General features: G+C 68.5%; 51 protein-coding genes and 1 pseudogene (1 of these 52 only partly in view). 17 read left to right on the forward strand and 35 right to left on the reverse strand.

Annotated features, from left to right (window positions below; translation table 11 throughout):
- Together C9E82_RS06800 and C9E82_RS06805 are read right to left on the reverse strand one after the other, a co-directional pair.
- Positions 1 to 664, reverse strand: a pseudogene (locus C9E82_RS06800) (hypothetical protein); the annotation flags it as partial.
- Positions 665 to 717: 53 nt separating this feature from the next.
- Positions 718 to 1137: a DUF1036 domain-containing protein gene (locus C9E82_RS06805; protein ID WP_119896332.1), complete on the reverse strand. Its 420-nt coding sequence runs from the start codon at positions 1135 to 1137 to the stop codon at positions 718 to 720.
- A 74-nt stretch (positions 1138 to 1211) separates the two neighbouring features.
- Between C9E82_RS06805 and C9E82_RS06810 the strand changes: the two genes are divergently transcribed.
- The 6 genes from C9E82_RS06810 to C9E82_RS06835 are packed head-to-tail and all read left to right on the forward strand — an operon-like array spanning position 1212 to position 4607.
- Positions 1212 to 1604: a hypothetical protein gene (locus tag C9E82_RS06810; protein ID WP_147393019.1), complete on the forward strand. Its 393-nt coding sequence runs from the start codon at positions 1212 to 1214 to the stop codon at positions 1602 to 1604.
- 18 nt (positions 1605 to 1622) lie between these two features.
- Positions 1623 to 2072, forward strand: a complete 450-nt coding sequence (locus tag C9E82_RS06815) for a hypothetical protein (protein ID WP_240643387.1) — start codon at positions 1623 to 1625, stop codon at positions 2070 to 2072.
- 5 nt (positions 2073 to 2077) lie between these two features.
- A complete protein-coding gene (locus C9E82_RS06820; RefSeq protein WP_119896330.1) occupies positions 2078 to 2719 on the forward strand; it encodes a MotA/TolQ/ExbB proton channel family protein in 642 nt (213 codons plus the stop codon).
- 6 nt (positions 2720 to 2725) lie between these two features.
- Positions 2726 to 3187, forward strand: coding sequence for an ExbD/TolR family protein (locus tag C9E82_RS06825; RefSeq protein ID WP_119896329.1), 462 nt, complete (start codon positions 2726 to 2728; stop codon positions 3185 to 3187).
- Entirely contained in the window at positions 3184 to 3579 is a 396-nt protein-coding gene (locus C9E82_RS06830; RefSeq protein WP_119896328.1) for a biopolymer transporter ExbD, read from the forward strand. The genes C9E82_RS06825 and C9E82_RS06830 overlap by 4 nt, the downstream gene beginning before the upstream one ends.
- Complete coding sequence (locus C9E82_RS06835) at positions 3576 to 4607, forward strand: hypothetical protein (protein WP_119896327.1); 1032 nt, start codon at positions 3576 to 3578, stop codon at positions 4605 to 4607. Before C9E82_RS06830 ends, C9E82_RS06835 begins: the two co-directional genes overlap by 4 nt.
- On the opposite strand, the gene C9E82_RS06840 is transcribed toward C9E82_RS06835, so the two are convergent.
- The 11 genes from C9E82_RS06840 to C9E82_RS06890 form a co-directional block, all read right to left on the reverse strand.
- Complete coding sequence (locus C9E82_RS06840) at positions 4604 to 5068, reverse strand: hypothetical protein (protein WP_119896326.1); 465 nt, start codon at positions 5066 to 5068, stop codon at positions 4604 to 4606. The genes C9E82_RS06835 and C9E82_RS06840 overlap by 4 nt on opposite strands.
- Before the next feature lie 13 nt (positions 5069 to 5081).
- Complete coding sequence (gene tssH, locus C9E82_RS06845) at positions 5082 to 7700, reverse strand: type VI secretion system ATPase TssH (RefSeq protein WP_119896325.1); 2619 nt, start codon at positions 7698 to 7700, stop codon at positions 5082 to 5084.
- 16 nt (positions 7701 to 7716) lie between these two features.
- Entirely contained in the window at positions 7717 to 8682 is a 966-nt protein-coding gene (tssG, locus tag C9E82_RS06850; protein WP_119896324.1) for a type VI secretion system baseplate subunit TssG, read from the reverse strand.
- Entirely contained in the window at positions 8679 to 10589 is a 1911-nt protein-coding gene (gene tssF / locus C9E82_RS06855; RefSeq protein WP_119896323.1) for a type VI secretion system baseplate subunit TssF, read from the reverse strand. The genes tssG and tssF overlap by 4 nt, the downstream gene beginning before the upstream one ends.
- Positions 10586 to 11167: a type VI secretion system baseplate subunit TssE gene (locus C9E82_RS06860; protein WP_119896322.1), complete on the reverse strand. Its 582-nt coding sequence runs from the start codon at positions 11165 to 11167 to the stop codon at positions 10586 to 10588. The genes tssF and C9E82_RS06860 overlap by 4 nt, the downstream gene beginning before the upstream one ends.
- A 154-nt stretch (positions 11168 to 11321) precedes the next feature.
- A complete protein-coding gene (locus C9E82_RS06865; protein WP_119896321.1) occupies positions 11322 to 11819 on the reverse strand; it encodes an Hcp family type VI secretion system effector in 498 nt (165 codons plus the stop codon).
- 38 nt (positions 11820 to 11857) lie between these two features.
- Positions 11858 to 13348, reverse strand: a complete 1491-nt coding sequence (tssC, locus tag C9E82_RS06870; RefSeq protein WP_119896320.1) for a type VI secretion system contractile sheath large subunit — start codon at positions 13346 to 13348, stop codon at positions 11858 to 11860.
- A 2-nt stretch (positions 13349 to 13350) separates the two neighbouring features.
- A complete protein-coding gene (tssB, locus tag C9E82_RS06875; protein WP_119896319.1) occupies positions 13351 to 13869 on the reverse strand; it encodes a type VI secretion system contractile sheath small subunit in 519 nt (172 codons plus the stop codon).
- 76 nt (positions 13870 to 13945) lie between these two features.
- Positions 13946 to 15289, reverse strand: coding sequence for a type VI secretion system protein TssA (locus tag C9E82_RS06880; protein ID WP_119896318.1), 1344 nt, complete (start codon positions 15287 to 15289; stop codon positions 13946 to 13948).
- Positions 15290 to 15303: 14 nt separating this feature from the next.
- A complete protein-coding gene (gene tagH, locus C9E82_RS06885) occupies positions 15304 to 16464 on the reverse strand; it encodes a type VI secretion system-associated FHA domain protein TagH (protein ID WP_119896317.1) in 1161 nt (386 codons plus the stop codon).
- Positions 16465 to 16470: 6 nt separating this feature from the next.
- Positions 16471 to 17055, reverse strand: a complete 585-nt coding sequence (locus C9E82_RS06890; RefSeq protein WP_240643386.1) for a DUF6931 family protein — start codon at positions 17053 to 17055, stop codon at positions 16471 to 16473.
- A 224-nt stretch (positions 17056 to 17279) separates the two neighbouring features.
- Between C9E82_RS06890 and C9E82_RS06895 the strand changes: the two genes are divergently transcribed.
- Positions 17280 to 18809 (forward strand): FAD-binding oxidoreductase, encoded by a 1530-nt coding sequence (locus C9E82_RS06895; protein WP_119896316.1) that lies wholly within the window; start codon positions 17280 to 17282, stop codon positions 18807 to 18809.
- Positions 18806 to 21838 (forward strand): AAA family ATPase, encoded by a 3033-nt coding sequence (locus tag C9E82_RS06900; RefSeq protein ID WP_119896315.1) that lies wholly within the window; start codon positions 18806 to 18808, stop codon positions 21836 to 21838. The genes C9E82_RS06895 and C9E82_RS06900 overlap by 4 nt, the downstream gene beginning before the upstream one ends.
- On the opposite strand, the gene C9E82_RS06905 is transcribed toward C9E82_RS06900, so the two are convergent.
- Positions 21835 to 22896 carry a hypothetical protein gene (locus C9E82_RS06905; protein WP_147393018.1) on the reverse strand — a complete coding sequence of 354 codons (1062 nt, stop codon included), beginning with the start codon at positions 22894 to 22896 and terminating at the stop codon, positions 21835 to 21837. The genes C9E82_RS06900 and C9E82_RS06905 overlap by 4 nt on opposite strands.
- A gap of 178 nt (positions 22897 to 23074) precedes the next feature.
- Here C9E82_RS06905 and C9E82_RS06910 point away from each other — a divergent pair, with 178 nt between their 5' ends.
- Positions 23075 to 23740 carry a Crp/Fnr family transcriptional regulator gene (locus C9E82_RS06910; protein WP_119896313.1) on the forward strand — a complete coding sequence of 222 codons (666 nt, stop codon included), beginning with the start codon at positions 23075 to 23077 and terminating at the stop codon, positions 23738 to 23740.
- Between the two features lie 21 nt (positions 23741 to 23761).
- Here C9E82_RS06910 and C9E82_RS06915 read toward each other — a convergent pair whose 3' ends face one another.
- From C9E82_RS06915 to cysD, 9 genes are all read right to left on the reverse strand, one after another.
- A complete protein-coding gene (locus tag C9E82_RS06915) occupies positions 23762 to 24487 on the reverse strand; it encodes an SDR family oxidoreductase (protein WP_119896312.1) in 726 nt (241 codons plus the stop codon).
- 8 nt (positions 24488 to 24495) lie between these two features.
- Entirely contained in the window at positions 24496 to 26130 is a 1635-nt protein-coding gene (locus tag C9E82_RS06920; protein WP_119896311.1) for an FGGY-family carbohydrate kinase, read from the reverse strand.
- 31 nt (positions 26131 to 26161) lie between these two features.
- On the reverse strand, positions 26162 to 26893 hold the full coding sequence (locus C9E82_RS06925) for an SDR family oxidoreductase (RefSeq protein ID WP_119896310.1): 732 nt from the start codon (positions 26891 to 26893) through the stop codon (positions 26162 to 26164).
- 36 nt (positions 26894 to 26929) lie between these two features.
- A complete protein-coding gene (locus C9E82_RS06930; protein ID WP_119896309.1) occupies positions 26930 to 27907 on the reverse strand; it encodes an ABC transporter permease in 978 nt (325 codons plus the stop codon).
- Entirely contained in the window at positions 27897 to 29399 is a 1503-nt protein-coding gene (locus C9E82_RS06935; RefSeq protein WP_119896308.1) for a sugar ABC transporter ATP-binding protein, read from the reverse strand. Before C9E82_RS06935 ends, C9E82_RS06930 begins: the two co-directional genes overlap by 11 nt.
- Positions 29400 to 29462: 63 nt before the next feature.
- On the reverse strand, positions 29463 to 30374 hold the full coding sequence (locus tag C9E82_RS06940) for an ABC transporter substrate-binding protein (RefSeq protein WP_119896307.1): 912 nt from the start codon (positions 30372 to 30374) through the stop codon (positions 29463 to 29465).
- Between the two features lie 97 nt (positions 30375 to 30471).
- Positions 30472 to 31353: an AraC family transcriptional regulator gene (locus tag C9E82_RS06945; RefSeq protein WP_119896306.1), complete on the reverse strand. Its 882-nt coding sequence runs from the start codon at positions 31351 to 31353 to the stop codon at positions 30472 to 30474.
- Between the two features lie 544 nt (positions 31354 to 31897).
- A complete protein-coding gene (cysN, locus tag C9E82_RS06950) occupies positions 31898 to 33823 on the reverse strand; it encodes a sulfate adenylyltransferase subunit CysN (RefSeq protein ID WP_119896305.1) in 1926 nt (641 codons plus the stop codon).
- Positions 33823 to 34758, reverse strand: a complete 936-nt coding sequence (cysD, locus tag C9E82_RS06955) for a sulfate adenylyltransferase subunit CysD (protein ID WP_119896304.1) — start codon at positions 34756 to 34758, stop codon at positions 33823 to 33825. Before cysD ends, cysN begins: the two co-directional genes overlap by 1 nt.
- A 425-nt stretch (positions 34759 to 35183) precedes the next feature.
- On the opposite strand from cysD, the gene C9E82_RS06960 reads away from it, so the two are divergent.
- Entirely contained in the window at positions 35184 to 36281 is a 1098-nt protein-coding gene (locus C9E82_RS06960; RefSeq protein WP_170161958.1) for an efflux RND transporter periplasmic adaptor subunit, read from the forward strand.
- Positions 36282 to 36284: 3 nt separating this feature from the next.
- Positions 36285 to 39383 (forward strand): efflux RND transporter permease subunit, encoded by a 3099-nt coding sequence (locus C9E82_RS06965; protein ID WP_119896302.1) that lies wholly within the window; start codon positions 36285 to 36287, stop codon positions 39381 to 39383.
- A gap of 12 nt (positions 39384 to 39395) precedes the next feature.
- Here the strand turns inward: C9E82_RS06965 and C9E82_RS06970 are convergent, their stop codons facing one another.
- The 4 genes from C9E82_RS06970 to C9E82_RS06985 form a co-directional block, all read right to left on the reverse strand.
- Positions 39396 to 40463 (reverse strand): quaternary amine ABC transporter ATP-binding protein, encoded by a 1068-nt coding sequence (locus tag C9E82_RS06970; RefSeq protein ID WP_119896301.1) that lies wholly within the window; start codon positions 40461 to 40463, stop codon positions 39396 to 39398.
- Positions 40460 to 41341, reverse strand: a complete 882-nt coding sequence (locus C9E82_RS06975; RefSeq protein ID WP_119896300.1) for an ABC transporter permease — start codon at positions 41339 to 41341, stop codon at positions 40460 to 40462. The genes C9E82_RS06970 and C9E82_RS06975 overlap by 4 nt, the downstream gene beginning before the upstream one ends.
- A gap of 81 nt (positions 41342 to 41422) precedes the next feature.
- Positions 41423 to 42418, reverse strand: coding sequence for an ABC transporter substrate-binding protein (locus C9E82_RS06980; protein ID WP_119896299.1), 996 nt, complete (start codon positions 42416 to 42418; stop codon positions 41423 to 41425).
- Between the two features lie 204 nt (positions 42419 to 42622).
- Positions 42623 to 43309: a hypothetical protein gene (locus C9E82_RS06985; RefSeq protein ID WP_119896298.1), complete on the reverse strand. Its 687-nt coding sequence runs from the start codon at positions 43307 to 43309 to the stop codon at positions 42623 to 42625.
- Here C9E82_RS06985 and C9E82_RS24445 point away from each other — a divergent pair.
- From C9E82_RS24445 to C9E82_RS06995, 3 genes are read left to right on the forward strand one after another with little or no spacing between them, the layout of a single operon-like run.
- Positions 43218 to 43736 carry a hypothetical protein gene (locus C9E82_RS24445; protein ID WP_170161957.1) on the forward strand — a complete coding sequence of 173 codons (519 nt, stop codon included), beginning with the start codon at positions 43218 to 43220 and terminating at the stop codon, positions 43734 to 43736. The genes C9E82_RS06985 and C9E82_RS24445 overlap by 92 nt on opposite strands.
- Before the next feature lie 49 nt (positions 43737 to 43785).
- Positions 43786 to 45093, forward strand: coding sequence for an AAA family ATPase (locus C9E82_RS06990; protein ID WP_119896297.1), 1308 nt, complete (start codon positions 43786 to 43788; stop codon positions 45091 to 45093).
- Positions 45090 to 46190: a ParB/RepB/Spo0J family partition protein gene (locus tag C9E82_RS06995; protein ID WP_119896296.1), complete on the forward strand. Its 1101-nt coding sequence runs from the start codon at positions 45090 to 45092 to the stop codon at positions 46188 to 46190. Before C9E82_RS06990 ends, C9E82_RS06995 begins: the two co-directional genes overlap by 4 nt.
- 155 nt (positions 46191 to 46345) lie before the next feature.
- Here C9E82_RS06995 and C9E82_RS07000 read toward each other — a convergent pair whose 3' ends face one another.
- Entirely contained in the window at positions 46346 to 47272 is a 927-nt protein-coding gene (locus C9E82_RS07000; RefSeq protein WP_244936002.1) for a LysR family transcriptional regulator, read from the reverse strand.
- Between the two features lie 98 nt (positions 47273 to 47370).
- Between C9E82_RS07000 and C9E82_RS07005 the strand changes: the two genes are divergently transcribed.
- Together C9E82_RS07005 and C9E82_RS07010 are read left to right on the forward strand one after the other, a co-directional pair.
- The gene (locus C9E82_RS07005) at positions 47371 to 48585 is read left to right on the forward strand and encodes an acyl-CoA dehydrogenase (protein WP_119896295.1); all 1215 of its coding nucleotides are present in this window, start codon (positions 47371 to 47373) and stop codon (positions 48583 to 48585) included.
- Positions 48585 to 49742, forward strand: coding sequence for a CaiB/BaiF CoA transferase family protein (locus C9E82_RS07010; RefSeq protein ID WP_119896294.1), 1158 nt, complete (start codon positions 48585 to 48587; stop codon positions 49740 to 49742). The genes C9E82_RS07005 and C9E82_RS07010 overlap by 1 nt, the downstream gene beginning before the upstream one ends.
- Positions 49743 to 49823: 81 nt before the next feature.
- Here C9E82_RS07010 and C9E82_RS07015 read toward each other — a convergent pair whose 3' ends face one another.
- The 6 genes from C9E82_RS07015 to C9E82_RS07040 all read right to left on the reverse strand — a co-directional run bounded on the left by C9E82_RS07015 (position 49824) and on the right by C9E82_RS07040 (position 54928).
- Positions 49824 to 50129, reverse strand: coding sequence for a hypothetical protein (locus tag C9E82_RS07015; protein WP_122449226.1), 306 nt, complete (start codon positions 50127 to 50129; stop codon positions 49824 to 49826).
- On the reverse strand, positions 50126 to 50542 hold the full coding sequence (locus C9E82_RS07020) for a hypothetical protein (protein WP_119899761.1): 417 nt from the start codon (positions 50540 to 50542) through the stop codon (positions 50126 to 50128). The genes C9E82_RS07015 and C9E82_RS07020 overlap by 4 nt, the downstream gene beginning before the upstream one ends.
- Positions 50539 to 51258, reverse strand: a complete 720-nt coding sequence (locus C9E82_RS07025; protein WP_119899763.1) for a hypothetical protein — start codon at positions 51256 to 51258, stop codon at positions 50539 to 50541. Before C9E82_RS07025 ends, C9E82_RS07020 begins: the two co-directional genes overlap by 4 nt.
- A complete protein-coding gene (locus C9E82_RS07030; protein ID WP_119899765.1) occupies positions 51255 to 52496 on the reverse strand; it encodes a DUF4123 domain-containing protein in 1242 nt (413 codons plus the stop codon). The genes C9E82_RS07025 and C9E82_RS07030 overlap by 4 nt, the downstream gene beginning before the upstream one ends.
- 121 nt (positions 52497 to 52617) lie before the next feature.
- A complete protein-coding gene (locus C9E82_RS07035; protein WP_119899767.1) occupies positions 52618 to 52875 on the reverse strand; it encodes a PAAR domain-containing protein in 258 nt (85 codons plus the stop codon).
- Between the two features lies 1 nt (position 52876).
- Positions 52877 to 54928, reverse strand: a complete 2052-nt coding sequence (locus tag C9E82_RS07040; RefSeq protein ID WP_119899769.1) for a type VI secretion system Vgr family protein — start codon at positions 54926 to 54928, stop codon at positions 52877 to 52879.
- 270 nt (positions 54929 to 55198) lie between these two features.
- On the opposite strand from C9E82_RS07040, the gene C9E82_RS07045 reads away from it, so the two are divergent.
- The gene (locus tag C9E82_RS07045; RefSeq protein WP_119899771.1) at positions 55199 to 56209 is read left to right on the forward strand and encodes a nucleotidyltransferase family protein; all 1011 of its coding nucleotides are present in this window, start codon (positions 55199 to 55201) and stop codon (positions 56207 to 56209) included.
- A gap of 7 nt (positions 56210 to 56216) precedes the next feature.
- Here C9E82_RS07045 and C9E82_RS24960 read toward each other — a convergent pair whose 3' ends face one another.
- Positions 56217 to 56370, reverse strand: partial view of a calcium-binding protein gene (locus tag C9E82_RS24960; RefSeq protein WP_119899773.1) — the 3' end only. It continues 1934 nt past the right edge of the window; only the last 154 of its 2088 coding nucleotides appear in the window; the start codon falls outside the window, past its right edge; the stop codon is at positions 56217 to 56219.

Genomic DNA, 56370 nt, shown 5'->3' on the forward strand with positions numbered 1-56370 from the left:
CGCCGCCGCCCGTCGCCCGCGTCGCGCCGCCGCTACCCGACCGGCTGGCCGCGGGGGCGGCGCGGGCCGGGGCGGCGGTCTGGACATCGGCGCAGCGCACGGCCTCGTTGCGGGCGATGGTGCGGAACAGGCCGGTATCGGGCGCAGTCGCGGCCTGCGCCGCGCCCAGGGTCTGGAAATAGCGCCCCAGCGCCGCCGCCGACCCGGCGCCCCAGTCGCCGTCGATCCCGCCGCCATAGCAGTTCATCTGCGCAAGCTCGGTCTGCAGCGCGGCGGCCAGCCGATCGGCATCGGGATCGGGATCGAAGGCGCCCTGCGACAGCAGCCGCTCGAAGATCGCCGAATCGCGCTGCCGGATCGCCTCGCGCGCGGGGCGCGGGGTTCCCAGCGGGCCGCGCTCGGCCATGGTCGTCAGCACCGCCAGGTCGCCGACGATGATCGAGGGCTCGGGCAGCCCCGCGCGGCGCGGCGCATCAGGCAGCACCGGCAGGGCGGCCAGCTGGACCGGCGCGGCCGGGCTGGCCTCGATGACCTCGCCCCCTTCCAGCGGCCCCCCCTCCAACGGCTGGACCGGCAGCGCCGAGATCACCAGCCCGCCGCCCTCTACCGGCGCAAGCGGCTGTTCCGCCCGCGCCGGAACCGCGGCGGCCAGCGACAGCAGCATGGCCAGCGCAAGGGGTCTATGTCGGGCAAGGGCGGTCATGGCGGCATTATGCGTCACATCGGGCGCGGCGTCACGAAGACCGTCCAGTTCGGCTGTTCCTGCGTGTCGACCTCGATGAAGCGCGCATCCAGAAACCCCCGCAAAAGACAATCCTGCTGGCCGTCGATCTCGAACCGCCGGGGCGCGACGCACATGGGGATCGCGCCCGACAGGACCTCATTACCGAAGACATCGGCGGCGAAGACGTAATAAAACCGTGAGCGCAGCAGGTCGCGCTGCAGGGTCGCGCATTGGTTCGGCGCCACCCGCCACCAGCCGCGGGTCACGAAATCCTCGCCATCCGGCGCGCCGATCGCCACGTTCAGCACGTCGAAGGACTGGTTGCACAGCCGCAGCGCCGCAGCGGCCGCCCCGGCGGGCAGCAGCCAGCAGCAGCCCAGCAGCAAGATCGACGAGAGGACCCGGTTTAGCATCGCAAAAAGAGATTCCGGCGAATTGAGCAAATAGGCAAGTCGTGCTAAGCATCGGTCAAGGGAGTTAAGGCAACATGAAACTCATCCTTGTCGCAGGTGCAACCTTGCTGACCGCGGGGGCGGCCTTCGGCTTTGCCCGCGCGGTGGACCGACTGACCAGCCCGCCCCAGATCGCGGCCCCCTCGCCCGCGGTCGGGACCGAGCGCGTGGCGCCCGGCGCCGCGCCGGCGCGCGTGGCCGTGCCCAGGGCGGAAACCGCCCCCGTCCCGGCGGCCGCCGCGCCGCCCGAGACCGCCGCCGCATTGCGCGAGGTGGCGAAGCGCGTCCCGCAAACGCCCGTTCCGGCGCAATCCCATGACAATGTGATGCATTTTACCCAGCCCGGCCCCCGATCCGCTCTTGACGCGGAGGGTCCGGTGCGGCGCTATGATTTCGTCAATCTCCCCATGATCGGGGTCTATCGCTGATTTCAGAAAGGCATTGTGATGCGTGGCATTGCCGGGGCGGTCTTGGCGGCCGCGATCCTGCCCCTGTCGCCGACCGGCATGTCGCCGGCCCTGGCCCAGGACAACGCCGGGCAAGGCATCCTGCTGGAGCTGAACGCCGCCCAGCCGACCGATGGCGGCGGCTGCCGGCTGACCGTGGTCGTCACCAACGGGCTGGAACGGGGCCTGGCCCGCGCCGCCTGGCAGGTGGCGATCTTCGACGCGGCCGGGGTCGTGCAATCGCTGCCGGTGCTGGATTTCGGCCAGCTGATCGGCGGCAAGACCAAGGTCGCGATGTTCGAGCTGTCCGACCGGCCCTGCGACCGGATCGGACGGATCATCGTCAATGACGTGGCCGAGTGCCGGGCCGAGGACGGCGCCGACCTGCGCGAAACCTGCCTGACCGGCCTGTCGGCGCGCGCGCTGGCAGACATCGAATTCGGTATCTGATCCCCATGTTCGACACGATCCCCAGCGACCTGCCGCTGATCAGCCTTGCCGTCTTCGTCGCGCTGGCGGCGCTGTCGGTGCTGACCCTGACCGTCGCCATCTTCAAGCTGGCGCAGTTCTCGCGCATGGGGGTCGGGCGCCACAAGCAGGCCGAGATCATCCTGGACGACTGGCTGAACGGCCGCCCGGACGAGGCGCAGCGCAAGGCCGCCGCCGGGAAATCCGTGCTGTCGCGGGTGCTGGCGGCGGTCATGTCCGGGCTGCGCGCCCGCCCCGGCGACCCCGCCTATGGCGAGGAGCTGGCCCGCCAGATCGCCCTGTCCGAGCTGGTGCAGATGGGCGCGCGGATGCGCCTGCTGGAGGCGGTGGTGCAGATGGCCCCGATGCTGGGCCTGCTGGGCACGGTGATCGGCATGATCGACGCCTTCGGCAACCTGTCGCTCAGCCAGCAGGTCGCCGACCCGCGCATCCTGGCCTCGGGGATCTGGACGGCGCTGACCACCACCGCGGCCGGGCTGGCCATCGCGCTGGTCGCCTATTTCGTCGCCGCCTGGCTGGAAGGCCGGATCGAGGACGAGCGGCAGACGATGGAGCTGGTGATCTCGTCGGCGATCCACGGGCGGCTCGGGCAGCCCGCGCGGGGCTGAGCCGCCATGCCCGCCGCCAGCCGGACCACCCGGATCGCGCTGCCCGAGCGGCGGCGGCGCTATCGCTTCTCGATGACGGCCATGGCGGATATGCTGTTCCAGCTGCTGATCTTCTTCATGCTCTCGGCCAATCTGACGCCCTTCGCGATGCTGGACGTGCGCACCGGATCGCTTGGCGGCGCGGGCGCGGGCAACGGCGAAACCCCGGCGACATCGCCCGCGGCCGTCACCGACATCCGCGCCACCGCGGTCTGGACCCTGACGCCCCAGGGGCTGACCGCCAGCGGCCAGCGCTTCGGGCTGGACCGCGTGGCCCTGCTGGCCGAGGCCCTGGCCGCGCAGGGCACGGCGAACGTGCTGGTGGTGCTGCGCCCCGAGGTGCCGGTGCAGGATGTCATCACCGTGCTGGAAACCCTGTCGGCGCGGGGCATCGGCTCGGTCCAGATCGCGGACGGGACGATCCGATGAGCCTGAACCTGCCCCGCCGCCCCCTGCCCGCGCGCCTCGATCCGGCGCTGGCCATCGTCAATATCGTGCTGCTGCTGATCTTCTTCTTCCTCAGCGCCGGCCAGCCCGCCCGCCCGATCGGCGACCTGCAGCTGGCGCGGACGCAGCAATTGCCGCCGGGCACCCTGCCCTCGCCGGTGCTGGAGCTGCGGGGGGCGGAACGCTGGCTGCTGGACGGCCAGCCGATCCTGCCCGAGCTGCTGGCCGCCGCGCTGCCCCCCCATGACGGGCCGCTGCATGTGATGATCGACCGCCAGGCCCCCGCCAGCCTGTTGCTGGAGTTGCTGCGCCGCCCCGAGCTGGAGGGCCACGACATCCGGCTGGTCACGCAACCCGACAGGCCCGCGCCATGATCGGCGCGCCGCAGGCACGGCTGGGATGGGCGCAGGCCGCCGCGCTGTCGCTGCTGCTGCACGGCGCCGCGGCGGCGGCGCTGGTCTGGCAGCCGGACTGGCAGCGGGCCGATCCTATCCCCGATGCCCCCGCCCAGCTGCAGCTGGACCTGTCGGCCCTGGCCGCCACCCAGCCCGACGCCCCGACCCTGACGCCCGTCACCACGCCCGAGCTGGCGCCCGACCCGGCAAGCGAAACGCTGACCCCCGAAAGCCCCGCACCCGAGGCGCCCGCAAACGAAGCCACCGAGCTGCTGACCCCGCTTCTGACCGATCCGCCGCTGGCCCTTGTCGACACGCTGCCCGAGGCGGGCAGCGCCGGCGCCGCGCAGCCCGCGCCGGACCCCGAACCGGCCGAAAGCGGCGGCCCGGCGGATCCGCGCATCGCCGAGCTTTTCGACCGCATCCGCGGCCGGCTCAGCGAATCCTGCCTGCTGGCCCTGCCCGCCCTGCTGGGCGAGGACCAGATCCAGCTGGGCGTGCTGGCCGCCGACGACCGCCAGATCGCCGGGCTGATGCGCGAATTGACGCGCGGGCTGGAAACCGAGATCACGGAATCCGCCGTGCTGCTGGACCGCCGCCAATGCCCGGCGCTGGATTTCGCCCGGCGCGACCCGCGCTATCCGGTGCTGGGCCTGGGCCTGCAGCTGGAGGCGCAGGACATCGCCAGCGGCGGCAACCTGCGCGGGCGGATCTCGGGCGGGGCGGGGCTTTACACGACGCTGCTGCTGATCGACGACAACGGCGTCGTCCACGACCTGCGGCGCTTCCAGATCGCCTCGGCCGGGGTGACGCGCTTCGACGTGCCGCTGGCCCGGTCGGGCGCGGCGCGGGACACGCATCAGCTGGTGCTGGCCATCGCCAGCCCCGCGCGCCCGGAGACGGTCGGCACCCATGCAGGCGAGCTGGCCGAGGATTTCTTCGACCAGCTGGCGCGCGACATCGCCGCCGATGCAAGGATCGGCATCGGCAGCGTCTATGTGCGCTAAAGCGCGGTAACGTTGTCGAAGGCCTCGCGCGCGACGCGCTCGAGGCCTTTGCGGATCACGATCTGCTTGACCATGTTGTCGGTGATGACGCGGGCGACCCCGGTTCCCGCCGCGCGGACGCCGCGCTTGAAATAGACCGACCAGACCGCATCGACGACCATGCTCTGCGCGAAACCGGCGAAGATATTGGCGCTCATGCCGAAATAGGACGGATCGCGCTCCACGATCAGCGGGTTCGCGCGGCCCTGCATCGCCACCTCGGCGATGGCCGCGCCGTCCAGGCTGAAGGGCGAGACGGCCGAAACCACGCGCTCGGCCAGGCCGACCTTGCCATCCTTGTTCGCGTCGCGGCTGTCGAAGAACGAGGCGATCGCCACCGCCTGGTCGTCGATGAACCCCACCGCGCCGATATCGCGGCCAGAGCGGTCGGAAACGATCACCCAGTCAAATTTCGCTGCCATGTCAAATCCTCCTTCAGTTGAAATCGTAGGCGAAACCCTCATCCGCGACGCGGATCGCGACATCCTGCATCGGCTGGCCGGCGACCATCCGGGCCAGGACCTGCCGCGACAGGTCGGGCAGGATGGAATTGGTGATGATGTTGTCGATCATCCGCCCGCCGCTGTCGGGATCGCGGCACTGATCGACGATGGCGCCGATCACCTCGTCGCCGTAATGCAGCGCCGCGCCCTGCGATTCGCGCATCCTGCGCGCCACCGCCTCCAGCTTCAGCCGCGCGATCCCGCCCAGCACCTCGCGCGACAGCGGCACATAGGGGATGGTCACGATCCGGCCCAGAAGCGCCGGCGGGAAGGTGCCCAGAAGCTCCTCTTTCAGCGAGGCCTCCAGCACCTCGGGATCGGTGATCTCGCCCTCGGGCGCCAGATGCATGATCGAGCCGGTGCCGACATTCGAGGTCATCAGGATCAGCGTGTTGCGGAAATTGATCGGGCGGCCGTTGCCATCCTCCATCCTTCCCTTGTCGAAGACCTGGAAGAACAGTTCATGCACGTCGGGATGGGCCTTTTCCATCTCGTCCAGCAGCACCACCGAATAGGGCTTGCGGCGCACCGCCTCGGTCAGCCGCCCGCCCTCGCCATAGCCGACATAGCCCGGCGGGGCGCCCTTCAGCAGGCTGACGGAATGCGCCTCCTGGAATTCGGACATGTTGATGGTGATGACGTTCTGCTCGCCGCCATAGAGCGTTTCCGCCAGGGCCAGCGCAGTCTCGGTCTTGCCGACGCCGGAGGGGCCGCAGAGCATGAAGACGCCAATGGGCTTTTCGGGATTACCCAGGCCCGCGCGGGCGGTTTCCACCCGGCGCGCGATCATCTGCAACCCCTGGTCCTGGCCGATGACGCGTTCCTTCAGGTGATCGGCCAGCCCCAGCACCGCCTGCAATTCATCGGCTACCATCCGGCCCGCCGGGATGCCGGTCCAGTCGCTGATGACCGATGCCACCGCCTGGTCGTCCACATGCGGCCAGATCATCCGGTCGTCGGCATGGATCGCCTCCAGCCCGCGCATCCCCTCGGCCAGGTCCGCGCGGATCGCGTCGGGATCGGCCTCGTCGCCGGCCAGCCGGGTCCGCAGGGCGAGGATATTCTCGACGATCGCCTTTTCGCTTTCATAGGCGGCTTCCAGCGCCACCAGCCGGTCGCGCTTCTCGGCCAGTTCGGCCTCCGCCTCGGCCAGCCGCGCCTCGGGCGCGGCGCCCAGGTCGCGCTCGGCGGTCTTGGCGGCGATCTCGGTCTCCAGCGCGGCGATGGCGGCCTTCAGATCGGCGATGCGCGCCGGGACCGAGGACTGGCTGACCGCCACCCGCGCGCAGGCCGTGTCCAGCAGCGAGACCGCCTTGTCGGGCAGTTGCCGCGCCGGCAGATAGCGCGCCGACAGCTTCACCGCCGCCTCGACCGCCGCGTCGGAAATGCGGACCTTGTGATGGCCCTCCATCGGGGCCAGCAGCCCGCGCATCATGTAGCAGGCGGTGGCGATGTCGGGCTCATCGACCGAGATCGGCTGAAAGCGCCGGGTCAGCGCCGGGTCCTTCTCGAAATAGTTGCGGTATTCGGCCCAGGTCGTCGCGCCGATGGTGCGCAAGGTGCCGCGCGCCAGCGCCGGTTTCAAGAGGTTCGCCGCATCGCCCGTCCCCGCCGCACCGCCCGCGCCGATCAGCGTATGCGCCTCGTCGATGAAGAGGATGATCGGGACGGGCGAGGCCTGCACCTCGTCGATGACCGATCGCAGGCGCTGCTCGAACTCGCCCTTCATGCTGGCGCCGGCCTGCATGGCGCCGATGTCCAGCATGTAGAGCCGCATCCCCTTGAGCGCCGGGGGCACCTCGCCCGCGGCCAGCTTCTGCGCGAAACCCTCGACCACGGCGGTCTTGCCCACGCCCGCCTCGCCGGTCAGGATCGGGTTGTTCTGCCGGCGGCGCATCAGCACGTCGACGATCTGGCGGATCTCGTCGTCGCGGCCCACCACCGGGTCCATCCGCCCTTCGGCCGCATCCGCCGTCATGTCGACCGAGAACCGCCCCAGCGAAGTCGAGGGCCCGGCGGCATCCCCGCCGCCCGGCGCGCGCAGGCCCGAGCCGTCCATCGGGCGCATGTCCTCTTCCTCGGAGCCGGCCCAGAGCGTGCGCGCCTCGGCCCCCAGCCGGTCGGCGGAGAGATCGTCGAAGACCCCGGAATACTGCACCAGCGCGTGGCGCAGCGCCTGGTCGTTCAGCAGCGCGACCAGCAGATGGCCGGTGCGGATCTGCGCCTCGCCGAAGAACAGCGTCGCATAGGTCCAGGCGTGGTTCAGCGCATCGGCCAGCCGCTCGGAAATGCCCGGCGTTTCGGTCATGTTCTTCTGCAGCGCGCCCATCGCCCGGTCCAGGTCCTTCAGCACCCGGCCCCGGTCCAGCCCCAGTTCCCGCAGGCTGACCGAGATGTCGCAATTCTGGTTCGAGACCGCGTGGAACAGCCAGTGGCACAGCTCCACGTTGCGGTTGCCGTCGCCGCGCGCTTGACGCATCGCCTGAAGGAAGGCGCCATAGCCGACGCGGTTCATCTTTCCGGCAAATTTCTCGATCGTGATGGCGGTCATTCAGGCCTCGTCATGGTCAGGCGCCCTGGGTCAGGGCAAAACGTGCGATTTCAACCTGGCGGGTGCTGCCCGCCAATCCCTCGGGGCGCAGCGCCGCCAGCCAGCCAAGCGACACCGTCTGGCCCAGCTCTGCGGAAGGGATCGCCGGGGGCGGCAGGGTCAGCGCCAGGTCGACATCATAGGTCCGGCCCAGATACCAGAAGACCAGGTCCGCCAGCCGCCGGTGCCGGGGCTGGCCGGGCAGGAAATCGCGATACTGCGCGGCATCGGGCAGGTGCAGGTGGATGCAGATCTTCTCGCTGACCGAGCGCAGCCGCGCGCCCAGATACATGTCGCGCCCGAGCGCACCGCCCAGGCCCAGGCCGCGCATCTCGTCGGGCTCGAATTCCAGCCAGGCGGGGACATGTTCCTCGACCTCGGCCGGCAGGTCGAAATAGCTTTGCAGCATCTGCCGCAGCCGCACGGCGCTGCGCACCCGCCCGCCGAAGATCGAGACCAGCGGAAGCCGGGCGATGTCGGGAAAGCTGTCATGGCGCAGAAAGGCGGGCGAGCCGATCCCGGCCACGGCGGCGATATAGCTGGCGAAGCGATCCTCATCGGGGCGGTCGTGCTGGCTGATCGGATGAGCGTCGGACCAGGCCCGGAAGAACAGCTGGTAGAAGCGGGCGGCGAACAGGTCAGCGAAGCGGACGAAGGCTTCCTCGCCCTCCTGCTGCCAGCGCATGACCTCCTCGGTCATGTTCAAGGGCAGCGCGCCCTGCGGGCCGAAATAGCCCATGAACTGCGCGCGCAGCCGGATGCGGCCATCGGGTCCGTCGCCGCCCGGCGCGATCTCGGTCGCGGGGAAGGCCAGCTGCGGGTCCTGCCCGATCTCGACGATGTCGTCAGCCAGCCGGGCCGAGCGCCCGATGCGCGGCTTCTCTGCCCGTTCGCGCTCCAGCCGGCGCAGCAGCGCCAGGAAACCCGCGCCCTCTGCCGTCATATCAGCGGCCCCGACCCGGTGCGCGGTGGCCAGCGCCTGATGACGCCGCGCTGCTTGCTGATCGTCACCATCTGGGTGAAGCTGTTGATGCTGACATATTCGGCGAAGAAGCGGTCCAGCACCGCGGCCAGCAGCACGATGCCGCTGCCCTCGAAGGCCGCCTCGTCGAAAGTCACCGAGATCTCCAGCCCGCGCGCCGGGAAGAACCCCTCGGGGCGGCGGATCGAGCGGGTGATCGGCCGCACGTTCAGCGCGGTGATCCCGCCGATCTGGGTCTCGGTCACGTTGTCCGAGAGGTCCGCGAACAGTGTCAGGATCTCTCGCAGGCTGGCGGCGCCGTCGCGGCCGAAACGGTCGTCCAGCCCGAAATGGTTCAGCGACAGATAGGAAATCAGCCGCCAATAGACGTCGCCCTGCCCGGTGCGATGCGGCCCCGCCCGCTCGATCTCGGTCATCGCCTCGCGCGGGGCGGTGGGGCCGTTCACGCAGGTCAGCGTCATCAGCTGGTCGGAGACCAGGTTGAAATCGTCCGACCGCGCCAGGGGCAGCGCGGCGGGCAGGTGGCGGTTCGAACAGAGCGTGCGCAGATGCAGCCGCTGCGCGCGGCGCCCGACCACGGATTCGGGCGGCTCGTAGATCGACAGCCAGGTCTCGGTGCCGCGGTAATCGGCGCGCAGCCCGCCGCGCCGCTCGGCCTCGGTCAGGCGCCGGGGCTTGCGCCGCATCGTGTAGTAATAGGCCGCGCGCGGCGCGCTGGCCCCCTGCGGCAGCGCATAGAGCGGCACCACCTCGACCCGGTCATGGGCGGTGCCATAGCTGGCATGGACCCGCAGGATGCGCTGGATCTCGTAATGGGTGATCGGGCTGGAATCGGGGGTGACGACATATTCGTGGCGGCGGTCGTCCAGCCGGATCTGGTTCGAGCTTTCCTCGAACAGGTTGATCGCGGGCGCGCAGTTCACGCGGATGTCGCGCTTCTGGATCTGCCGGGCCAGGTCGTCGTTCACCCGGTCGAATTCGAAGATCACCTGCATCCGGTCGCTGCGCACCGCCCGCAGCGCGTCAGACAGGCCGGTCAGCCGGAAGCCCAGGAACTTGCGCGGGAAGGCGAAGAAGTCGCGCAGCAGCGCGAAGCCCTCGAACAGGTTGGTCTGGCGGTCGAACAGCAATTCGCCGCCCTCGAAGCCGATCTGCTGAACCTGGGCAGGCGCCAGCCGCAGGAAGGCCGGATCGCCATTGGGCTGCAGCCAGCGCAGGGACACCCTGAGCGTGCTGCAATGGATCTGCTCATAGAGCGCCATCGCCCGCAGCATGTCGGCGGTCAGATGGAAGCTCAGCGCATCGCTGCGCAGCTCGGCGAAGCTCTGCCCGTCGGTCTTGGCCAGGTCCAGCTGCAGACCGGCCCGCGTGGCGCGGTCGGGGTCCTGGCCCAGCCCGCCAAGCGTGGTGGTGCGGTCGTGATAGGCGATGGCGTCGATGGCGACCGGCAGCACGGTCAGGGGCGCGGTCAGGCTGAAGCGGCAGGTGACGCGCTTGTCGGCATCGCGGAACCGCGCGTCCAGGTATTCGCCGCGGCCGAAGACGCGCGGCGCGCCGTCGCTGGTCGGGCGGGTGGCGGCGGCGGCCTCGACGATCATGCAGCTGGGGATCGGCGCCAGGGCGTCGGGAAAGATCTGCTCCAGCAGCTCCATGGTGAAGCCGCGGAATTCCTCGTCCAGCTTCAGCTGCACCCGCGCGGCCAGGAAGGCCGCGCCCTCCAGCAGCCCGGCGATGGCGGGGTCGATATTCTCGCGCAGCACGCCGCCCAGCCGGTCGGCAAGCCCCGGAAATTCCTCGGCGAATTCGGCCGAGCGTTCATAGAGGATGTCCAGTTCACGCTCGTAGGCGTCGCGGAAAGCCTTCTTCATGCGCCGCCCTGCATCCGTTTCATGGCGATCTTGCCCGCGCCGGGATCGACCTCGGCGAAGAATTGCAGCGGAATGTCGGTCGGGTCCGAGATCATCTCGGCCAGGATCTCGAAGCTGAGCCGCTGGTCGACCGTCGGGTCGGCCTCGTCCAGCCGCACCTCGATCGTCTCGGGGCGCAGCCGGGGCTCGCTGCGGATCAGCGCCTCGCGGATGGCGCGCGCCATGTCCGAGGGCGTGCGGCTGCCGCGCCACAAGCTGTCCATGTCCTGAAAACCGTGGTTGACGATCGAGTCGCGCACATGCGGCGCCTCCGACAGGTCGGTGCAGACATCAAGGCGGATGGTGTTCATCAGGCTGGCGATGTCCAGCGCCAGGTTGGCGCGCAGCGCATCCTCGCTGGCCCCCTCGCGGCGCTTCTGGCTGAGAACCGTCAGGTCGCGTTCGCCATCCGTATAGGTGCGGTCCTGGACGCGCCCGTCGCGCCGGGCGGCGGAATCGCGGAAGATATGCATCAACGACATCTCGCGCAGCCCGCCGCGGCGGCTGTCGCTGCCCGAGGATTGACGATGCTGCGCCATGACCACCCCGATTGCCCGTCAGGGCCGCTTCAGAACCTTGCCGACAGGAAACCCGCCGGCGAAATGAAACAGGGCCGGCACGCTGCGCCGACCCTGCCCCGTGGAGATACACGTTCCGCCGGACAGGCCGTCGGACGGGATCGAAGCGAAATCCTTACGAATTCCACTCGCGGTTTTCGGCGATGTCCCAGCCGGCCATGGTCTCGGCACCGGCCGCGCCCGAATCTTCCTGCAGCGTGTACAGGACCTCGAACTTGCGGAAGTTCAGGGTCAGGGTTTCCTGGATGCGGTCCAGCCCGTCCTTCTGACCACCGGTCGAATAGCTGGTGATCATGATGTTTTCCATCTTGATGCGGAAATACTCGACCGGGGCCGAACCGCCCGACTTGCGCACGATCAGCTCGCCGGTTTCGATATGCTCGCCGTTGGTGCAGCGCTTGATCAGGTCGTTCGAGGCCAGATCGACATATTTGGTCAGGGTGATGTCCTGGACATTCACCTTGCCGCCGCCGCCGCCACGGCCGACATGCGTGGTGCCCGACTGGGTCAGGCCCCAGTTCCAGGCCAGCACATCGATCTCGTCGCGATGCGTGTCGTCTTGCGACTCGCCCTTGATGTTGTTGGACAGTTTCAGAAAGATATCGACAGCCATCAGTCAAACTCCTCGATTACGGCAGTCTGTTAAAAAACTCATTTGCCCTTGGGCAATTTGGAAACGAGCGACATCCCGACATCCATGCCTTCCAGCTGGAAATGCGGTTTCAAATAGAATTTCCCCATATAATAGCCGGGATTCTCCTCGTCCTCTACAACCTCGACCTTCGCGCCTGCAAGCGGCTTTTTGGCCTTTTCCCGCTCGGACGCGCTTTCCGGATTGCCGGAGACGTATTTGTTGACCCAGGTCTGAAGCTGGGTCTGCAACTGCAACCGGTCGGGGCTCTGCCCGATCTTGTCGCGCACCATACACTTCAGGTAGTGACTGAACCGTGACACCGCGAAAATATAGGGCAGACGCGCCGACATGTTGTCCGAGGCCGTCGCCTGCTCGTCCACGTATTTCTTGGGACGATACAGGGTCTGCGCGCCGATGAAGGCCGCCTTGTCGGTATGCTTGCGATGGATCAGGCCGATCAGCCCGGCCTTCGACAGTTCGGCCTCGCGCCGGTCGGTGATCGAGACCTCGGTCGGGCATTTCAGGTCCTTCGACCCGTCGCCCGTGTCGAAATTATGCGTGGGCAGGTTGAGTACCTCGCCGCCCGACTGCACGCCGCGGATCTGCACGGTCCAGCCATGTTCCTTGTGCGCGCGGTTGATGTTCACCGCCATCGCATGGGCGGCGTTCATCCAGCCGTATTTCGTGCCGTCATGCCCGTCGGTCTCTTCCTCGAAGTTGAATTCCTCGACGACCGAGTTCGAGCCCTGCCCGTAAGGCTCGCGCGACAGCACGCGCGGCAGGGTCAGCGCGACATAGCGCGAATTCTCGGAATCGCGCAGCCCGTTCCAGGCGGCATAGTCGGGCGTGTCGAAGATCTCGGACAGGTCGGGCGGCACCGACAGCTCGTTCCAGCTGTCCAGCCCCAGAAGCTCGGGCGCGGCCGACGAGATGAAGGGCGCATGCGCCGCCGCCGCGATCTTGCCGATATCGCGCAGCAGCGCCACGTCGGCGGTCGAGTGGTCGAAGTAATAGTCGCCCACCAGCGCCCCGAAGGGCTTGCCGCCAAGCGTGCCGAACTCAGCCTCGTAGACGATCTTGTTCAGGGGCGACTTGTCCCATTTCGCGCCCGGATAGCGGCGCATCATCTGCTGCAGCTCTTTCTTCGAGACGTTCATCACCTTCACCCGCAGCGAGGCGTCGGTCTCGGAGTTGTTGATCGTGTAGGCCAGCCCGCGCCACGAGGATTCCAGCTTCTGGAACTCCTCGTGATGGATGATCTCGTTCAGCTGCTCGGTCAGCTTCTGGTCCAGCTTCGACAGCATCGCGTCGATCGTGTCGATCACGTCCTCGGCGATCAGGGTCTGGTCGTCCAGCGCCTCGCGGACCAAGGCCACGACGGCATTGTCGACCTCTTTCGCGGCGACATCGGTGCGCGGCTTGATGGTCTGCCGCAGGATGTCGGAAAATTCGTCCAGTCCGGACAGCGCGCCAGCTTCGGCAACCTGCGCCTGCTTCTCCTGCGCCATGTTCAGCTGTTCCCTTCAGAATTGTCCTTGGCGGTCTCGCGTTCGGCCAGGGCGGCCATCAGCTCGGGGTCGTTCAGCAGCTTGCGCAGCTGTTCCTGCGCCTTCGGCTTGGAATTCATGTAGCGCTGCAGGTTGGCCAGGTGCTGCCGGGCCTCCAGCAGCTTCTTCAGCGCCGGGACCTGCCGGGCGACCTCGGCCGGGTTGAAGTCGTCCATGCTCTCGAAATGCAGCGAAACGCCCATCCGGCCGTCGCCGCCCATCTTGTTCTCGACATTGAAGGACAGGCCGGGAGCCACGCTCTTCATGTAGTCGTCCAGCGTCGCCGCCGTCACGTCCACGAAGTCGCGCTCCTCCATGTCGGGCTTCTCGACCTCGGACGCGTTTCCGGACAGATCGGACATCACCCCCATGACGAAGGGCAGTTCCACCATCTTCTCGGAATCATAGGGGTCTTCATAGGAAATATTCACCCGCGGCGGGCGGTTACGCTTCAAAAAATCGGTCGATTTGTCGGATGCCATTCTTTCAATCCTCCGCCTGCGGCCTAGCAGAACGTAAGTTCCACCGCAGAGTCAATCCAAACCAGCCGCAAACATATCAATCATTTTGCGCGGGCTGCACAAGTAGTTCTGCCATGATGGCGTCAAATCGTTTGCCCAACATGTCACGAGCTTTCAGCAGAAGCAATGGGATAGGACTCGCGGGCTCATGCGCCGAGAAATAGGCTTCGACCCCCGTCAGGTGGCCGATGACCTCGCCGCGGGTGGCGATCGGGGGCAAGGGCATTGGCGGATCGTCGCCGCGCGCCGCCCCGTCCAGGCCGGATTTCGTCAATGATTTCAGTCGGTCCATCGGCAGGCTGAAGCCGCTGCCATGGCCGATGTTCAGAATCGCCCCGCCGGCGCGGTCGGGCATCAGCACCTCGATGGCCTCGACCAGCGGGGCGCCGACCAGCAGCCTTGCCTGCTCGACCAGCAGCAGCGCGGGCGAGGAGGGCTCGTTGCGCGCCAGCCACAGCTGCGCCGCATCCAGCGCGGCGGCGGCGGTGGCGCGGTCGGGAATGACCGGCCCGGGCCCGGCCGGCACCGAAGCCGGCGACGACGAGGGCGGCGGCGCGGGGGCGGCCAGGGCCTGTGGATCGGGGGCCGCGGCCGGCAGATCGGGCATCGCGGCCTCGGTCCAGGGGCGCAGTTCCGGCCGGGCGGCGGCGATCATCGCCTGCATGTCGGCGATGGCGGCCCGCACCGCGCCCAGTTCCGGGCTGAAGCGCGCCTCGGGATGGCTTTGGGCCAGCCGGTGGATGCGGAACAGCGCGTCGGCCGCGCGCGACAGCTGGTCGTTGACCGCCGCCAGCGCCCGCTGGCCGGCATCGGCGCGCAGGGGCGCCAGCACGTCGCTGCCGGGCAGGTCCTGTTCGGACAGGCGCGGCGCGGCCTTGCCGGTCGCGACCATGTGGCGACGCAACGTCACATTGTCGCCGGGCAGCAGCGGCAGGTGCAGCAGCGGCATCACCACGGCGGGCTGGCTGTTGATGGCCTCGATCGCGGCGCGACGATCTGCCGCACCCCGGTCCACCCTCGGATGCAGGTCATCGGGCCATTGCCCCAGCAGCGCCGCCATGTCCTCGAGGCTGGAGACGAAATCGGGCAGCTTGCCCGCCAGGATCTGGAATCGCGCCAGGAGGCTGACCAGCCGCAGGTCCCGGCTGCGGGCCAGCAGCGCCAGGATCGCCGTCCGCTCGGCCCCCAGATCGACCGAGCGCGGATCGAACAGCCGGTCCTCGCGCCCGTCCTCGGGCGACCCCGGAACGAAATAGCGCTCGGGCAGCCGCGATTCCGCCTCGAAGTAATATTCCAGGAAATCGCCGTCGTCGCTGCGTTCCAGGTCCGGCCCGCAGGGCTCGGCTTCGGAAACAGGCTCAAGCAGATTGTCCAGCGCCATGATCGCCCCCTTGCCTATGGCCCGCCCTGCTCGTCCGCCTTGCGATAGGCGGCGGCAAACAGGCGGATGAATTCGTCCAGGATGCCGTTCTCGCTGGCGGTCTTGGCGTCCCAGCGCTGCACGAAGGCGTCCCAGGCCCGCGTCTTGCGGCTGCCGGTCAGCCCGCCGCCCCTGGCCTCGGCCTCGATCCGGCCGGGATCCAGGTCGTGCAGCAGCTCGATCAGCGCCGGCTGCAGGGCGGCGAACAGCGCCCCCTGGTGGCGGCGCAGATCGCCAAGCGCCTCGTCGAAGCCGGCCGCCCCGGTCAGGAAGCCCGCGCGCGGGTTCAGGAACAGCGCATCCAGCGCCTGCTCGGTATCGGGCAGGAATTTCAGCGGGTTGTTGTCGGCCGCCCCGCGCATGGTCCGTTCGCCCGCGCGGGTGAAATGGCGCGCCGCCGCGCGATCCTGCAAAGCCAGCATCAGCTGCGAGGCGGTGGCGCGCAGCGCCTCGCCCAGGGCGCGGCCGAAAGCCTCGGGGACCAGCTGCGGCATCGCCTCGGGGGCCAGCCCCGCCCCCTTGCAGAAGCCGCGCAGGAAGGCGGATTCGTCCAGCGGCGCGGGCGGCGGAACGGCGGCCGCGGGCGGGGTGGCAGGCGGCGCCGCCGCGGGGCCAGCGGGCGGCGGCGGTCCCGGCAGGTCGATGAAATCATCCGAGAAATCCGGCTGCCGGCCGGTCCTTTCCACCGGCAGCGGATCGACCGGCGCGACCGGGAAGGCGCCGTCCAGCGCCCAGGGGTCCTCTTGCGGGATCTCCTCGACGGGGCGGTCCATGCGATGCTCGGGCAGCGATCCGGGCGACAGCGCGGCGCCGTCCTGCGGCATGTCGAAGATCGCCACGATGATGTATTGCCCGACCTGGAAGCGGTCGCCATGCGACAGCGCATGGGGCGCGCCCAGCCGGTGGCGGTGGCCCTGAAGGAAGGTGCCGTTGGTCGAGACGTCGGTCAGCCACCAGGTCTTGCCGTCGAAGCCGACCTCGAAATGCAGGCCCGAGATGTAGCGGCTGGCATCGGGCAGCACCCAGTCCATGCCGGCGCGGCGCCCGACGCGGATGCCGCTTTCCGGCACCAGGATGCTGACCGGCCCGCCGTCGTCCAGCACATGGAAGTTCTCGATCTGAAGGGTCAGGGTCATCTTGGATCAATACGCCCCGAACAGGGTTTCCGCCATGTCGAGGATGCGCGCCAGGAAGATCGAGCGTTGCGACAGCGGCACCCGCGCCAGGCAGGACAGCACGGCGCTGTTCACGGCGACCGGGGTCTTGTGGCTGGGCGAGGGATCGGGATCGTTCGGCGCCGGCGTGCCGGTGGACCAGCCCACCGCCAGCCCCAGCAGCACCGAGGGCCCGCGCGTCGGCGCCCACAGCGCCTGCTTCATGATCTCGTGGCGCAGCCGCGTGGTGGGCGTGGCCAGCCAGTTCGCGATCTGCTGCATCATCTGGCGTTCCTGCGGCTGCAGATGCTCGGCCATCAGGCGCAGGCATTCATAGCCCCAGCCCGCCGACGAGGGCGGCAGCGCCGCGAAGGCGGTATAGGTCACGGCCTCCTCGGGGGTGGTCGAGAAGCGCAGGCGGGCCAGGAAACGCAGCCGGTCCTCGTCTGGCAGGGGGCGCAGCTTGACCAGATCGGACAGATGCGCGGCCTGCGCGAACAGCTCTGCCGGGGATTCCGGTCTCAGGCTGCGCTGCGGACGGCGGGTCTTTTCTTCGGTCTCGCTGGAATTCATCGTCCTGAAATCTGCCTTTGCACGCGACCGGGTGGCTTGCGGTCGCGCGGATTATGGAAACTGGCCCGTCCGGGCGCAACCCGCTGCGAATATGGCGGGCAAATGACGCATGACGGCCGTCGCGCCAAGCTTGACACAGGACGGGCACAAGCTGTTCAGATAGCATTTCCCATGCAATTTCAACCGCTGGCAGAATCAGCGACCAGAAACGGGGATGCGGATCCATGATGTGGTATGACAGCCGCGCGGCCCATCGCCGCCGCAAGATCGCGCAATGGACCGCCGATGCGGCCCTTCTGCCGCCCGGCGCGCTGCCCCCCGAGCTGGCGGCCGAGCTGCAGCAGAAGATCACCGGCACCGTCGTGCTGCCCGGCGATCCCGACTATGACGCGGACCGGATGCTGTCCAATCCGCGTTTCTCGGCCCATCCGGCCGTCATCGTCTATTGCGAGACCGAGGCCGATGTCGCCGAATGCCTGGATGTCGCGCAGCGCGCCCGCCTGGCGGTGGTGGTCCGCTCGGGCGGGCACAGCACCGGCGGGTTTTCCGCGCAGGACGGCTTCCTTCTGGATGTCAGCCGCCTGAACGACGTGGTGGTCGAGCCCGAGGCGATGACCGCCTGGGCCGGTCCCGGCACCCAGTTCCGCAAGCTGAACGCGAAGCTGGAGTTCCTGGACCTGCACACGCCCGGCGGCGCCTGCCCGGATGTCTGCGTCGGCGGCTACATGCAGGGCGGCGGCTATGGCTTTACCGCCCGCATCTTCGGCGTCAATTGCGACCAGGTGCTGGCGGTGCGCGTCATGCTGGCCGATGGCCGGATGGTCGAGGCCGATGCCAAGCGCGATCCCGACCTTTTCTGGGCGGTCCGCGGCGGCACCGGCAGCAATTTCGGCGTGCTGCTGGGGGTGAAATACCGGCTCTATCGCGGCGCGAGGTTCACCGGCTTCTCGATCCGCTGGCAGATGGAGGACGGCGAGGGCCGCGCCCAGGCCGCCGCGGCGCTGGAATGGCTGCAGGCGCATTTCATGCGCGGCGACGCGGCCCCCGACCTGGGCTACCAGATGATCTGGGCCTTCGAGGGGCCCGAGGGCCGGACCAAGACCCCGCGCCTGCTGATGCGCGGCATGTATCGCGGCGCCCTGCCCGACCTGAAGCGCCTGCTGGTGCCGGTGATCCAGCTGCCCGGCGCGGTGGTGGAGAGCTTTTACGACAGCACGCCCTATTCCGAACTGAACCGCTGCCTGCTGTCCCAGCCCTACGAGGTTCCCGATTTCCCGCAGGACATGCAGCCCATGCCCCCGCCCGAGGCCAAGCTGAGCCGCTATATCGAACAGCCGCTGTCCGCCGCCGACTGGCGCAGGCTGATCGACTGCTTCCTGGATACGCCCAGCCCCTATACGATCGCCGCGATGGAGATCTATGGCGGCGCCATCGAGCGCGGGCCGGACCATCCCAACGCCTTCCTGCACCGCCGGGTCTGCTGCGACCTGTTCTTCGACGTCTTCTGGCTGTCCGAGACCGAGCGCGAGGTGATGGCCGATTACCTGGAGCGCTGGCGCGAAACGGTCGCGCCCTTCTGGAACGGCCGCGTCTACCAGAACTATCCCAGCCCGCACGATCCCGATTTCGGCGCGCATTACTGGGGCGAGGACTATGACCGGCTGCGCGCCGTCAAGTCGCGCTACGACCCCGGCGACCTGTTCCGCTATCCCCAGAGCATCCGCCCCCTGCCCGCCGCGACGGCCGCGACATGAGCCAGGAGCCGGGATGGAGCGTCGGGGATTGGCTGGCGGAACAGGGCCTGGGCCAATATGCCGAGGCCTTCCGGCAGGCGGATATCGATTTCGAGGTGCTGCACCATCTCAGCGACGAGGATCTGGTCTCGCTCGGCGTGACCTCGCTTGGCCACCGGCGCCGGATCCGGGCGCGGCTGGCGCGGATCGAGGCGCAGGAGGGCATCGACCTGACCGCCGCCGAGCTGCGCTATCTGACCGTGCTGTTCTGCGACCTGGTCGATTCCACGCGGCTGGCCAACCGGCTCAGCGCCGAGGCGTTCTCGGAACTGCTGGGCGCCTTCTATCGCAGCGTGGAACAGGCGACCGAACCTTACGGCGGCCATGTCGCGCAATATCACGGCGACGGGGTGCTGATCTATTTCGGCTACCCGAACCCGGTCGAGGACGCGGCGCTGCACGCGGTCCTGGCGGCGCGGGACGCCATCGGCGGCGTGGCGCGGCTGGACATCCCGCAGGCGGGCCGGGTGCTGGCGCGGGGCGGCGTCGCCTCGGGGCTGGTGGTGGTGGACGGCCAGCGCTCGGGCTGGAACGCCAGCCCCGGCCGCGCCTTCGGCGCCACCGTCAACCTTGCCGCGCGGGTCCAGGCCGAGGCCGCGCCGAACAGCGTCGCGCTGGCCGATTCGACGGCGCAGCTGCTGCGCGGACAGGTCGGGCTGGTGCCGATGGGGTCGCGCCAGCTGAAGGGGATCGACCTGCCCTGCAGGCTTTACACGCTGCGCCCCGGCGAGACGCCGCAGGCCGCGCCCGACGCGCCGCAGCCGCAGCGCGCGCCGCTGGCCGGGCGCGCGGCCGAGATCGCGCGGCTGGCCCGCTGCTGGGACCGGGTCGGCGCCGGCGGGACCGGGCTGGCGCTGGTGACCGGCGAGGCGGGGCTGGGCAAGTCGCGGCTGGTCGACGAATTCGTCACCCGGATCGAGGAACAAGGCGGGCCGGTCCGCCGCCTCGCCTGCCGGTCCCACGGCCAGGAAACGCCGTTCCACGCGCTGCTGCCGCTGCTGCGCTTCGGCCAGCAGGCCGGCGATGCCGAGGCAGCGCGGATCCTGGCGCAGATCGCCTCGGGCGGGGAACAGCATCCCGCGATGCGCCGCCAGCGCCGCAAGCAGATCGTCGAGGCCCTGGCCCGCCATGTCGCCGGCGGCCCGCAGGGCCCGCGCATCGTCTGGTTCGACGACCTGCACTGGGCCGATCCCTCGACCGTGGACACGCTGCTGGCGCTGGTCGCGCAGAACCATCCGGGCCTTCTGGTCATCGTCAGCAGCCGCAGCCTGGAGCATTGCCCCGGCCTGGGCGCCGATCTGCCACCCGACGGCGCGACGCGGATCGCGCTGGCGCCGCTGGGGCGCGGCGATACCGGCCGGATCATCCGCGAGATCCTCGACCGGCTGCCGGTCGGTGAAGAGCTGATCGAGCGGCTGGCCAGCCGCGCCGAGGGCATCCCGATCTTCGCCGAGGAACTGGCGCTGTCCTTGCGCGAAAGGCTGGCGGACCTGAACCTGCCCGGCCAGATCGACGAGGCGATGGGCGCGATCCCTTCCAGCCTGCAGCAGATCCTGCAGGCGCGGATCCAGCGCCTGCCGGTCGCGCGCCCGCTGGTGCTGTTGCTGGCGACGGCCGGCGGCGCCGCGCCGGTGCCGCTGCTGCGCGAATTGTGGCAGCAGGGCAGCCCGATCGAGCCGGCGCTGGACGAGCTGGTCGCCAGCGGCCTGGCCGAGCTGAAGCTGTCGCGCCGCCAGGGGCAGGAGGACATGCTGGTCCTGCGCCACCAGATCATCGCCGATTTCGCCTATGAGATGATCCTGACCCGCGATCGCAGACGGCTGCATTCGACCATCGCCGATGCGCTGGCGCGGCGCGCGGTGCGCGGCCTGCCCGTGGAAAAGACCGCGCAGGCCGAACAATATGCCCGCGCCGGCCGCGCCCGCGAGGCCGCCGAGATCTGGGCCGAGGCCGGCCGCATCGCTGCCGCCCAATCCGCCGAGGCCGAGGCCGTGACGCTGTTTCGCAAGGCGCTGGACCTGCTGCCGCAGGTCCAGGACGCCGAATGGGCGCAGGTCTTCGAGGCGGACACGCTCTTGTCGCTCTACCGCGCGATGGTCAGCGCCGAGGGCTATCACGCCACCAGCCCCGAGCAGATGGCGCAGCTGCAAAGCCGCATCGCCGGGGTGGGCGGGTCGCAGCGGGTCTTCGCCTCGGCCTTCCTGCAATGGATGCAGCTGTGCAGCCATGGCGAGATCGACACCGCCCATGCCTTCGGGCTGGGGCTGGAGGAACTGGCGCGGGCGGATGACAGCGGGCTGTTTCGGATGGTGCTGGACCGGATGCTGGGGTCCAGCCTGATGTTCCGGGGCGAGCTGGACCAGGCCCGCGCCCGGCTGCAGGCCTTCCTGGACCGCTACGACCCCGCGCTGCATGACGAGCCGCTGCGCGAATTCGGGGTGACGAACAACTACGTCACCGTCCTGTGCTGCATGGCCTCGATCGAGGCGCTGACCGGCAGCGATGCCTCGACCCGCGCCGCGGTCGGCCGGGTGCTGGCCGCGGTCGATGCGCTGAACCATCACCACACCACCTTCCACAGCCTGATCTTCGGCGCCGCCCTGCCCTGCGGCATTCGCGGCGACATCGAGATGCTGGACATGGTGCTGGCCCGGCTGGACCGGATGATGCAGGACCATCCGCATGACCTGTGGGGGCTGCTGGCGCAGCTGGCCGGCGCGATCCGCCTTGCCGGCCGGGGCCAGGGCGCCGAGGCGGCGCGGCTGTTCGACGAGGCCGAGGCGGCGCTGCGCAATTTCGGCTTCGTCTTCATGAGCCCGACCCTGCGCGCCGTCATGGTCCTGGCACGGGCGCGGGCGGGCGAGATGCCGCCCGATCCCGCCGAGATGCAGGCGCTGGCCGCCGCGCTGAAGGCCGGCGAACGCTGGATGCTGCCGCCCCTGCACGCGCTCTGCGACGTCGCGGGGCATGGCTGCTGCCCGCGGTGCTAGGCCGCGGCGCCGGCGGTATCGGCGGCGAAGATGCGGTCCGTGCCCGACAGCAGCTCCAGCGGCACCCGCAGCCGGGCGCCCAGCAGCGACCATTCCCGGCGCGCCTGCGCGATGCGGCAGGCGACCCGTCCGGCATTCTGCGGATCGGCCGTCTGCCGCGCCAGCATCCGGCATTCCGCCGCCTGCCGCTCGATCCCGCGGGCCAGCGCCGAAAAGGCCAGGTCCAGCGAATGGGCCGCCGCGGCCATCGCCCCGGCCTGATTGCCGATCAGCCCCGCCGCCGCGACCAGCGCCCCGCGTGCGGCCAGCTCGTCATAGCGGGCGCGCAATCTTCGGCTGCGCTCGACAACCGGCGCGGGCGCCGCATCGGGCAGCACCGTCAGCCTCGCCGCGCGGAGCGGCTCGATCTCGCCCAGTTCCGAGCCCGGCCCGGCCTCGGCGATCACCCCGCCTTCCAGGATCCGCAGCGCGCCGGGCTGGCCGGCCAGGTCGCCCGCCTGGCTCAGCGCCTCCTCGATGGCGTTGAACAGCTCGTATTCGCAGATCTCGATCCGGGCATAGCTGCTGGAAAGCGTCCCGTCCGGCCCCTCGATCTTCTGCAGCGTCGCCGACAGCGTGCCCGACAGGTTCTGCTCGGCCACCCGCGCCATCACCGCGGCGCTGCTCATCGCCCGCGCGACGCCCTGCACCGTGGTCACATAGCGGCCCATGGCCAGCGCCAGCCTGGTCAGCCGCACCTGATCGGCCGATGCCTCCAGTTCACCCACCAGCTTGACCAGCGATCCCACGCGGCCCAGCACCTGCGAGGCGCGCGGCATAAGCACCTCCAGGTGATAGCGCGCCAGCGAGCGCATGTTGCTTTGCACCTCGGCCGCGCGCCAGCCGATATCGGTCGGATCGGCCAGGACCCGCAGGTCGGCCTGGTGGTCCAGGATCATCGCCCGGCCCCTGGCGTGCAGAAGCATCGCCCCGATCTGGACGATGTGATCGGCAAGCCCCTCCACCGAAGCGGGGGCCGGGATCGGGTGGTCCTGGGAATTTCCACGATGTAACGCCATCACTAGTTCCTCCTGGTCTGCCCGGACCGGGCAAGTTCGCTTTGAGCGGGAATATACCAACTGCCGGTTGCGTTAAGTGCGCTAGGACACAGACGTGATTAATTCATGAATTTTTCTTGCTTGAATGCGTGAACAGCCTATGGATTTCCTCCATATCCCGGCCGTATCATGAAATGAAATGACCCGTTCGATTGGCGATTTCCCGTGGTTTTCGGCGCTTTCCGGCGAACAGCGCCAGCGTCTCGACCGCCAGATCACCCGGCGCAGCTTCCAGCGCGGCGAACTGGTGATCGGGCGCGGCGATCCGACCCGAAGCGTCTATCTGGTGGCCAGCGGGCGAATCCTTGCGGTCCACTGGACCGAGCAGGGGCGCGAGATCGTCTATAACAGCATCGGCCCCGGCGAGGTCTTCGGCGAATTGTCGGCCATTGCCGGGCTGCCGCGCTCGCTGTCGCTCTATGCGCAAAGCCGCAGCGAGCTGCTGGAGCTGCCGGGCGACGTGCTGACCGAACTGATCGACACCGCCCCCTCGGTGCGGCGCGCGGTGCTGGTCGGGCTGGTCGAGCGGATCCGGGAGCTGACCGAGCGCGTCCATGACCTGACCTCGCTCAGCGTGCAGCAGCGGGTCCGGGCGCATCTGCTGCGCCTGGCGCTGGAATCGCAGGTGTTCCGGGCCGGCGGGCTGCTGAGGGACCCCCCGACCCATGCCGAGATCGGCAATTCCATCGGCGCCAATCGCGAAGCCGTCAGCCGTTGCCTGTCCGACCTGGCCCGCGCGGGCGTGCTCGAGTCCGGCCGCAAGTGGATCCGGCTGCTGCGGCCCGATGCGCTGCTGCCGGACTAGGCCCGCCCGGCGAAAGCGGCCTCAGACGGCCAGGAAACCGCCATCCACCGGCAGCACCGTGCCCGAGATCATCCGGCTGTCCTCGGAGAGCAGAAGGGCGATGCTTTCCGCGACCTCCCGGGCCTCGGCGAAGCGGTCCAGCGGGTGGCGCACCATCATCGGCTGGCTTTTGCCGGGATCCGACCAGGCCTCGGCGGCCAGTTCGGTCAGGGTGATCGTCGGCGCCACGCAATTGACGCGGATGCCGTGCGGGCCCAGCTCTTTCGCCAGAACGCGGCTCGCGCCCTCCAGCCCGGCCTTCGAGGCCGCATAGCACAGGTGATCGGGAAAGCCGCGATGGCCGGCGATCGAGGTGATGTTGACGATCGCCCCGCCGCCGCCCGCGGCGATGCGGGCGCGGGCGAATTCCTGGCAGGCGATCAGCGCGGCGCGCAGGTTGACGCCCAGCACGGCCTCATAGCCGGCCTCGGTCATCTCCAGCACGCTTTCCAGCACGTTGATGCCGGCGCTGTTGATCAGGAAATCGCAGGTCCCGGCCTCGGCCATGGCGGCGCGGGTCGCGGCCGGATCGGCCAGGTCGACCTGGATCGCGCGGCCGCCGATTTCCGCCCGCAGGCTGTCCAGGTCCGAGCGGGTGCGGCTGAGCGCGACGACCGATGCCCCGCGCGCGGCCATCAGCTGCGCGCAGGCCCGGCCGATGCCCTTGCCGGCGCCGGTGATGATGACGGATTTGCCCGAAAACTGCATATGTCCTCTCAGGATTGGATGGGGTCGGCCTGCAGCGGCGCCATGGCCTTGCGGATATCCCGCGCGGTGGCCTGCAGGGCCAGGAAGGCATCAAAGCGCGCATCCTGCAGGGCGCGGCTGGCCGGATCGGGGGCGCAGCTTGCCTTGATGCGCGACATGGCGGGCATGGCGGCGTGCAGGTCGGGATGGACCCCCGCCGCCACCGCGCCCAGCATGGCCGAGCCCAGCAGCACGGGTTCGGCGCATTCGGTGATCTCGACCGGCAGGCCGGTCGCATCGGCCAGCAGCTGGCGGGTCAGCGGATGCGCCCCCGCCCCGCCGCTGACGCTGATTGTCTCGACCGGGGCGCCATGCGCGGCCTGGGTCTCGATGATCTGCCGCAGCCCATAGCCCAGCCCGCAGATCCCCGCGACATAGAGCGCGACCAGCGAATCCGGCCCGGTCTCCATCCCCTGCCCCATGATGACGGCGCGGGCATGGGGGTCGGCGAAGGGCGCGCGGTTGCCCAGGAATTCCGGCACGACATGCAGATCCTCGGCCAGCCGCGCGGCCCGGCTGGCCGAGCCCGCCAGCTCCAGCGCCCGGTCGGCCAGCCATTGCGGCAGGCTCTTGCCGGCGGCCTCGGCAAGGGCGCTGGCGTCAGAGGTGGCGGGATGCAGCTGCACCAGCTGGTCGATGGCGGCGCCGGCGGCGGACTGGCCGCCCTCGTTCAGCCACATGCCGGGCACCATCGCGGAATAATAGGGGCCCCAGACGCCCGGCACGAAGGCCGGTTCCCGCGTCGTGGTCATCGTGCAGGAGGACGTGCCGAAGACATAGCCCAGGCAGGCGGTCGCGTCGCCCCCCGCCGCCACCGTGCCGATCCCGCCGGCATGGGCGTCGATCAGCCCCGCCGCCACCGCGATGCCCGGGCGCAGGCCCATGGCCTCGGCGGCGGCAGGGGTCAGCCCCGCCCCCAGCGCCGTGCCGGGATCGACCACGCGGGCGCCGATGCGGGCGAAATCCTGATCGGCCAGGTCGCCCAGCCCGATCTGGCGGAAATAGCCCGCGTCCCAGCGGCCCTCATGCGCCAGATAGGTCCATTTGCAGGTCACCGTGCAGGCCGAGCGTTCCAGCGCCCCGGTCGCCTTCCAGGTCAGGAAATCGGTCAGGTCGAAGAAATGCGCGGCCGAATCGTAGACCTCGGGCCGGTTCTCGCGCAGCCACAGAAGCTTCGGCGTCTCCATCTCGGGCGAGATGCGGGTGCCGACATATTTCAGCACCTCGTGGCCCTGGCGGTTGATCCGCGCGGCCTGATCGGTCGCGCGGTGATCCATCCAGACGATGATGTCGCGTTCAGGATGGGCGGGATCGCCGACCGGCAGCCCCGCGCCATCGGGGCCGACCACCACCAGCGAACAGGTGGCATCGAAGCCGATCCCCGCGACCCCGGCCGGATCGATCCCCGCGCCGGCCACCGCCTCGCGCACCGCGCCGCAGACCGCCTGCCAGACCTGCGCGCCGGACTGCTCGGCGATGATGCCGCCCTCGCGATGCATCCGCACCGGGCGCTTCGCCACCGCCAGCAGCGCGCCCGCGGGATCGAAGATCCCGGCGCGGGCCGAGCCGGTGCCGACATCGATGCCAATCAGATACTGGGCCATTGCGGTTCTCCCTTGGGGCGCGGTTCCTGCCTCAGACGCGGTCGAAATTGGTCGGCAGGACCAGCATGTCGCGGATCGTCACCGTCCGCTTGCGGGTCAGCATGTATTCGACCGCATCGGCGACCTCTTCCGGCTCGATCAGGCTGCCGGATTCCTTCGCCTTGCGCAAATTCTCCTCGGGCCAGTCGGCCAGCAGGGCCGAGACCACCGGGCCGGGCGAGACCTGCATGACGCGCACCCCGTGCGGGATCATCTGCCGGCGCATGGTCTGCACGAAACAGGTCATCGCCCATTTCGAGGCGGCATAGACCGGCTCCCACCAGGTCGGGAAATGCCCGGCGATGGAGCAGGTGACGACGATGTCGCCGGTCTTGCGCGCGCTCATGTGCGGCACGACCGCGTGGACGTTCTTCATCACCGCGTTGACGTTCAGGTTCAGCATCCGGTCGATCGCCTCGGGCGTCGTCTCGGTCAGGTCGCCGCCGATATAGGTGCCGGCATTGCAATAGAGGATGTCGATGTGATCGACCTTGGCCAGCACCTCGGGGACCATGGCGGCGCAGCTGTCGCCGTCCAGCAGGTCCGTCACCTGCGGGATCGCGCGCTCGCCCAGCTTCGCGGCCAGTTCGGCCAGCGCGGCCTCGTTGCGGTCCGCCATGACCACGGTGGCGCCGCGCGCCAGCAGCCGTTCGGTGGTGGCCAGCCCGATCCCCGAGGCCGCGCCGGTGATGACGGCGACCTTGCCGTCCAGCGATTCAGACATTGCGTTCTCCTGTCTTTCGAATGGGTTGGGCGGGGCTTATCGCCATTCGCGCCCGATATAGATGGCCAAGAGGATGATCGCCCCCTTGATGACGTCCTGCAGATAGGGGTTGATGCCCATCAGGTTCAGCCCGTTGTTCAGGATGCCCAAGAGCACCGCGCCGATCAGCGTGCCCAGGATCAGCCCGCGCCCGCCGGCGATGGCGGTGCCGCCAAGGACGACGGCGGCGATGGCGTCAAGCTCGAAGCCCACGCCGGCATTGGGCTGGCCGCTCATCAGCCGGCCGGTCAGGATGACGGCCGCGAAGGCCGAGGTCAGCCCCGAGATGCCGAAGACCACAAGCTTGACCCGCTGGGTCTTGACGCCGGACAGTTTCGCGGCGGTCTCGTTGCCGCCCAGGGCATAGACATGGCGGCCGAAGGGCGTGCGCTGCAACAGCACCCAGGCGATGGCATAGATCACCAGCATGATGATGACCGGCACCGGCACGACGCCGATGCGGCCGACGCCGAACCACGAGATCCAGCTCGGCAGGCCGCTGATCGGGTAGCCGCCGGAATAGATCAGCGCCAACCCGCGGGCCATGCCCATCGTGGCCAGCGTCACGATGATCGCGGGCATCCGCCCCCATGCGACCAGCGCGCCGTTCGCAAGCCCGATCACCGTGCCAAGGACAAGCCCCGCCAGCATCGCCAGCGGCGCGGGGATGCCTGAATTGACGATCAGCCCGGCAATGATGGTGCCGACCAGCGCCATGACCGCGCCGACCGACAGGTCGATGCCGCCGGTCAGGATCACGAAGGTCATGCCGACCGCCAGGATGCCCACGATCGAGACCTGGCGCAGCACGTTCAGGATATTGTTCAGGCTGAAGAAGTTGTCGCTGGCCAGCCCCATCAGGACCGACACCACGATCAGCCCGATCAGCGGCAGCGCCAAGGGCGAATGCAGCAGGCGGCCAAGCGTGAAGCCACCGGATTTCCCGGCCGCGCCGGTGTTTTCCTCATGCGACATGTTCAACTCTCCCGGTCGTGGCGTGGGTCATGATGGTTTCGGAATTGATGGCATCGCCCTCGACCGTGGCCACGATCCCGCCGGAACGGAACACGCAGACCCGGTCGGACATGCCGATCACCTCGGGCAGTTCGGACGAGATCATGATGATCGCCCCACCCTTCTCGGTGAAGGCGCGCATCAGCGCATAGATTTCCGCCTTGGCGCCGACATCGATGCCGCGTGTCGGCTCGTCGAAGATCAGCACCTGCATGTCGTGGTTCAGCCAGCGGGCGATGACGACCTTCTGCTGGTTGCCGCCCGACAGCGTGTCGACGCGGGCATGCGGCCCCTGCGCCTTGACGCGGACCTGCCCCATCGCGGTCCGGGTGCAGTCCAGCTCCTTTTTCAGGTCGATGAACCAGTGGCCCTTGCGATACTTGCCGTAATTGTTCAGCGACACGTTCTGCAGGATCGAGAAGCTGGTGATCAGCCCCTGTTCCTTGCGGCTTTCGGGCAGCAGGCCGATGCCGTGGGCCAGCCCCTCGTCGGGGCCGGCAAAGCGCGTCTCGACCCCGTCGACCTTCACCTTGCAGCGCGTGGCGGGGCCCGCGCCCAGCATGGCCAGCACGGTTTCCGTCCGGCCCGAGCCGACCAGCCCGGCAAAGCCCAGGATCTCGCCCTTGCGCAGCGCGAAGCGCGAGACGGGGCCGCCCCGCTTCAGCTGCACCTCCTCGACCTCGATCGCCAGCGGGGCGGCAGGATCGGGCGCGGGCTTGGGCGGGAAATTGTTCTCGATGCGGCGGCCGACCATCATCTCGACCAGCCGGTCGTTGTCGACCTCGGAGACCGCGCAGGAGCCGACGAAATCGCCGTCGCGCAGCACGGTGATGCGGTCGCAGATCTCGAAGATCTCCTCCAGGTGATGCGAGATGAAGACGATCGCCACGCCCTGCCGGCGCAATTCGCGCATGACCTTGAACAGATGCTCGACCTCGGACGGGGTCAGCGTCGCAGTGGGCTCGTCCAGCACCAGGATGCGCGCCTCCAGGGACAGCGCCTTGGCGATCTCGACGAATTGCTGCTCGGCCACGGACAGCCGGTTGATCGGCACGTCCAGAGGCACGTCCACGGCCAGCTGGCGCATGATCTGGCCGGCGCGGGCGCGCATCGCCTTGCGGTTCAAGAGGCCAAGCGGCCCCCGCATCTCGCGCGCCAGGAACATGTTCTCGACCGCGTCCAGATGCGGGATCAGGCTGAATTCCTGGAACACGATGCCGATCCCGGCCGCGATGGCCTGGTCGTAATCGGCAAAGTGGCGTTCGGTCCCGTCGATGCGGATCGTGCCGGCCGAGGGCTGCAGGATGCCGCAGAGGATCTTCATCAGCGTGGACTTGCCCGCGCCGTTCTCGCCCAGCAGCGCATGGACCTCGCCGGCGCGGACCTCCAGATCGACGCCGTGCAGCACCTCGATCTTGCCGAAGCTCTTTCTGATCCCGTTCAGTTCCAGCATGATGCCTCCTGACAGGTTGAGGGGGAAGGCGCGCCCCCGGACGGGGACGCGCGACGGATCGGCCTACCAGCTGAAATCGGCGGCGTTCTCGCTGTCCACGACCATGACGTCGATCGGCACCTCGCCGGGAACGACGCGCGCGCCCCATTTCTGCGCCAGCGCCATGGCCAGGCCGACGCGAACCTGGTCGCGAGGGAACTGCGCGGTGGTCTCGATGAAGGGGGTGCCGTCGGCGATGGCCTTGACCGCCTCGGGCGCGCCGTCGACCGAGGTCAGCTTGATGTCGCGCCCCGAGCCCTGGATCGCCGCCAGCGCACCCATCGCGCCGCCGTCATTGACCGAGAAGATCCCGGCCAGGTTCGGATGCGACTGGATCATGTTCTCGACCACGCCAAGCGCGACCGAGCGGTCCTGGCGGCCGTTCTGGGTGGTGACCAGGCTGATGCCCTCGAATTCCTCCAGCGCGGCCTTGCAGCCCTCGACGCGCTGCAGGATCGGCACGACCGGGATCCCGTCCAGGATCGCGACCTCGCCCTCGCCTCCCAGCGCCTCGGCCAGGTATTTGCAGGACATGTAGCCCGCGTCGCGGTTCTTCGATCCCACGAAGGTATCGACCGGGCCGTTCGCATTGGCATCCACGGCGACGACGATCACGTCCTGCGCCTTGGCGGCATGGACGGCGGCCTCGATCCCGGCGCTGTCGGTCGGGTTCAGCAGCAGGATGTCGATCCCCTGCTGCAGCATGTCCTCGACATCCGAGATCTGCTTGGCCACGTCATGGCCGGCATCGGTCACCACCACATCGGCGCCCAGATCGGCGGCGGCCTCGTTCAGGGCCTCCTGCATGGACACGAAATAGGGGTTGTTCAGCTCCTGAAAGGTCATGCCGATCTTCAGCTTGTCCTGCGCAAGCGCGGGCGCCGCGACCAGCGCAAGCGCCATGGCGGAAGCGGAAAGCAGGGTTTTCTTGGTCATCTGGGTCCTCCCATCGGGATCTGGGCAGGCAAAGCCTGCACGTTTCCGGACAGCGCCATGCCGCCCGAATTGGTGAAATGCGGTCTGTCGGGCGGGGTCAGTCGGCCATGACGAATTCCCGGTTGGCCGCGAAGGTGGCCCTGAACTGCGAGGGCGACATGCCCTTCAGGTTCAGGAAATGGCGGTTGAAGTTCGACAGGTTCGAGAAACCCACCTCGTAGCAGATCTCCGCGACCTTGGTGTCGGGATCGGTCAGCAGCATCTGGCAGGCCAGGTCGATGCGCAGCTGGTTGCGATAGCGCACCAGCGTGGTGCCGGCATGGCGCTTGAACGCGCGCGAGAACGCGCTCTGGCTCTGGCCGACCATCTGCGCAAGGTCGCTTTCCTCGACCTGCTCGGTCAGGTGTTCCTTCAGATAGGCGATGGCGCGGTTGATGCCGCTGTCGTTGATGCGCGTTAGGTCCAGCTGGAAGCTGAGGCTGGCCAGCACCTCGTGCTGACCCTCGGCCAGATGTTCCAGGATCTGCCAGAACAGCGCCAGCCGGCCCAGGCCCTGCGCCTCGATCAGCCGCTCGACCAGTGGGCGGACCCGCGCGCTGGTGGCGTCGTCGAACAGCAGCCCGCGGCGCGAGCGTTCCAGCAGCGGGCGGATCGCCGCCATTTCCGGCATCGCCGCCGCCGCGCCCGCGATGAAGCTTTCCGGGAACTGGATCACCAGCGACCGCAGCGGCACGGCCTCGTTCGGGCCGATATCGCTGATCCAGTTCTGCGGCAGGTTCGGGCCGGTCATGATCAGCTGTCCGGGGCCGAAATCGCCGACGAAATCGCCGATATAGAACTTGCCGCGGGTCGCGACGACCAGGTGGATCTCGTATTCGGGGTGATAGTGCCAGCGCACCGTGCGGAACGGATAGCCATGCATCCACGCGGCGAAGGATTCGCCCTTGCGGATATGGACCAGCTCCAGATCGGGTTGCATTTCCATCCTCTCCCCCGCGCCCGCTCCTCCGGGCACGCCTTCAGACATTTGTCCGAGGGTATGCCCGGACCCCGCGCAATTCCACATCATGGCAGGGAAATTACCGATACTTTTTTGACCGGCAACTGTCAGGAATGCAGAAGAATTCCGGGCAGGGATGGGACCTGCCGCGCCGCAAGGCAGAAAGCCGTCGCCGCGACGCAGCGGCGCCAGCCAGACATGACACGCAAATCCCCGGATTCGCTGCGGAATGCGCTTGGCCGTGCCCGTTCGCTCGGCAGAGGCCGGCGTTCATATGCGCCGCGATGGCGCTCATACTTTTCTGCAAGCGCGGCCGCCGGATCAGCATCGGACCGGCACGAACCATGCCGAGGGTCGCGCCATCCCGATCCACCCCATTCCGCCATGACGATCCGCCGCCTCCCCAGCAAATCGCAAGACGATTCGCCGCGCCGCTTTCATCTTGGCGAAAATATCCTCGGGGGGAGTCCCGCAGGGACGGGGGGCGGAAAGCCCCCCTTGCCCGCGCAAAAGCGGGCGCCCCTCAGCGCAGGATGTATTCCAGCACCTTCTCGGCCGCCTCTTCGGGCGACAGGTCCACCGTGCTGACCACGACCTCGGCCAGCTCGGGCTCCTCATAGGGGCTGTCGATGCCGGTGAAGTTCTTCAGCTGGCCCGAGCGCGCCTTGCGATACAGCCCCTTGACGTCGCGCTGTTCGGCGACCTCCAGCGGCGTGTTCACATAGACCTCGACGAATTCGCCCTCGGCCATCAGCTCGCGCACCATCCGCCGTTCCGACCGGAAGGGCGAGATGAAGGCGGTCAGCACGATCAGCCCGGCATCGGTCATCAGCCGCGCCACCTCGCCCACGCGGCGGATGTTTTCCACCCGGTCGGCATCGGTGAAGCCCAGGTCGCGGTTCAGCCCGTGGCGCACGTTGTCGCCGTCCAGAAGGAAGGTGTGCTTGCCCATGGCGTGCAGCTTCTTCTCGACGATATTGGCGATGGTCGACTTGCCCGAGCCCGACAGACCGGTGAACCAGACCACGCGGGCCTTCTGGTTCTTCAGCGCCGCATGGGCGTCGCGGTCGATGTCGACGGCCTGCCAATGGACGTTCTGGCTGCGGCGCAGGGCGAAATGGATCATCCCCGCCGCGACGGTCGCATTGCTCATCCGGTCGATCAGGATGAAGCCGCCCAGGTCGGGATTGGTCGCATAGGCCTCGAACGGGATCGGCCGGTCGGTCGAGATATTGACCACCCCGATCGCGTTCAGCCCCAGCGTCTTCGAGGCCAGATGCTCCAGCGTGTTGACGTTCACCTCGTATTTCGGCTCGGTCACGGTGGCGGTGACGGTCTGGGTGCCCAGCTTCAGCAGATAGGGACGGCCCGGCAGCATCTCGGCATCCGTCATCCAGACCAGCGTCGCCTCGAACTGGTCGGCGACCTCGCAGGGCTCGTCGGCCTGCACGATCACGTCGCCGCGCGAACAGTCGACCTCGTCCTCGAAGGTCAGCGTCACCGACTGGCCGGCGACGGCCTGGTCCAGGTTGCCGTCGAAGCTGACGATCGACTTGACCCGCGTGGTCTTGCCCGAGGGCAGCACCCGGATCGCCTCGCCCGGCCGCACCTGGCCCGCGCCGATCTGGCCGGCGAAGCCGCGGAAATCCAGGTTCGGCCGGTTCACCCATTGCACCGGCATGCGGAAGGCATAGTCCTGCATCACCGCGTCGTTCAGCGGCGCCTCTTCCAGATGGGCCAGCAGCGTCGGGCCCTGATACCAGGCCATGTTCGGGCTCTTCTCGACGATATTGTCGCCCTTCAGCCCGGAAATCGGGATCGGCAGGAAGCTGTCCATGCCGATCTGCTTGGCGAAATGCGAATAGTCGCTGACGATCTCGTAGAACCGCTCGGCCGAGTAGTCGACCAGGTCCATCTTGTTCACCGCCAGAACCACGTTCTTGATGCCCAGCAGGTTCACCAGATAGGAATGGCGCCGCGTCTGGGTCAGCACGCCCTGGCGCGCGTCGATCAGGATCACCGCCAGGTCGGCGGTCGAGGCGCCGGTGACCATGTTGCGGGTATATTGCTCGTGCCCCGGCGTGTCGGCGACGATGAACTTGCGCTTGTCGGTCGCGAAGAAGCGATAGGCCACGTCGATGGTGATGCCCTGCTCGCGCTCGGCGGCCAGGCCGTCGACCAGCAGCGCGAAGTCGATCTCGCCGCCCTGCGTGCCCGAGACCTTGGAATCGGCTTCCAGGCTGGCCAGCTGGTCCTCGAAGATCATCTTGCTGTCGTAAAGCAGCCGCCCGATCAGCGTTGACTTGCCGTCATCGACCGATCCGCAGGTGATGAAGCGCAGCATGGTCTTGTGCTGGTGCTTTTCCAGATAGGCGTCGATATCCTCGGCGATCAGCGCGTCCGCGACATAGACGGGGTCCTTTCCGGCGATGTTGGAATCGGCTTTCATCAGAAATACCCCTCTTGCTTCTTCTTCTCCATCGAGGCGGACTGATCGTGGTCGATCGCCCGGCCCTGGCGTTCGGACGTGGTGGTCAGCAGCATCTCCTGGATGACCTCGGGCAGGGTCCGGGCCTCGGATTCCACCGCGCCGGTCAGAGGATAGCAGCCAAGCGTGCGGAAGCGGACCGATTTCATCACCGGCTGTTCGCCGTCGCGCAGCCGGAAACGCTCGTCATCGACCATGATCAGCAGACCGTCGCGCTCGACCACCGGGCGCGGCTCCGAGAAATACAGCGGCACGATGTCGATGTTTTCCAGGTGGATATATTGCCAGATGTCCAGCTCGGTCCAGTTGGACAGCGGGAAGACCCGGATCGATTCGCCCTTGGCCTTGCGGGTATTGTAGAGCTTCCACAGCTCGGGGCGCTGGTCCTTGGGGTTCCAGTGGTGATTGGCGCTGCGGAAGGAAAAGATCCGCTCCTTGGCGCGCGACTTCTCCTCGTCGCGGCGGGCGCCGCCGAAGGCCACGTCGAAATTGTATTTCGTCAGCGCCTGCTTCAGCCCGTCGGTCTTCCACATGTCCGTATGCAGGCTGCCGTGGTCGAAGGGGTTGATGCCCTTTTCCACCGCCTCGGGGTTATGATGGACCAGAAGCTTCATCCCCGCCTGTTCGGCGGCGCGGTCGCGCAGCTCGTACATGGCGCGGAATTTCCATGTCGTGTCGACATGCAGCAGCGGGAAGGGCGGCGGCGCGGGGTAAAAGGCCTTCTTGGCCAGATGCAACATACAGGCCGAATCCTTGCCCACCGAATAGAGCATCACCGGATTTTCCGCCGCGGCCACCACTTCGCGCATGATGTGGATGCTTTCCGCTTCCAGTCGCTGCAGATGGGTCAGGGTCGCCGCGGAGAGTCCGGTCTGGCTGGCAACGTTAGTCGTCATGATCTGAAGGCCCTTGTTCTTGGCGCCGCCCTATTGGCAGATTTGCGCGCCAAGACCAAGAGGGGCCGGCGGCGCTTTCGCGCACGCGTGATCTTTCGGCAATCTTTCTCCTGCCGGTTGCGCGCCGATTGCGTGAAATCCGTGCCCGGCCTGCCCTGTCGCGACGATCTCCGCCCAGCCGGCGGGCATTCTCGGGACGGGCGCGATCCTCACGGAAACGTTGCCCCTGCCGGAGGGCGCGAAAGACCGGTCCCGTCTTCCACCGCAACACGGATCGGGTTATCCGGTGGCTACACGGGAAAATCAATTGCCGCAGGGCCGACAATGCGCCAACCTTGCGGTGTGCGCCCGGCGGGACCGACCGCGGCGGGCTGCACGGTCGGAAAAAAGAGGTGCCGCCGCTTGCTGGGGAAGACGGAATGCGGATGGTGAAGACAGCTCTGGCCGCGCTGGTGGTTCTGGGCGCGGGATACGGCGGGCTCTACCTGACCGAACGGATGCTGGCAGCCACGGGCGAAGCGATGATCGCCCCCTCGGCCCCGGCGCCGATGCGCGTCGATACCGTGCCGGTGACGATGGCCACCTTCAACGAGACCGTCCGCGCGGTCGGCACGACGCGGGCGATCCGCGCCATCGAGCTGACGCCGAAGACCGCCGGCCGCGTCGCCCGGATCGCCTTCACCCCCGGCATGCAGGTGGCGGCGGGCGACCTGCTGCTGCAGCTGGACGACCGGGCCGAGCAGGCCGACCTGAAATCCGCCGAGGCGACCCTGGCCGAGGCCCGCACCGCCTTCGAGCGGCAGGAACGGCTGAACCGCGCCGGCAGCGCCTCGGACGCGGCCTACCAGACCGCCCGCGCCGCGCTGCTGCGGGCCGAGGCCGCGCATGATCTGGCCCAGGTCGCGCTGGAGGACCGCAGCGTGACCGCCCCCTTCGACGGCATCGTCGGCCTGACCGACCTGGCCGAGGGCCAGCTGGTCGATACCGCGACCCGCGTCACCACCCTGGACGACCTGTCGGTGATCGAGGTGGCCTTCCGCGTCCCCGAAACCATCCTGCCCCACCTGCGGCCGGGCCAGCGGGTCGAGATGACCTCGCCCGCCTGGCCCGGCCGGGTCTTCGCGGCCCATGTCACCGGCATCGACACCCGCGTCGACATCGAGACCCGCTCGGTCGCGCTGCGCGCCCAGATCGCCAATGACGACCGCGCGCTGGCCGGCGGCATGTTCATGCAGGCCGAGCTGATCCTGCAGGAACGCCAGCGCCCGACCATCCCGGAACGCGCGCTCAGCGTCGATGGCGCGCGCGAGATGGTGATGCTGGTCGAGGACGGCATCGCCCGCCAGGTCGAGATCGCCACCGGCCAGACCCGCAACGGCATGGTCGAGGTGCTGTCGGGCATCGAGACGGCGCAATCGGGACCCGACGCCCAGCCCGCGCAGATCATCGTCTCGAACCTGCAGCGGGTCCGTGCCGGCATGGCGGTCGAGGCGACGCCGCTGGCCGCCAGCCGGGTGGAATAGGCCATGACCCTGCCCGACCTTTCCCTGCGCCGCCCGGTCCTCGCGACGGTGCTGAACCTTCTGATCGTGCTGATCGGCGCCGTCGCCATGTCGCGCCTGCCGGTGCGCGAATTGCCGCAGGTGGACACGGCCGAGATCACCGTGCGCGTCGAATATACCGGCGCCTCGCCCGAGGTGGTGGACAACCAGGTCGCCGCCGTCGTCGAGGGCGCGCTGGCCGGGATCGCCGGGCTGACCTCGATGGAGACGCGATCGGATCGCGGGCGGATGCGGACGGTGCTGACCTTCGACCCCTCCCGCGACATCGACAGCGCCGCCAACGACGTGCGCGGCGCGATCGAGCGGATCGTCGGCCGCCTGCCCGACGACGCGGAAGCGCCGCAGGTGGAAAAGAACGACGACGAGGGCGACCCGGTGCTGCGGCTGGCGCTGTCCAGCACCGAGATGTCGCCGCTGGAGCTGTCCGACTATGCCCGCCGCTACCTGGTCGACCGGCTGGCCCGCCTGCCCGGCGTCGCCGCCGCCTCGCTGTTCGGCGAACGGGCGCCGGCGATGCGGATCTGGCTGGACCAGTCGCACATGGCCGCCCATGGCGTGACCACCGGCGACGTGATCGCCGCGCTTCAGGCCAACAATCTCGAACTGCCCGCCGGCGAGATCGAGACCGGCGCGCGCCGCCTGCAGGTGCTGGCCCAGACCCGCTTCACCTCGCCCGAGGAATTTCGGCAGATGGTGATCCGCAGCGGCGGCGAACGGCCCTTGCGGCTGGGCGACGTGGCGCGGATCGAACAGGGGCCGGAACGCAACGAATCCTATTACCGCTCGAACGGCATGATCGCGCTGGGGATCGGCGTGCAGCCGCAGGCGCAGGCCAATACCGTGGCCATTTCCGATGCGGTCCTGGCGGAACTGGAACGCATCCGCCCTACCCTGCCCGACGGCATGTCGATGCGCATCACCTCGAACGAGGCGGTGTTCATCGAAAGCTCGATCAAGCAGGTCACCATGGTCTTCTTCGAGGCGGTGGCGCTGGTCACGGCGGTGATCTTCCTGTTCCTCGGCTCGGCGCGGCTGTCGCTGGTGCCGCTGGTCACCATCCCGATCTCGATGCTGGGCGCGATGCTGGCGATGATGGCCCTGGGCTTCTCGATCAACATCCTGACGCTGTTCGCGCTGATCCTGGCCATCGGCCTGGTCGTCGACGATGCGATCATCGTGCTGGAGAACATCCAGCGCCACAAGGCGCTTGGCGAACGGACCCCGGACGCCGTCCGCAACGGCACCAACCAGGTGAATTTCGCCGTCATCGCCACGACCATCGTGCTGGTCTCGGTCTTCCTGCCGGTCAGCTTCATGGAGGGCGAGATCGGCCGACTGTTCGCCGAATTCGGCATCGTGCTGGCGGTCTCGGTCGCGGTCTCCAGCATCGTCGCGCTGACCCTGACCCCGGTGATGGCCGAACGGCTGCTGCCCGAAAACGACCGCCCGAACATGCTGACCCGCGGCATGGACCGGCTGATACACGCGCTGGAACGCGGCTATCGCGCGGCGCTTTCGCGGATGATCGCCCGGCCGGTGGTGATCCTCTCGATCACCGCCTTCGCGGTGATGGCCTCGGTCGCGCTCTATCGCAGCCTGCCGCAGGAACTGACCCCGCAGGAGGATCGCGGCCAGCTGCGCATCTTCGCCAGCGGCCCGCAGGGGGTCGACCTGTCCCATACCGATTCCGTCGCCCGCCGGATCGAGGCGGTCCTGGACCCGATGGTCGAGGACGGCACGATCACCAACGTCACCTCGATCGTCGGCATGTGGGGCGACCTGCGCCGCTCGCTGCTGCTGGTGACGCTGGCGGACTGGGACCAGCGCAGCCTCAGCTCGGACCAGATCATGGCAGAGCTGCGCCCGCAGCTGGACAGGATCACCGATGCCACGATCAGCATCCGCCCGGCGGGCGGGCTGGGCATCAGCAGCGCCCAGGGCAGCATCCGCTGGATGCTGGGCGGGCCGGACATCGCGCGGGCCTCGGAATGGGCCGAGGACCTGGCCGCGCTGCTGCAGGACCTGCCCGGACTGGGCGAGGTCGAGATCGGCTACAACGCCAACCAGCCGGGCGCCGACCTGATCGTGGACCGGCTGCGCGCGCAGGACCTGGGGCTGGATTCGCAAACCGTCGCCCAGACGCTGCAGGTGCTGTTCGCCAGCCGCAATGTCGGCGAATATTACAACGATGGGCGCCAGTATCCCGTGGTGCTGCAGGCCGAGGCCCAGGACCGCGCCTCGATCCAGGACATGCTGGCGGTGCAGCTGCGCAACAATCGCGGCGACCTGATCCCGCTTTCCGCCTTCGCCACGATCCAGACCGGCGCCACCGTGCCCGAGATCCGCCGCTATGACCGGCTGCATTCGATCCAGATGGAGGCCGACCTGCTGGAGGGCACCGACCTGGCCGCCGCCATCGCCACGGTCGAAGCCGCCGCGCGGCACCTGCCGGCGGGCGCAGTGCTGGCCTGGAGCGGCCAGGCCAAGGACTATATCAACTCCTCCAGCGGCGTGGCCACGGTCTTCGCGATGTCGCTGGCCATTGTCTTTCTGGTGCTGGCCGCGCAGTTCGAAAGCTTCCGCACGCCGCTGACGATCATGCTGACCGTGCCCCTTGGGCTGGCGGGGGCGGTGCTGACGCTGTTCCTGGTCGGCGCCTCGGTCAATATCTTCTCGCAGGTCGGGCTGGTGCTGCTGGTCGGGCTGATGGCCAAGAACGGCATCCTGATCGTCGAATTCTCGAACCAGCTGCGCGCGGCGGGGCGGCCGCTGGTCGAGGCCGCGATCGAGGGCGCGGTGACGCGGATGCGCCCGGTGATGATGACCACCATCGCCATGGTGCTGGGCGCGGTGCCGCTGGCCACCGCGACCGGCGCGGGCGCCGAAAGCCGCCGCGCCATCGGCATGGTCATCACCGGCGGGCTCAGCTTCGCCTTCGTGCTGACGCTCTGCGTGACGCCGGTGATCTATGTGCTGGTGGAACGGGTCCGCATGCGCCCGAAGCCGGAAACCGCCGCACCCGAGGCCGAGGCGGAACGCGCCGCCCGGATCGGCGCCGAGTGATGCCCGCCCGCCTCATTCCTCGCTTTCGGCATCGGCCGAATTGACCATCGCGTTCAGGATCGCCGGCAGGTCGATCACGCCCAGCAGCTGCCCCTGAGGGTCGCGGACCTGCGCGGCCCCTGCCCCGGCCTCGACCATGCGCTGCGCCACCCGGTCCAGCTTCGAGCGCGCCTTGACGGTGAAGCCCGGCAGCGCCGCCCCCGGCGCGGCGGGCGTGGCGATGGTCTGCGCCTCGATGATCCGGCCGCGATTCACCTCGCGCACGAAATCGGCGACATAGGCATTGGCCGGGCGCAGCACGATCTCCTGCCCGGTGCCCACCTGCTCCATCGCGCCGTCGCGCAGGATCGCGATCTTGTCGCCCAGCCGCAGCGCCTCGTCCAGGTCATGGGTGATGAAGACGATGGTCTTGCGCAGCTCCTTCTGCAATTCCAGCAGGATCGACTGCATGTCCACCCGGATCAGCGGGTCCAGCGCCGAAAACGCCTCGTCCATCAGCAGGATCTCGGCATCGTTGGTCAGCGCGCGGGCCAGGCCCACCCGCTGCTGCATCCCCCCCGACAGCTGGCGGGGATAATAGCCCTCGTAGCCCTTCAGCCCGACCCGCTCGATCCAGCGGCGGGCGCGACCGTCCGCCTCGGCGGCGGGAAGGCCGCGGATGTCCAGCCCATAGCGGGCGTTCTCCAGCACCGTGCGATGCGGCAGCAGCGCGAATTTCTGGAACACCATCGCCGTCTTTTCCCGCCGGAAGGCGCGCAGCCGGACATCACTCATCGCCGCCACGTCCTGCCCGCCGCAGATCACCTGCCCCGCGGTCGGCGCGATCAGCCCGTTGACATGGCGGATCAGCGTCGACTTGCCCGAGCCCGACAGCCCCATCACCACGGTGATCCGGCCCGGCGGCACGCTGAGGCTGATGTCGCATAGCCCCAGCACATGGTCGTGGCGGTCGTGCAACTCCTCCTTGCCCAGCCCGGCCTTCACCGCCGGAAGATGGCGCGCGGCATCGGGGCCGAAGATCTTGTAAAGGTTGCGGATCTCGATGCCATGGGCCTGGCCCTGTTCCTGCGGCGCGCTCATTTCCCGGCCTCCGCGTGCTTCTGCAGCCGCCGGCCATAGGCCTGGGTCGTGCGGTCCATGATGATGGCGATGGCGACGATGGCCAGGCCGTTCATCACCCCCATGGTGAAATACTGGTTGTTGATCGCCTGCAGCACCGGCTGGCCCAGCCCGCGCACCCCGATCATCGAGGCCACGACGACCATCGCCAGGCTCATCATGATCGTCTGGTTGACCCCGGCCATGATCGTCGGCAGCGCCAGCGGCAGCTGCACGTCGCGCAGCTTCTGCCATTTCGACGACCCGAAGGCCTCGGCCGCCTCCAGCACGTCGGGGGCGACATGGCGGATGCCCAGATTGGTCAGCCGGATCACCGGCGGGATGGCATAGATCACCACCGCGATCACGCCGGGCACCTTGCCCAGCCCGAAGATCATCACCACCGGGATCAGGTAGACGAAGCTGGGCATGGTCTGCATCATGTCCAGGACCGGCGTGACCACCGCGTTCATGCGGTTCGACTGCGCCATCAGGATGCCGACCGGGATGCCCAGCACCACCGCGACCAGGGTGCAGACCGCGACCATGGCGATGGTGCGCATCGTGTCCTCCCACATGCCCAGATAGCCGACGACCAGCAGCGCCAGCACCGATCCCAGCGCGATCTTCCAGCTTCGGCTGGCCAGCCAGATCCCGGCGGCCAGCACGGCCAGCACCAGGATCCAGGGCGAATCGATCAGCAGGTTCTCAAGGAAGGTCAGCAGCCGGGCCAGCGGCGCGAACAGGTTTTCCAGCGGATCGCCCCAGATGCGGGTGAACTCGCGGAAGGCGCCGTCGACGGTCTGGCGCAGGGCGCGCAGCTCGCCCCGGCTCATTTCGGGAAAGCGGATAAGATCCATTCATCTGTCCTTGGTCGGGAAATGCAGGAAGGCAGGGCCGCATCCATGCGCCCTGCCCCGCCGGATCGCGCGCGCCACGCGTCAGAGCGCGTCGCGCACCCGCTCGGCCACCTCCTCGGGCACCCATTGGGTCCAGACATCCTCGCGCGTGGTCAGGAACTCATAGGCGCCGTCCTCGTTGCTGGCCTGGTTGTCGCCCATCCAGGACAGCATCTCGTTCACCGTCTCGTTGCTCCAGGCGCGGTTTTCGACATAGCCCATCGCCACGCCGGCCTTTTCGGCGAATTCCTTCGTCACCGCCGTGAAGACGTCCGAGACCGGCCATTCCGTCACCTGCGGATCGGGACAGTCCGAGACCACCATGCAATTGTCCCAGCGCTCGCGGTCGAATTCGGCCTGCAGGTCCAGCCGGGTCATGTCGTATTTGCCCAGGATCGCCGTCGGCGCCCAGTAATAGCCCAGCCAGCCCTCCTCGCGGGCGAAGGCCCGCGCGATCGAGCCGTCAAGCCCCGCCGCCGAGCCGGTATCGACCAGCTCGAACCCCCTTTCGCCGGCATCTGCGCCCTCGAACTGGTTGCGGTTGATCGCCTGGCAGGCCCAGCCCGAGGGGCAGCCGAACCAGGCCCCCTTCGATCCGTCCTCGGCGCCGGGGAACAGCTCGGGCCGCGCCAGCGCGTCCTCCAGCGTCACCAGGCCCTCCTGCTCGGCCAGCCAGGTCGGCACCCAGATCCCCTCGACCCCGCCATCGGACAGGATCTGCGCGGCGATCACGATCCGCCCCTCGGCCACCGCCGCGTCCAGCGGCTCCTTGACGGCGTTGACCCACAGTTCCGGCGCCATGTCCGGCTCGGCCTTCTCGTTCATCGAGGCGAAGGTCGGCATCGTATCACCCGCGACGAGCGCCACGTCGCAACCATAGCCCTCCTCGAGGATGATCTTGTCCACCCAGGCCGCCAGCCCGGCGCTGGCCCAGTTCATCTCGGCCACGGTCACGCTGCCGCAATCGTCCTGGGCCAGCGCCGGGGCGGCGGTGAATGCCGCGAAGGCAAGCGTCGTCGATGCAAGAATCTTGCGCATATGTCGTGATCCATCCTGTTGCGGCCCCCCTGTCGCGATGCGCGGGGACCTGGCGGACAGGTCCGGGACGCAGGATCGCGCCGGACGGTCCGCGGGCCTTTCCGGCCCTGTTGCATTCAGAAGCGCCAGGCGGCGCATTCGCGGAATGCAGTTCACTATACAGGGATGATCCGGCGTGACAAACCGATACGGCCCAGGGCGCGGTCAGGGTCCCAGCAGCCGCACCCGGCCGATTGCCGCACCGCAACGACGGGCGGCAATGATCAGCCGGTCGTTCAGATGGGTCTGGACATAGGTGGCATGGAATCGCGTCGGCGCGGCCAGGGTCAGGCAGTCGCCCTCGACCCCGCCATCGGCCAGCCCGGCGAACCAGGCATCGAACAGCGGCCGGTCCTCCTGCGCCAGGTGCCGGCGCATCCCGGCCCACAGCCCCTCGCCCGGCTCGACCGAGACGCGGCGGAAGGGCACGACATTCGGCTCGGGCGTGGTCGGGGCCTGGCCTTCCGCGCCCCCGACCCGGCTGACGAAATCCTCGCCGATATTGGGCCACTCGCCTCGGGTGTCCAGCAGGATGCGTTCCAGGTTCAGCTCCAGCACCGAGACCCGGCCCCGCGCGCCCTGCCGCTTGATCTCCAGCCAGCCCAGGCTGCGCAGCCGCGCCATCTCGCGCTTGACGGTGCGTTCGTCGACGCACCACAGCCGGGCGATCTCGCGCTGGCCGATGCTCAGCTCGTTGCGCTGCCAGTTGTAGCGCGCGGTGATCAGCGCCATCAGCCGAAGGACCTGGCGCTGACGATGTTTGTCCCCCGCCAGCGCATGTGCCATCATCGCCGAGAGGAGGTCATATTTCTTCGACCCTGCGTCGCGTCCGACCGGACGGATCACCTGCATCGCTGCTCCTGCCTGCCGGGTTTCCCGGCTTTTTTATTGCCCGCTGCTGCAGGCACTGCCCTCGTGGCTTGCGCGGTCTTTTGCCGCCTGGAACGTTTTTCGCCACATTGAAGGCATTTGCGTCCTGAAATCCGATTCTGTCAAGCGCTTTGCCGTGACCCCGAAAATCCCGACCCCATTCCATCAAGAAAAAACGGTATCAATGGTATTGTGGGACATCCTGGCTGTCCCCCTATCGGCCGGTTTTGTCCCCCAATCGCCCGGTGCCGGGAACGGATTGTCCCCCTATCCGGCGATCGGCGTCCTGCCCGTTGGCCCCCTGCCCGCCACATGCGATTCGCGCAGCACCCGCTTGGATTCGCTGCATTTCGCCTTTTCGGCAACTTCATTCAAATCCCCTTTTGCCAAAAAGGCAAATCCGGCGTAAAAGCGGAAACGACGCTGATCTGCGTCCCAGAAAACAGACAGGCAGAGCCATGTATACTCATGAAGACCTATCGCGGCTGCAGACCCAGTCGCTGAAGATGCAGGGCTGGATCCGGCGGCAGACCTTCAGCCCCTCGAACGAGAAGACGCTGCGCCGCTTCTCCAGCTGGGAGGTGGCAGAGCTGATCTTCCGCATCAACCAGTCCACCTTCCGCGGCAAGCTGGCCGCGGACCCGAACCTTCCCCTCGGGGAAGTCGAGGAGGACGGCCGCCAGCGCTGGTTCTCGCTGGACGAGATCAACGAGCTGCGCCGCCGCATCCGCATCAACCGCAAGTCGCTGATGCCGCCCCGCCCCGAGGGCAAGCGCGCCTTCCGCGCCGCCATCGCCAATTTCAAGGGCGGCGCCGGCAAGTCGACGGTGGCGCTGCATTTCGCCCATGCCGCCGCGCTGGACGGCTATCGGGTGCTGGTGGTGGATTTCGACCCGCAGGCGACGCTGTCCCATTCCATGGGCCTGAACGACGTGGGCGAGGACCATACCGTCTGGGGCATCATGGCCCGCGACCTGGAGCGCGAGACCGACCGGATGAACGCGGCCTCCAGCGGCGCCGAATCGGGGACCGCCCTGCCCCGCCGCAAGCTGCCCGCCTCGATCCGCGACATGGGCCTGGGCACGCTGCGCCCGGCCGATTTCATCAAGCCCACCGCCTGGCCGACCATCGACATCGTGCCCAGCTGCGCCAATGCCGCCTTCGTGGAATTCGCCAGCGCCCAGTACCGCCACCTGAACCCGGAATGGACCTTCTTCGGCGCGGTGTCGCGCTTCCTGGACGGGCTGGCCGACGATGCCTATGACCTGATCCTGTTCGACTGCCCGCCGGCGATCGGCTATCAGTCGATGAACGCGGTCTTCGCTGCCGACATGCTCTATATCCCCTCGGGCCCCGGCTACTGGGAATACGACTCGACCACCAGCTTCATCGGCCAGCTGGCCGAGGCGCTGGAGGATCTGTCGCATGGCTTCGAGAACTTCCCCACGGGGAAGATCGCGCTGCCCAAGGCCTTCGCCGACATCCGCTTCCTGATGACCCGCTACGAACCCTCGAACGACCTGCACCAGGCGATGCTGAACGCCTTCCAGCAGGTTTTCGGCGAACGCATGGCCCAGCACCCGATCGAGCTGACCCGCGCGGTCGAGCAGTCGGGCCGCTTCCTGTCCTCGATCTACGAGATCGATTACCGCGAGATGACGCGGGGCACCTGGCGCCGGGCGCGGGCGACCTTCGACCAGGCCTATGAGGAATTCCGCGGCCATGTCCTGGCGGCCTGGAACCAGCTGGAGGAGGAGACGGCATGAGCAGGAAACGCCGGGTATTCGACATCGAGATCCCCGATGACGACAGCGAAACCTTCCCCGCGGGGAAGGCCGGGGACCAGGACCAGCGCCGCGGCCCGATGGCCTCGGCCATCGCCGAGACGGTGGAATCGACCCGCGACCGGGCGCGGCTGGAGGCCGAGATCCGCGCCGAGAACGATGCGCTGGCCCAGGAACATGTGCGGCTGAAGCGGGCCGGGCTGATCACCGACATGGTGCCGCTGGACGCCATCGACACCAACAAGCTGATCCGCGACCGCGCGCCCGGTGCCGATTACGAGCTGTCGGAGCTGGTCGATTCGATCCGCGAGATCGGCCTGTCGAACCCGATCCGGGTCGAGCCCGCCGCCGATGGCCGCTATGAGCTGATCCAGGGCTGGCGGCGGCTGTCGGCCTATCGCCAGCTGCTGGAGGAGACCGGCGATGCCGAGGCCTGGGGCCGGATCCCGGCCGGGATCGCCGCGCGCGGGGACGAGCTGGAGCGGCTCTATCGGCGCATGGTCGATGAGAACATGGTGCGCAAGGACATCTCTTTCGCCGAGATGGCGCAGCTGGCCGTCCATTATGCGATGGACCCGATGACCCCGGAGAACGACCCGGAAAAGGCGGTGGCGATCCTGTTCCGCTCGGCCGGCTATCAGAAGCGCAGCTATATCCGCAACTTCATCCGGCTGGTCGAGGCGCTGGGAGAGGTGCTGCTGTATCCGCAGGACATCCCGCGCGCGCTGGGGCTGATGCTGTCGCAGCGGCTGGACGAGGTGCCGGGCACGGCGGCGGCGATCAAGGCCGAGCTGAAGGACTGGGACACGCGCTCGGTCAAGGATGAGCTGGAGGTGCTGCGCCGCTATGCGGGGCAGGGGGGCGATGTCACTGAAGGCGAGGTGCAGGGGCCGGCGCCCGCGCCAGCGACGCCCGCGGCCAAGGCCAAGACCACCTTCCAGATCGCCCGTCCGCAGGGCAGCGCCAAATGCACCGCCGCCAATGGCCGGCTGGAGATCCGGCTGCCGCGCGACTTCTCGGCCATCGACCGGCGGCGGCTGGAGGCGGCCGTGGCCTCGATGCTGGACCAGCTGGAGTGACCTTCCCCGCGGGGAAGGCCCCCCAAGGGGGGGTGGCATCCGAATGATCCGCATAAACTGATTGTGATGCGGATAAGAATTTCAATTGACTGGTTTCAAACAGAGAAGAAAACCGCCTGAAAAACCCCGAAAAGACCCGATCCCGTCGATTCCGGTCACGGATCGGGGCGGTCGGAGCCCGCGGCGACATGGCGCGACAGCCAGTCCCGGAAGGCCATCAGCGGGCGCAGCCCCTCCTTGCTGCGCGGCCATGCCAGCCAATAGGCGCCGGGTCCGGGCACGGCCGGCTTCAGGATCGGCCGCAGCCGCCCGCCGGCGATCTCGATCCGCGCCAGGTAGTCGGGCAGCAGCGCGACGCCCAGGTCCGAGATCGCCGCCTGGATCATCATCGAGAACTGGTCCAGCCACATGCCGTTGATGGCGGCCGGCGGCGCGGCGCCCTGGCCCCTGAACCACGATTCCCAGGCGGTCGGCCGGGTCTCCAGCTGCAGCAGCAGCTTGTCATGCAGCGCCTCGGCCGAGGCGATCGGGTGGCGGGCCAGGAAGCCGGGCGAGGCGCAGGCGGTCAGGCTTTCGTCGAAGAGCTTCAGATGCGCGGCCTCGGGCCAGTCGCCCTTGCCGAAATAGATCATCGCGTCGAAGGGCTCGGTCTCGAAGCTGAACATGGCGAAGCGGGTCGCCAGGTTGACCGACACGCCGGGATTGGCCGACAGGAAATCCGGCAGGCGCGGGGCCAGCCAGCGGGTGCCGAAAGTCGGCAGCACCGCCAGGTCCAGCGAGCCGCCATCGGGATTGGCGATCAGCGACATGCTGGCCCGCTGGATCAGGTCCAGCGCGCCCGAGACATCGGCGAAATAGCGCGCCGCCGCCTGGGTCGGCACCAGCCGCTTCTTGTGGCGCAGGAACAGCGCCTGGCCCAGCTGCGTCTCCAGCCCCTGGATCAGGCGGCTGACGGTGCTTTGCGTCAGGCCCAGCTCGGCCGCGGCCGCGGTGACGGAACCGCTGCGCATCACCGCGTCGAAGGCCAGGAGCAGGCCGAGATTGGGAAGGAAGCGCCTTTGCCGCATATTCGCCTGATGCATGATCTGATGCAGATTATCCATTTTTCATGCGCCTGGTAAATGGATAATCAGGGGGAAAGCCGGGGCCGGTCCCGGCGCGGGTATCAGGAGGCTTTCGCATGTCGGTGAAATCGCAGGGTGGCAAGTCGCACAAGGGTCAGCCCTTCGCATGGGAGGATCCCTTCCTGCTGGAGGATCAGCTGAGCGAGGAGGAGCGGATGATCCGCGACAGCGCGCGGGCCTTCGCGGCCGACCGGCTGGCCCCGCGGGTGCAGGACGCCTATCTGAACGAACATACCGATCCCGAGATCTTCCGCGAGATGGGCCGGGCCGGATTGCTGGGCGTCACCGTGGCCGAAGACCATGGCGGGGCAGGGGCGTCCTATGTCGCCTATGGGCTGGTCGCGCGCGAGATCGAGCGGGTCGATTCGGGCTATCGCTCGATGGCCTCGGTGCAAAGCTCGCTGGTGATGTATCCGATCGAGGCTTACGGCAGCGAGGAGCAGAAGCGGAAATTCCTGCCGAAGCTGGCCTCGGGCGAGTTCATCGGCTGCTTCGGCCTGACCGAGCCGGATGCGGGCTCCGACCCGGCGGGCATGCGGACGGTGGCGAAGAAGACCGCCGGCGGCTATCGGCTGAATGGCGCGAAGATGTGGATCTCGAACGCGCCGATCGCGGATGTCTTCGTGGTCTGGGCCAAGTCCGAGGCGCATGGCGGCAAGGTGCGCGGCTTCGTGCTGGAGAAGGGCATGAAGGGGCTGTCGGCGCCGAAGATCGAGGGCAAGCTGAGCCTGCGCGCCTCGATCACCGGCGAGATCGTCATGGAGGATGTCGAGGTCGGGGAAGACGCGCTGCTGCCCGGCGTCGAGGGCATGGGCGGACCCTTCGGCTGCCTGAACCGCGCGCGCTATGGCATCAGCTGGGGCGCGATGGGCGCGGCCGAGGATTGCTGGCACCGCGCGCGCCAATACGGGCTGGACCGCCACCAGTTCAACCGCCCGCTGGCCGCGACGCAGCTTTTCCAGAAGAAGCTGGCCGACATGCAGACCGAGATCGCGCTGGGGCTGCAGGCCAGCCTGCGGGTCGGGCGCCTGTTCGACGAGGGCCGCTTCGCCCCCGAGATGATCAGCCTGGTCAAGCGCAACAATTGCGGCAAGGCGCTGGAGATCGCGCGTCAGGCCCGCGACATGCATGGCGGCAACGGCATCCAGATCGAATATCACGTCATGCGTCATGCCCAGAACCTGGAGACGGTGAACACCTACGAGGGCACCCATGACGTCCATGCGCTGATCCTGGGCCGCGCCCAGACGGGCATCCAGGCCTTCGGCTGATGGCCGCGCCGCTTCGGGGCCTGAAGGTGGTCGAGCTGGCCCGCATCCTCGCGGGTCCCTGGATCGGCCAGACCCTGGCCGACCTGGGCGCCGAGGTCATCAAGGTCGAGGCGCCCGAGGGCGACGACACCCGCCGCTGGGGCCCGCCCTTCATCACCCGTCCCCGCGCCGATGGCGAACCCGAGACCGTCGCCGCCTATTTCCACGCCGCGAACCGCGGCAAGCGGTCGGTGACCTGCGACTTCAACGATCCGGGCGATCTGGCGCGGCTGAAGGCGCTGATCGACGGCGCCGACGTGGTGATCGAGAATTTCAAGGTCGGCGGGCTCAGGCGCTTCGGGCTGGATTACGACAGCCTTGCCGCGCGCAATCCGGGCCTGGTCTATGCCTCGGTCACCGGCTTCGGGCAGGACGGGCCGCGCGCCGCGCAGCCGGGCTACGACTTCATGATCCAGGGCATGTGCGGGATCATGGACCTGACCGGCGACCCCCAAGGCGAGCCGCAGAAGGTCGGCGTGGCCTGGATCGACATCTTCACCGGGCTCTACGGGGTGATCGCGGTGCAGGCGGCACTGGCGGAACGCGCGCGCTCGGGGCTGGGCCAGCACCTGGACCTGTCGCTTCTGGATTGCGCCCTGGCGGTGCTGGCCAACCAGGCGACGAACTACCTGCTGGGCGGGACGGTGCCGCACCGGCTGGGCAATGCGCATCCGAACATCGTGCCCTATCAGCTGTTCCCGGCCGCTGACGGGCACCTGATCGTCGCCTGCGGCAATGACCGGCAATTCGCCGCGCTGTGCCGGGTGCTGGATCTGCACGCTTTGGCGCAGGATCCCGACTATGCGACCAACCCGGCCCGCGTCGCCCATCGCGATCGGCTGGTGCCGCAGCTTTCCGCGGCCACCGCGCGCTTCACCCGCGCCGGGCTGATCGCGGCGCTGGAAGGGGCGGGCGTTCCCGCCGGGCCGGTCAATGACGTGGCCGAGGCGTTGGCCGACCGCCAGGTCGCCGCGCGGGGGCTGCGCATCGCGCCCGAGGGGATCGCCGGGCTGCGCAGCCCGCTGCGCTTCTCGCGCAGCCGGCTGGAAACCGAGCGCGCCGCCCCGACGCTCGGCGAGGGCGAATGGCGCTTCGCGGACACCCCGCCCGAAGGCTGATCGCCCCGCCCCGCCCCGCCGCCCCGCCGCGCCCCTGCCGCCTGCCGCTTCTTCGTTGTCCAAATACCCGCCGGCGCGCCCTCAGCCCCCGAAGCTGCGCCGGACGCATTCCTCGACGCCCGAGACGCAGCCCTTCTGGAAGGTCAGCACCAGCACGACGACGGCGTGGCGGAAGGGGGGCTGCAGCTCCTGCCACAGGCGGATGGTCAGGATGGCGGTGCCGTCGGCCTGCCACAGCAGGTCGAAATCATCGGCGGGATGGCCGACATGCCGCGGCAGCCGGGTGGCGTGGATGCCGATCAGCGCGGTCTCGGCGGCCTCGGTGATCGCGGCCTCGTCCATGTCAAGCCGCAGCTCCATCGCGCCGGGCAGGGGCTGGTGGCTCATTTGGGCAGCATCCGCAGCCCGCGCAGGCCGGTGACGGCGGTGCCGTCGTGGTCCAGGTCCGCCTGGATGCGCCGGTCGCCGCGCAGGAACCCCCTGCGCAGGCCGAATGTCACGGCAAGCACCGGATCGCCGGCGCGGATGCCGTCGCCCAGGTCGGTGCCCGGATCGGCGCCCGTTTCCGCCGGCCGCGCCAGGTCGATCACGCCGGGATCGCGCGCCCCTGCCTCGCGCAGCAGCCGGGCGACCTCGTCCAGGGGCTGGCCGGTCAGCAGCCGGGCCAGCTTGTCGCGGATCCGCTCCTCGCCATCCGTCGCATCAAGGGTCACATCGGCTCTCATGGCGGCCTCCTCGGCGGCAAGCGGCAGCAGCGGCAGGCCGATCAGCGCGGCCAGCAGGGCGCGGCGCCCGGTCACAGCTTGATCCCCGAGCCGGGCGCATCGCCCGCGGGCTTGCGCCGGGGCAGGCCCACGCGCTCGGCCAGCGACATGGCGAAGGAATTGCTGTTCGGCCCGGTCGCGACATAGCGGATGCGCATGGCGTCGATCGCCTGGCCCTCGGCCATCAGCGCGCCGGTCAGGTTCCGGTTCATGTCGCTGAGGACCACATAGCGGTTGCCGGGTGCATATTCGCCGCTGCGCGCGAAGCTGGCGGCATATGCGAATTGCAGGTGGCCCATGTCGGTCCGGTCCCCGGCATCGGCCTGGTGGTCGCGATCGACCGGCTTCGAGCTGTCGCTGGTCGCGGCGCCCACAAGCGGCCCGCTCACGCCCGGATCGCCGTTCTGGTTCGAGGGGAAGGCGCTGTAGGTGGGCATCGCCCCGTCGCCGCCGCGATTCCAGGCGATCAGGAACAGGTGGTGCCAGGAATAGAGGAAGGGCACGCCGCCCAGCTTGCGGATGCCCATCACATAGCGCCATTCGGGACAGGTCCGGCAGGTGCGCCCGCCCGACAGCTCGGGCGGCATCCCGGCATCGCCGCCGCCCGAGGAATTGCCGCTGCCGCTGCCCGACCCGCGCGACCCGGACGCGGCCGAGCCCGATCCCAGCGAGCCGCCCTGGGAGATGCGCGAGCGGGCCGAACTGGCGGCGCGGCGGGCGCTGCCGGTGATGGAGAATGCGTCCTCGGTCACGGTCCAAATCTCACTTCGCTGCGCAATTGATCGGGCGCGATGTCCTGCCTCAGGCCGAACATGCACAGCCCGTGTAAAATCTCGATATGGGGGGAAAGCTGGCCGCTGTCGTCGAAACAGGGGCCGACCGCATCCTCGCCAAGCCGCCCGGCCGCGTGATCGCCGAAGAATGCCAGCAGGCTGTAGCAGATCTCGACGCATTTCATCACGAAGCGGTAATCCATCGCGGCCAGGCCAAAACGCTCTTTCGCCAGCGCATAGACCGCGTCGGGATCGCAGCCCTTCCCGAACTCCTTTTCAAGCCTACGCGCATGGCGCAGGGAAACCATGGCGGTTCCCGCCTCGAAAAGCAAATCCAGATCCCCGGCGCGATCCTGCGGCGCCTGAAGGGTGCCGCGCAGGTCGGTGCGGGCGGTGATGATCCTGCCTTCGCTGGCCAGGGCGAAGCCGGTTAGCGGCGCCAGCGGCGCCAGCAGCCGCCGGCCTTCCAGGAACAGCATGAAATAGAGGAAGAATTCCGGCTCCCAGAAGCGGTTGAAATACCACTTGCCGTCCAGGTCCTGGATCTTGGTCAGCTTGCGCAGCGCGCGGCGCATCTCGTCCAGGGGCAGGGGGGCGCGCAGGAACAGCTGGCCCGCCGGGCCGGTCCCCTGCCGGAAGGCGCGGCGATGCAGGCTGGAGGGCGCCTCGTCCAGCGGCCCCGGCGGCGGCGTCAACTCGATCAGCCAGGGGGCGCTGTCGGCCTGGGCGCTGCCGGGGGCGGCGTCGAACAGGCAGGCGGCGGGCAGGTCGGCGGCGGCGATGTCCTCGGCCAGGCTGCCATGGCGCGAGGGCCAGGCATGGGGATCGATCACCGCATAGATGCGGTCCGCGCCCCGCGCGGCGAACAGCGCGCGCCAATAGGGCGGGGCGATCCAGTCCGGCACCCCGATCCCGTCCGCGTCCGGGGCGGATTCGGTGATGGCCAGCGCGGCATCGTCGGGCAGGCCGGTCCAGTGGATCGGCCCCTCGCGCAGCATGTCCATCATGCCCACGTCGCGAAACCCGCCCTCGCCCTCGCCATGCCCGGCGTCCAGCGGTTCGACCTGGATCGACAGCGGCACCCGGCCGTCGCGGCCGAGGCGGTGACGGATCAGTTGCTGGGCGTGATCGCCATGCGATGCCTCGACCGCCCATTCCGAGCGGCCCTCCCTGCCATCGGGGGCGACAAAGCTGACCTTGGCAAAAAAGATCGACATTTGAAACGGTTACTGTGCCTGTATCCTGTTAGGCGATGTGGCCCGTCAGGGGCCGGAGCGGTCATGCGGCGCTGGCTGGTTTCCCTTGCAAGATGATGTTGATGTGCTGCCGTGCCGGCCCCTAGCCGGCAAGCGTGGCGCTGCCGGTGCATTCGGCGATGATGCCGCCGCAGCTGGTCTTGGCGCCGAAATAGCTGACCGGGCGGCCGTCGCAGGTCGAGTTGGGATCGCCCTCGACGATGACCCCGCCGCAGGCGCATTTGTCGCCCATCCGGGCGATGGCGCGGCCATCGATCTTGCCGCTGCCGCCCTCGACGATGGCATTGGTGCCGTGACGCGGGCAGATATGCTTGTCGCCGACGCGCGCGATGACCCGCATCTCAGGCCTCGTCCTCGAATTTCGCGCATTCCTCGCAGAGCGGCAGGCCCTCGCGCGCGGCCATCTGCAGCGTCGGCACCTGCGCCCCGCCCGAGCCGCCCATGGTGACGTTGCCCTTCAGCCAGATGTTCGGCGCCTCCAGCGTGATGCCGCTGCCGTCGATGGTCAGCTTGCCGCCGGGACCCTTGATCTGCATCCGCTCGAAGGCCATCAGCGTGTGGCGGCGGGTGTTGTTGGTGATCGATTCGCCGACATCCAGGCTGAAGCGGCCGAAGACCTCGCCCTCGAAATTGCGGCCGGCCTCGTAGAGATGGTCGGCGAAGATCGACTGCTTGTGGATGTTGCCGACCCGGTGGATGTGGTCCTTGCCGTAGTTTTCCTGCTGGCTGTTGCCGACATCGTAGAACATGTCGTTGCCGATCGTCTCGCGGTGGTCGTGGCCGACGGTGATGGTCTTGTCGTTGCCGATCGATTCCGTCTGGTCGTTGCCCACCGTCTTGCTGCGGTCATGGCCGATGGAATGGCTTTCATCGTTCTCGATGATGGTGTTGTGGTCCTTCTGCGCGTGCATGAAGACCTCTTCCCGCCCGGCCTCGTCCTCGAAGCGGAACTCGTTATAGCCGCCGCCCTGGTGGGTGTCGGACTTGAAGGTCGAGACGGTCTTGTTCGCCGGCAGGTCGTAGGGCACCTGGTTGCGGCCGTTATAGACGCAGCCCGTCACCAGCGGCTTGTCGGGGTCGCCCTCCAGGAATTCGACCACCACTTCCATGCCGATGCGCGGGATGACCATGCCGCCCCAGCCGTTGCCGGCCCAGTTCTGGCTGACCCGGCAGCGCATGGAATGCGCGCCCTCCAGATCCCAGTGGAAGCGGACCAGGATGCGGCCGAATTCGTCGCAGTCGATCTCGCCCTCGCCGACGACCACGGCGGTCTGCGGACCCTGCACGACCGGCACCGGGGTGCGGCGCGGCGGTGCCATCGGCGCGGTGTCGGGGATCAGGGTGAAGCTGCCGGTGAAGGAATAGCCGTCGCTTTCCGCCCCGCCCGAGCCATAGGATTCGCTGACGAAATGATAGCTGCCCGACAGGCACAGGTAACGCTCGCCCGTGCCGGGGACCGGATCGCCGGACAGCTGCACCACCTTGCCCGCGCCAAGCGACAGCGTGTCGCCCACCGCCCGGTTGCGCCGGTCGGCGCCGCGTTCCTGCCGGGTGCGCAGCCCGGCCACGATCTTGCCCACGTCCTGCGCCAGATAGTCGCCGGGATAGTCGAAGCTCTCGATCTTGCCCTGCGCATGGGCGGCGTCGCCGACCCGGTCGGTCTCCATCGAGGCGGTGGGGGTCTTGAAATTGTAATCCGTCAGCCGGATCGCGCCGGTGGTCAGGTTGCGCTCGGGCGCCCATTCCCAGAAATGCTCGCCCTCGGGCTGGTGATGGCCATCATAGCTTTTGTAGGGCCGCGCGCCGATGCCGTCATGGGCCAGGACGTCGTCGGTCAGCACCAGCGTATGGCTGCCCGGCGCGTGGCGGAAATGGAAGCTGATGCCGAAACGCTCCATCTGCCGGCGGGCGAAATCCAGGTCGGATTCGCGATATTGCACGGTATATTCGAGGCTCGGGTAATCCTCGGACAGTTTCAGCTCCAGCGCCGGGTCGCCCAGCCCGGCATAGTCCGACAGCAGCTCCTGAAGGATCTGCACCACGGTCATGTTGTGGAAGATCCGCTGGTTGCGGCGGCGCGAGGCCAGCCAGAACCAGGGCCGCAGCGTCAGGTCGTAGCGGTGGCCGTTCTCGCCCACGCCGGCCCAACGGGTCTGGGTGACGATGCCGTCGAAATGGCGCGTGCCCTCGCGGCCCTCGATCTCGACCGTGGCATGGGTGCCGATCAGCGAATCGAAATCCAGGTCGGCGCGGCTGGCCAGGGCCTCGACGCGGTATTCGAACAGGTCGTTCAGATGGTCGCTGCCATCGAAGCGCAGCAGGACCAGAACGTCCGCGCCCAGATCGGTGGTCAGGCGGCCGAGCCGTTCGCTCTGCTTGAAAAGGGCGGGCATCAATACCTCTCCAAGTTCAATAACCCTCTTAAATGCGGCCAGAATGCCATTTTGTGCAGGCATGGCCAAGCGCAAAACGGAGTTTTTTCCCGTCTGCGCGCGCGGCCGGTCGCTTTGTCGCGCCGGATGCGCCATTCGCGCATGTTTTCCGGCCATGGGGCAAGGATTTCTTTCGTCCCGGCGGATTTTTCGGGACGGCCGCGCTTATGTTCAACGATGTTGACGATTGTTGAACATGGCTGTATTCAACAAAGGCAAGGATTGTTGAACATGCCCGACCGCCACAGCGCCCTGGCCCATGCCGCCTATCACGACCTGCTGCGCGCCCTGCGCGACGAGGCCGCCTCGGATCTGCGCGGCACGCCCACGCGGGTCGAGCGCGGCGGCCGCGTCTACTGGTATGACAGCTATCGCGTCGGCGCCGAGGTCAGGAAGCACTATATCGGCGAGGACAGCCCGGAACTGGCCGCGCGAATCGCCCGCCATCGCGACGCGCGCGCCCCCGCCCAGCAGCGGCGCCGCGAAAGGGCGCGGCTGGTCCGGCTACTGAGGGCCGAGGGGTTCCTGGGGCTGGACCCGACCACCGGCAGCCTGATGGCCGCGCTGGCCGGGGCAGGGGTCTTCCGCCTGGGCGGCACGATCGTCGGCACCCATGCCTTCCGGCTGTACGAGGGCGAGCTGAACCTGCGGCTGGGGCTGGACCAGAGCGCGCAGACCGACGATCTGGACATCGCCAGTTTCGAGCGCCTGTCGCTGGCGCTGGAGGATGCCGCCGCGCCGCCCGTCCAGCAGGTGCTGGGCGATTTCGCCTTTACCCCCGCCCCCAGCCTGGAGCCGGGCAGAACCTGGCGCTGGCGGCAGACCAGCGGCAATGCCTTGGTGGAATTCCTGACCCCGGCCTTCGGCGAGGAGGGCTTGCGCGACCTGCCCGCCCTGGGGGTCCAGGCGCAGGCGCTGCATCACCTGAACTACCTGATCGCCGGGCCGATCCCGGCCGCGATCCCCTATCGCAGCGGGGTCCTGGTTCAGGTCCCGCGGCCCGAGCGCTACGCGATCCACAAGCTGATCGTGGCCGACCGGCGGCGGGGCGAGGACCGGGCCAAGGCTGCCAAGGACCGCGCGCAGGCCGCCTTCCTGATCGAGGCGCTGGCCGAGGACCGCCCCGACGACCTGGCCGAGGCGCTGGAGGATGCCCGCGCCCGCGGCCCGAGATGGCGCGAGCGCATCGCGGCAAGCCTGGCGCGGATGCCGCAAAGCGCGGCGCTGCTGGAGGCGCTCTAGCGGCGCCCTACAGCAGGAAGTCGGTCTCGGCCAGTTGCGACAGGCCGGCCAACTCGATGGCGAAATCGGCGCGGCCGTCGCCGTCCACGTCGCCGCGCAGGATCAGGTTCTCGCCCGCCCGCGCATACCAGACCGAATGCGCCGCCGCGGCGGTCCCCGAG

Source organism: Paracoccus sigandri, assembly GCF_003709565.1.
GTDB classification, from domain to species: Bacteria; Pseudomonadota; Alphaproteobacteria; order Rhodobacterales; family Rhodobacteraceae; genus Paracoccus; species Paracoccus siganidrum.

Excerpts from the sequence above, each read along its gene's own strand:
- C9E82_RS06860 (WP_119896322.1), bottom strand. The coding sequence starts at position 11,167 with ATGGCGCAGCATCGTCAATCCTCGGGCAGCGACAGCCGCCGCGGCGGG.
- C9E82_RS06890 (WP_240643386.1), bottom strand. The coding sequence starts at position 17,055 with ATGAATTCCAGCGAGACCGAAGAAAAGACCCGCCGTCCGCAGCGCAGC.
- tagH (WP_119896317.1), bottom strand. The coding sequence starts at position 16,464 with ATGACCCTGACCCTTCAGATCGAGAACTTCCATGTGCTGGACGACGGC.
- C9E82_RS07015 (WP_122449226.1), bottom strand. The coding sequence starts at position 50,129 with ATGAGCCACCAGCCCCTGCCCGGCGCGATGGAGCTGCGGCTTGACATG.
- C9E82_RS06880 (WP_119896318.1), bottom strand. The coding sequence starts at position 15,289 with ATGGCGCTGGACAATCTGCTTGAGCCTGTTTCCGAAGCCGAGCCCTGC.
- C9E82_RS06995 (WP_119896296.1), top strand. The coding sequence starts at position 45,090 with ATGAGCAGGAAACGCCGGGTATTCGACATCGAGATCCCCGATGACGAC.
- C9E82_RS06930 (WP_119896309.1), bottom strand. The coding sequence starts at position 27,907 with ATGTCGCATGAGGAAAACACCGGCGCGGCCGGGAAATCCGGTGGCTTC.
- C9E82_RS06975 (WP_119896300.1), bottom strand. The coding sequence starts at position 41,341 with ATGGATCTTATCCGCTTTCCCGAAATGAGCCGGGGCGAGCTGCGCGCC.
- C9E82_RS06910 (WP_119896313.1), top strand. The coding sequence starts at position 23,075 with ATGACCCGTTCGATTGGCGATTTCCCGTGGTTTTCGGCGCTTTCCGGC.
- C9E82_RS07035 (WP_119899767.1), bottom strand. The coding sequence starts at position 52,875 with ATGCGGGTCATCGCGCGCGTCGGCGACAAGCATATCTGCCCGCGTCAC.
- C9E82_RS06970 (WP_119896301.1), bottom strand. The coding sequence starts at position 40,463 with ATGAGCGCGCCGCAGGAACAGGGCCAGGCCCATGGCATCGAGATCCGC.
- C9E82_RS06805 (WP_119896332.1), bottom strand. The coding sequence starts at position 1,137 with ATGCTAAACCGGGTCCTCTCGTCGATCTTGCTGCTGGGCTGCTGCTGG.
- C9E82_RS06985 (WP_119896298.1), bottom strand. The coding sequence starts at position 43,309 with ATGCAGGTGATCCGTCCGGTCGGACGCGACGCAGGGTCGAAGAAATAT.
- C9E82_RS06835 (WP_119896327.1), top strand. The coding sequence starts at position 3,576 with ATGATCGGCGCGCCGCAGGCACGGCTGGGATGGGCGCAGGCCGCCGCG.
- C9E82_RS06840 (WP_119896326.1), bottom strand. The coding sequence starts at position 5,068 with ATGGCAGCGAAATTTGACTGGGTGATCGTTTCCGACCGCTCTGGCCGC.
- C9E82_RS07005 (WP_119896295.1), top strand. The coding sequence starts at position 47,371 with ATGTCGGTGAAATCGCAGGGTGGCAAGTCGCACAAGGGTCAGCCCTTC.
- C9E82_RS06925 (WP_119896310.1), bottom strand. The coding sequence starts at position 26,893 with ATGTCTGAATCGCTGGACGGCAAGGTCGCCGTCATCACCGGCGCGGCC.
- C9E82_RS06915 (WP_119896312.1), bottom strand. The coding sequence starts at position 24,487 with ATGCAGTTTTCGGGCAAATCCGTCATCATCACCGGCGCCGGCAAGGGC.
- C9E82_RS06980 (WP_119896299.1), bottom strand. The coding sequence starts at position 42,418 with ATGCGCAAGATTCTTGCATCGACGACGCTTGCCTTCGCGGCATTCACC.
- C9E82_RS06935 (WP_119896308.1), bottom strand. The coding sequence starts at position 29,399 with ATGCTGGAACTGAACGGGATCAGAAAGAGCTTCGGCAAGATCGAGGTG.
- C9E82_RS06810 (WP_147393019.1), top strand. The coding sequence starts at position 1,212 with ATGAAACTCATCCTTGTCGCAGGTGCAACCTTGCTGACCGCGGGGGCG.
- C9E82_RS06865 (WP_119896321.1), bottom strand. The coding sequence starts at position 11,819 with ATGGCTGTCGATATCTTTCTGAAACTGTCCAACAACATCAAGGGCGAG.
- C9E82_RS06940 (WP_119896307.1), bottom strand. The coding sequence starts at position 30,374 with ATGACCAAGAAAACCCTGCTTTCCGCTTCCGCCATGGCGCTTGCGCTG.
- tssF (WP_119896323.1), bottom strand. The coding sequence starts at position 10,589 with ATGAAGAAGGCTTTCCGCGACGCCTACGAGCGTGAACTGGACATCCTC.
- C9E82_RS06945 (WP_119896306.1), bottom strand. The coding sequence starts at position 31,353 with ATGCAACCCGATCTGGAGCTGGTCCATATCCGCAAGGGCGAATCCTTC.
- C9E82_RS06820 (WP_119896330.1), top strand. The coding sequence starts at position 2,078 with ATGTTCGACACGATCCCCAGCGACCTGCCGCTGATCAGCCTTGCCGTC.
- cysD (WP_119896304.1), bottom strand. The coding sequence starts at position 34,758 with ATGACGACTAACGTTGCCAGCCAGACCGGACTCTCCGCGGCGACCCTG.
- C9E82_RS07045 (WP_119899771.1), top strand. The coding sequence starts at position 55,199 with ATGCCCGACCGCCACAGCGCCCTGGCCCATGCCGCCTATCACGACCTG.
- C9E82_RS06905 (WP_147393018.1), bottom strand. The coding sequence starts at position 22,896 with ATGGCGTTACATCGTGGAAATTCCCAGGACCACCCGATCCCGGCCCCC.
- C9E82_RS06920 (WP_119896311.1), bottom strand. The coding sequence starts at position 26,130 with ATGGCCCAGTATCTGATTGGCATCGATGTCGGCACCGGCTCGGCCCGC.
- C9E82_RS06960 (WP_170161958.1), top strand. The coding sequence starts at position 35,184 with ATGGTGAAGACAGCTCTGGCCGCGCTGGTGGTTCTGGGCGCGGGATAC.
- tssC (WP_119896320.1), bottom strand. The coding sequence starts at position 13,348 with ATGGCGCAGGAGAAGCAGGCGCAGGTTGCCGAAGCTGGCGCGCTGTCC.
- tssG (WP_119896324.1), bottom strand. The coding sequence starts at position 8,682 with ATGACGGCAGAGGGCGCGGGTTTCCTGGCGCTGCTGCGCCGGCTGGAG.
- C9E82_RS06830 (WP_119896328.1), top strand. The coding sequence starts at position 3,184 with ATGAGCCTGAACCTGCCCCGCCGCCCCCTGCCCGCGCGCCTCGATCCG.
- C9E82_RS06895 (WP_119896316.1), top strand. The coding sequence starts at position 17,280 with ATGATGTGGTATGACAGCCGCGCGGCCCATCGCCGCCGCAAGATCGCG.
- C9E82_RS06815 (WP_240643387.1), top strand. The coding sequence starts at position 1,623 with ATGCGTGGCATTGCCGGGGCGGTCTTGGCGGCCGCGATCCTGCCCCTG.
- C9E82_RS06900 (WP_119896315.1), top strand. The coding sequence starts at position 18,806 with ATGAGCCAGGAGCCGGGATGGAGCGTCGGGGATTGGCTGGCGGAACAG.
- C9E82_RS07000 (WP_244936002.1), bottom strand. The coding sequence starts at position 47,272 with ATGCATCAGGCGAATATGCGGCAAAGGCGCTTCCTTCCCAATCTCGGC.
- tssB (WP_119896319.1), bottom strand. The coding sequence starts at position 13,869 with ATGGCATCCGACAAATCGACCGATTTTTTGAAGCGTAACCGCCCGCCG.
- C9E82_RS06990 (WP_119896297.1), top strand. The coding sequence starts at position 43,786 with ATGTATACTCATGAAGACCTATCGCGGCTGCAGACCCAGTCGCTGAAG.
- tssH (WP_119896325.1), bottom strand. The coding sequence starts at position 7,700 with ATGACCGCCATCACGATCGAGAAATTTGCCGGAAAGATGAACCGCGTC.
- C9E82_RS07030 (WP_119899765.1), bottom strand. The coding sequence starts at position 52,496 with ATGTCGATCTTTTTTGCCAAGGTCAGCTTTGTCGCCCCCGATGGCAGG.
- cysN (WP_119896305.1), bottom strand. The coding sequence starts at position 33,823 with ATGAAAGCCGATTCCAACATCGCCGGAAAGGACCCCGTCTATGTCGCG.
- C9E82_RS07010 (WP_119896294.1), top strand. The coding sequence starts at position 48,585 with ATGGCCGCGCCGCTTCGGGGCCTGAAGGTGGTCGAGCTGGCCCGCATC.
- C9E82_RS06965 (WP_119896302.1), top strand. The coding sequence starts at position 36,285 with ATGACCCTGCCCGACCTTTCCCTGCGCCGCCCGGTCCTCGCGACGGTG.
- C9E82_RS06825 (WP_119896329.1), top strand. The coding sequence starts at position 2,726 with ATGCCCGCCGCCAGCCGGACCACCCGGATCGCGCTGCCCGAGCGGCGG.
- C9E82_RS07040 (WP_119899769.1), bottom strand. The coding sequence starts at position 54,928 with ATGCCCGCCCTTTTCAAGCAGAGCGAACGGCTCGGCCGCCTGACCACC.